Genomic DNA, 57671 nt, shown 5'->3' on the forward strand with positions numbered 1-57671 from the left:
GTAACCACTATCACTTGCTTATCGAGACTCCCAACGCCAATTTAGGTCGAATTATGCGCCATATCAATGGGGTTTACACACAGCGTTACAACCACCTAAAGCGGACAGACGGCCCGTTGTTTCGAGGTAGATACAAAGCGATATTGGTGGATCGCGACGCCTATTTATTACAACTATCCCGCTATATCCACAGAAATCCAATCGATATGAAACGACCTCTGGTGTCCAGTTTGGAGGAATTTCAGTGGTCGAGCTATCCAGCCTACATAGGGAAAGCAAAACCACCAGATTGGTTAGACCAAGAAATGACCTATGGTTTACTCGGTAAAAAACAAAAATACAGAGGGTATGAAAACTATGTAGCTTCTGGAAGTGATGCAGAGATATTGCAATATTATAATCGAGGTAACTGCGCGACAGTTATCGGTAATAAAGAATTCAAAGAGTGGATATACGACGAACTACTTCCAGAACTAGAACCAGAAAAGAAAGGAAAAGCAATTCTGCAGGACGTGTCCATGGAAAATGTGATATTAGGGGTATCGGAGTATTATGGCGTAGAACCTGAGAAACTAACTACAGTAGTTAAGGGCCCCCATAAAGGAAATGAAGCAAGGAAGATAGCTATGTACTTGAGTCAGGAGCTGGCATCGGAAAAGCTAGTGAACATAGCGTATCAATTTAACCTCGGCCATATAGGATCGGTGAGTTTTATCACGCATCAGATACGAAAGAAAAAGAAAGAAGACGAGAACTTTGTGAGGAAAATAGAAAAGATTGTATCAAGTATTATGAAGCAAGCGACTTGACCCCTATGCCTGACCCCTATGCCTTGACCCCTATGCCTCTTTCTATGCCTCCTTTATGAAGCAAGCGACTTGACCCCTATGCTCTTTGTGAGGAAAATAGAAAAGATTGTATCAAGTATTGTGAAGCAAGCGACTTGACCCCTATGCTTGACCTGCCTCTTTCTGTATGCCTCCTTTATGAAGCAAGCGACTTGACCCCTATGCTTGACCTTGTGAGGAAAATAGAAAAGATTGTATCAAGTATTGTGAAGCAAGCGACTTGACCCCTATGCCTCTTTTATGCCTCTATGCCTCCTTTATGAAGCAAGCGACTTGACCCCTATGCTTTTTGAAGCAAGCGACTTGACCCCTATGCCTCTTGACCCCTATGCCTCTATGCCTCCTTTATGAAGCAAGCGACTTGACCCCTATGCTCTTATGCTCTGACCCCTATGCTCTTTTCACGAAAATAAAGAGCAGTTCCCCGCAAGAGCCCAAATTTGAGAATAGGTGCAATTGCCTAGTCGTTTGATTTCCGAATTGACCACCACCGCATTGTCACGACTCCATATCCGTGTAAAGCGGACCCATGGAAACAGTATGAAATAAAGAGGGCTCTACAGTACTAAATATTAGCATTTCCTGATATAATAGTCGGCTTTTGTTTGTACTTCGGGGAAGTGGATGTTCAAATTAGGTTGCGCAAGCCGGGTGTGTGTGAAAAACGAACTTTTGTCGGGGCTGACGGTGGCATTGGCATTGGTGCCGGAAGCGGTGGCGTTTGCCTTTGTGGCAGGGGTGGAGCCGCTGGTTGGTTTGTATGCTGCCTTTATGGTGGGGTTGCTGGCTGCCTTGTTCGGTGGGCGTCCGGGTATGATTTCCGGGGCTACCGGTGCCATGGCCGTGGTGATGGTTGCTTTGGTGGCAGAACACGGAGTGCAGTATTTGTTTGCCGCAGTGGTTTTGACCGGTTTATTGCAAATGTCCGCTGGAGCACTGCGCCTGGGTAAGTTCATCCGTATCGTACCGTATCCGGTGATGCTGGGTTTCGTTAATGGCCTGGCTATTGTTATTTTTCTGTCCCAGTTACAACATTTTCAAAGTGCTGATGGCAGTTGGTTGAGTGGGTCGTCGTTAGCCATATTTTCAGGGTTAGTGCTATTAACAATGGCCATCATACATTGGCTGCCAAAGCTGACCACGGCAGTACCGGCGGCACTGGCCGCCATTGTGGTTGTCACCATAACAGTTATCGGTTTTGATATCCCTACCAACACGGTAGGTGATTTGGCTCGCATTGAAGGAGGGTTTCCCAGCTTCAATATTCCCGATGTGCCCTTTAATTTAGATACCCTGATGATCATTTTACCGTATTCCGTGATTTTGGCGGCTGTGGGTTTAATCGAATCGCTACTGACACTGACATTAATTGATGATGTCACCAATACCCGCGGTCGCGGAAACCGCGAATGCATGGGGCAGGGTATTGCCAACACGGTTACCGGTTTTTTTGGCGGCATGGGCGGTTGCGCCATGATTGGTCAGAGTATGATTAATGTTAACTCCGGTGGTCGTCAGCGCTTATCAGGCGTCTCAGCCGCGCTATTCTTGTTGTGCTTTATTTTGTTTGCGTCGGCTTTAATCGAAATTATTCCCATGGCTGCCTTAGTGGGGGTGATGTTTATTGTGGTGATTGCCACTTTTGAATGGTCCAGCTTGCGTATTTTTAAGAAAATTCCCCGTACCGACGCTTTTGTTCTGGTCCTGGTATCAGCGGTGACCGTGTTTACCGATCTGGCCGTGGCGGTGGTAGTTGGGGTGATTGTGTCGGCTTTAGCTTTTGCGTGGGAGCACGCCAAACACATCAATGTTAAGGGCTATGATGACGCAAAAGGTACTCGGGTCTACGAATTGAATGGTCCCTTGTTTTTCGGTTCTGTGAAAAGTTTTATGGAGCTGTTTAATCCCGAAAATGACCCGAAAGATGTAGTTATCGATTTCAGCAATTCGCGCGTGGCTGACCACTCTGCCATTGAAGCCATAGATAATCTGGCGGAAAAATACCTACAAGCCGGGAAATCGCTGCATTTAAAACATCTAAGTCCAGAGTGTCGTCTATTATTGAGGAAAGCGGGTGATCTCGTGGAGGTTAATGTGATGGAAGATCCGCGTTACTTTGTGGTAAACGATCAATTGGCCTAAGTTATTCCTCAATACTTTATGGATATAGAGAGCGTTAAAAACCCAGCGTCGGGGTCATTATGATATCGTACAATTCACATTTTTGAGTTTTACGGTTCGGCCCAGATGTGTCAAAGGTAAAGGCGGGAAACTGTTTAGGCACAGGAACTATCGATATATCCATAGCATTCATAAGCATTATGATGCGTTACGATATTGACTCTGTTTTTGCAAGGTTTATCCACTGGAATTAGCACGGAGAAAGTTACCGTTCGTCGGATAAATCCATCCTATTAATACTCGGCTACATATTCTATATTGTGACAGCCTGTCACTTTATGATACAAAACCAAAGCACATAAAACACAATAACTTACTGTTTTTATCAAGTTTTACTTCTTCGATTATTCCACTCGAAATTAGTTTAAACAAGATTCGGTAGTATCAGAGAGGAATACTAATGTATTTAAGTTCCGCAGTCCGACTTCTATTCATATTCTTATTCGCCTTGCTAAGCGCATGTGGAGGCGGTGGTGGTGGAGCCGGGCCTGGTTTGGCGCCTGCGCCTGAAATGGCTTTAACGGTATATAAAAACACACCTTTAAATATCAGTATATCGGCCGCATACGGGATGTATTGGTATGAGGGTGGGCAAAACAGCTACCAATTTACAATTGAATCCCAACCCGCTTCGGGAACCTTGGTTCTGGATGAAAATATGGGTATGTGGGTTTACACCCCGCAAACTGACTTTGTTGGTCAAGATAGTTTTATCTATCGAGTATCTTTTAATATGAAAGGATACACTTACCGTGAGCAGACCCATAAAGTAAATCTCGATGTTTTAGACCAGCAACCGGTGACTATAGCCTCATTAAATTTGTCTAATCAAGGATTACTCAGTTGTATACAAAACAACGACTACCAGGCGGTCAATGCGAACGAAGTATTCTTCCTTTCCTATTGCGACGAATTAATGGATCTCAGTGGAATCGAACATTTAGCAAATCTGGTCAGCATGGAGTTGAGTTATCCAGAGGTAGCTGATTACTCAGTTCTCCATCAGCTAAACAATCTTTCCCACATACGGGTGGACTGGGCAGATTACAGAAGCTTGGTAGCTATTCCAGGTTTGCGCAGTCTCCGATATTTGGAATTGTATGATATTGAGAACGGAGACGGTTCTTCCTCCAATTTGCTGGAAGGCATGGGTAATCTTGAAATTCTTGAGATAAACTACATGCCGGGACTGGCTTTGTCTCATATATCATCTCTTAAGAAATTGGAACACCTGGAAGTTGACGTAAGCGATTTTTCATCGGTTGCCGCATTAGCCGAGTTAGATAATTTGAAATACTTAAGTTTGCGTGGTGAGACTACCGTCACCGATATGCAAACTCTGAGCAACCTTGCCAATCTCAAGGCACTTCAATTAGGTTGGGGATTTGGGGATTTGTCCTTTCTTGCCGGCCAATCCTCTCTGGCAGTTTTGGATCTGAGCGGAGACGCGGTATTGAGTAGTTTGCCGGTGTTACCCAGTCTTCACACATTAGATCTTAGCAGTACGGGTATTTCCGATTTTTCAATGCTGGCTAATCAACCTAACTTGAAAGTACTGGATATGCGATACAACGGAATCACGGACATTAGTTCCGTTTCCGGATTGACAACACTGACCCGTCTTGAGTTTGCAGGGAATAACATCACGGACTTTAGTCCAATCGCACCATTGGTGAATTTGGAAGAGTTAAATCTCAGTAGACTCAATATTTCTGATGCTTCCTTTTTGTCTCAGTTAGTCCGTTTGAAACATTTGGACCTGAACAGCAACCTGATTTCCAGCTCTCTATGGGCCACCTTATTGAACGATCTGCAAACTTTAAATCTCCGCAACAATTTCTTGAGTGATTTGAACGGTCTCTCCGGTAAAAATGCGCTAGTTAATTTAAACGTCAATGACAATATTTTGACCGATGTCAGCGCATTAACCGGATTGCAGAGCCTGGAAGTAGTTGAGATCAGAGGGAACTTGCTGGAGAACTTGAACGGTATTTCCAATCTACCGGCACTCACCATGTTACAGGCAAGTAGTAACAATATTTCTGATATTTCCGGATTGAGCAACCTGCCGTCACTACAGGAAATCAATATTTACAATAACGCGATTCCAAACACTAGTGTTTTGTCGGGGTTTGCAGGGCTTACTCGGATTAATGCTTCCAGAAACCAGATATCGATTTTGGGTGATTTATCATCGTTAGTAAATCTCACTAACTTGGAATTGGGATCGAATAACCTAACGAATGTTGGTTCACTCGCCGCCAATACTGCACTGGTGTCTCTGAGCTTGGGGCAGAACTCCATAACAAGTGGCGTGGAGTCTCTCGTTTCATTGATCAATGCTCAATACATCGGCTTGTGGGGAAATAATGATATTCCCTGCGCTAACCTGGACACACTAGTCGCTGCTGTGGGTAATGACGTAGTAGACCATAGCGGTGTCTGTTTCGTGGACAGTGATGGCGATGGAGTTGCCGACAACTTGGATGCATTCCCCAATGATCCGGCACTTTCAGCAGATTCTGATGGTGATGGTATTGCTGACAGCCTGGAAACCGATGCGGATAATGATGGTATTCTCGATGCCAATGATCCATTTCCAACCGACGGCTCCGAATGGGCAGATACTGACGCTGATGGCGTAGGCGATAATTCTGATAATTGCCCAACGCTTGCCAACACTGATCAACTCAATGAAAACTATAATCGATTGGGTGATGCGTGCGAACCGGTACCGGTCGCAGTCAATGATAGTTTTGATGTTTACATGGATACTCCAGCGTATCTACTACCGCAAAATAACGACTACGACTTCGATAGCGATACGCTTTCAGTTGTAGCCACCACGGCGCCTACCAATGGTGTGGTTCTGCTTAAGGGAGGCCAGCTCCTTTACAAACCCAATACCGGTTACACAGGTACCGATACTTTTACCTATTCTATTAGTGATGGACGAACCAATCCTGCATACAGAGCTAGCGCTACGGTAACGTTGACCGTATTGGCCAGTCCTGTGTTGCTGTCTTCGTTAATCATTCCGGACAATTACTTAAGCTCCTGCATCAGTCAAACGGGCTATCGATATGTAAACGAAGTAACCAGCTTGAATTGTTACTTTGTCTCAAATCTTTCCGGTATTGAAAGTTTGACGAATTTGGCAACGCTTCAATTATATTCTGGAGCCCCTGTCGATTTGACACCTTTAACCTCATTACCCCGTTTGACTCGATTGGACGTTAGAAATAAAGGGCTAACCGACATCGCCGCCCTGTCTTCCCTGGTTAACTTGAAGCACTTAAACATATCCGGTAATCCAGGAATAGTTTCACTGGTACCATTGACAACTTTAACAAGACTGGAAAATCTGGTTCTCACGGGTAACGTCGGTGTTACGGACTATTCGCCTCTTGCCAGTCTTACGGCTCTTAGAACCCTTTCCATTAACAACGTGGGCTTGATGGATGCGAGTGTCCCAGCCGCGTTGACGACAGTGGAGAATTTGGATATAAGAAATAACAATTTGACCAGTCTGGGTCTGATTTCAGCTTATAGTAATTTGAATACACTTCATATAAGCGATAACCCGGTTATCAATCTGTCGGGTATCGGTTCCTTGGTGAATTTGCGCTATTTGGTAGCTAGTAATACGCTGATAGCTGATTTGCAAGGCCTAACAGGTCTGAATCGTCTGGAAACGGTAAATCTTTCAGGTAGCGCTAATCTAACTGACCTGACAGGTATTTCCGCTTTACCAAAACTGTCTTCCCTTGTAATTGGTGGCAGCCAAATTACAAGTTTGAATGGATTGCCTTACTTCCCAAGTCTTGCTTCTTTGAACATTAGTGGCAATCCGGCTCTTAGCACGCTGCAAGGGATGCAGTTGATGCCCAACTTGCTGTATTTGTCCGCCAGTGATACGGCGCTGACGGATTTCAGTTCCTTACCAAAACAAAGATTTCTAATCAGTTTGAGTGCAAACAATGTCAATCTGACAAACCTTAATGGAATGTCCGGATTTCCAAAACTCACTCAGTTATACATACGCAACAGCACAATTGGTTCGCTCTTGGGAATACTGGATCTCCCATCCTTGACGTATGTGAATTTAAACGATAGCGGCGTTACTGACGGGGATTTTTCACATCTGGGATCTCTTAATGCCTTGCAGAACTTGTATTTGCAAAGATCGGGTATCACAGATGTGGCAGTCATTGGCGGTCTCTCCAATTTGGTACGGTTAAATCTGCAGAACAACCAAATCACGGATGTTGCCCCTCTGGCTGCGCTAACGGGTTTGAGTACGCTGAATCTTTCGAACAATCAAATTACCACCGGTGTGGATGCCTTTGTCGCGCTGACAAATTCATATGTTGATTTATTTGGAAATAACGGGATTCCTTGTGAACACCTGACCATCCTCACTGCAGCTACGATAAATTATCGCGCACCCAGCCTGTGCTTCACGGATGCAGACGGAGATGGTGTGGCGGATTATGAAGATGCATTCCCCAACGATCCTACCGAACAATACGACACAGACGGCGATGGAATCGGTAACAATGCGGATACGGATGATGATGGTGACGGCTTTGCGGATAACGTAGATGCCTTACCCTTGAATGCGAATGAATTTGAGGACACTGATGGGGACGGTATCGGTAATCGCAGCGATAATTGCCGAGATTTAGCGAACCCGGATCAAACAGACGTAAACCGAAATAATGTAGGTGATGCTTGTGAAGGTCAACCGCAGGCCAGTAACGACAGCATTACTGTGTATCAGGACATTCCGTTGCTAATTGATGTGTTGGTTAATGATGTGGACCTTGACGGTGGTACAAAAGTGGTATCGGCTGTTTCTGCTCCCACCAATGGAATAGCAGTAATCCAGGGCGATAAAGTTCGTTATGCACCTAGCGCAGCCTATCTTGGGTTGGACAGTTTTACCTATACTATGCACGATGGTAGAGCCGGTGTGACTTCCACGGCGACGGTATCTATTAACGTAGTGGCTACCCCGGTTCTTATCAGCTCCATTACGTTTAATGATACACGGTTAATCGGCTGTATTAATCAACCCAATCCTGATCCGGTTTATGCCAATGAGGTATTCTCGCTTACTTGTAACAATGTAACGGATTTTACCGGCATAGAAAATCTGCTTAACCTCAGCAAACTATATTCTAGTTATGGGAACGTTAGTGTGGCCGGAGTGGGGCCTCTTTCAGGACTGACCAACTTGAGTCATCTGAGTTTATTGTCTAAAAACATAAGCGACATTAGTGCGCTGTCGGGACTGACAGCTATGATTAATCTGGATTTGGCAGGCAATCCGATTCAATCGATTACGCCGCTTAGCGCTATGAGCAATCTACGCACGTTGAAACTGATGAACGCGCCTATTAGTGATGTTTCGGTAGTGACAAACTTCCCGCAACTGCAAGCGCTTGAACTTAACGGAATTGCCGGTATAAGTGATCACTCCGCTATTGCCGGTTTGGTTAATTTGACCAGATTAGGTTTGGGCAATAACGGAATTGCAGCTAACGCACCGTCCATTCTGTCAGGGTTGATAAATCTGCAGAGCCTGGATTTGTATTCCAACGGAATCAGTGATTTCAGCTATTTGAACAATATGCCCGATCTGGTGCATCTGAACATCAGCGGTAACCAGTTGAGTGACATTTCTCTTATTCCGCAGTTGCAGAAACTGGAACGGTTGTATGTGTCATACAATACTTATACTAATTTGTCTGGCATGGTATCCCAACCTAGAGTGACTAACCTGGACGTCGGTAGTGTTGATTTGACGAGTTTGGTGGGATTACCAACGTTAAACAATCTGGTTTCTCTGGATGTGAGTAACGGGACAATTGCAGATCTTTCGGGAATCGAAAACCTGCCAAACCTTAGTTTTCTGGATGTCAGCACTACTGTACAAAGCTTGGACGGTATGGCTAATTTGCCCAAGCTCACGGATGTAACATTCAGCGCACAAATAGGAAATGTGGATTTCTCTCCACTGGCAGCGTTTCAGACAATTACTTTCCTGGATATAAGGAATTCCGGCGTTGATACACTACAAGGTATCAATCTGATGGTGTCCTTAACCGAGTTAGATGCAAACAATAACCAAATCGTCGATGTATCGCCTCTCAGTGCGTTGACAAACTTGCGCAGTCTGTATCTATACGACAACCAGATTCGAACCGGTGTGGCAGATTTGGTGACGTTGACCAACTCCTATATCGATTTGCGCCGCAATGACAACATTCCTTGTGGTGATCTGGATATCCTCAGCAATGCAGGGGTTCGGTTCTCACGCTCCAATTTGTGTTTTACAGATGCAGACGGTGATGGCGTAGCCGACCATTCTGATGCCTTCCCCAATGATCCTACAGAGTGGTTGGATACGGATGGTGACGGTATTGGGAACAATGCAGACACAGACGATGATGGCGACGGGGTACCTGATGTTATTGATTTATTTCCGTTGAATGGCAACGAATCAGTTGACACTGACGGGGATGGTGTTGGTGATAACGGTGACAATTGTCCAACTATTGTGAATCCCGACCAATTGGATGCCAATAGCAACCGTGTTGGAGATATATGTGAATCTGCTCCAGTAGCCGCGGATGACTCATACACCGTGTATCAGGATATCGCTCTAACGCTGGACGTACAGAGCAATGATGTTGATGCTGATGGTGACAGTTTGACTGTCAGTTTGGCTACCGCACCTGCCAATGGCGTGGTTAACATCACAAACTCTGTTGTGAGCTATACACCCAATACCGGTGTTACCGGGGCAGACAGTTTTACCTATACAGTCAGCGACCGGACTGCGACCGGTACTTCTACGGCAACCGTAAATATCAATATAGTAGCCACTGCAACACTGTTGAGTAATGTAGTATTTAATGACGCTCAACTGCAGACGTGCGTAAATGCTTCCGGAGCTACCTATGCCAACGAGGTATTTGCCATTAGCCCGACAAGTCATTGTTTTAACGTGACTGACTTTACCGGTATTGAACAATTGGTTAATCTGGCAACGGCTAACTTTTACAACGGTGTACTTACCGGGACGCTTACTCCTTTCTCGTCTCTAGCCCGGCTTTCTAAGCTTAGTTTGCGTTATAAGTCTATATCCGATATTTCTGCACTCTCCGGAATGACCCAATTACAGGATTTAGGTTTAACCGGCAATGCAATAAGCGATATTAGTGTACTCGCCACTTTAACTGGGGTGAAACGGTTGGAAATAGGATCAAACCCGGTAGCGGATTTCTCCTCATTGGCGACTATGACTCAGCTAGAGTCACTGTTTATAGACGGTACGGGTTTTACGGGTAATCAGGGAGCTTTTTTCCAAAATCTAAGCGAACTTAAAATTTTAAGCATGACAAGCAATAAAATCACGAATTTGGCTTTTCTTGCAACCAACACCAAACTGGAAAATATTAATTTGTACAATAATTGGTTGGTAGGCCTTTCAGACTTACCGGCGCTGCCATTGTTAAAGCGTTTAGATGTAAGAAATAATTCCTTGTTTTCGCTCGGAGGAATGCCCTTGCTACCGGAGTTGGACTACATGGATTTACGCAGCAACCGGTTGAATGATTTCTCCGGTATGCCCTTGCATCCCAAGCTGACGTCGATGCGAATTGATTCCAACGGTTTTGTGGATCTGACCGGCCTTTCAGGGCTTCCGGCACTGGTCAGCTTGTACGGAGACAGCAACACGTATGACTCCTTGAGCGGGATATCCAATATGCCACGCTTGAATACTCTGTCATTGCAATATGGATCCATTGGGACCATGACCGGTATGGCCAATTTACCCGTACTGAGTACTCTCAGGATGCATGGCACGGTGGTTATTGATGGCTCTATCAGCCCATTGTCTACAATGAACTCACTGCAATACTTAAGCATGGATGGTTCCGGTATCAGAGATATTTCTCCGTTGTCGAATCTTCCGTATGCAAACAATATTGACTTGAACAACAATTTCATTACAGACGTATCCGTGGTTGCGAACTGGACCAGCGCCTCTTATGTGTATTTGTCCAACAACGATATTCGAACGGGTGTTGGTAGTTTGGTCGGTTTGAATCAGATTTACACATTGGATCTATCCGGTAACATCAATATTCCGTGTACTGATCTGGATGCTTTGACCGCTGCAAATATTCGCCATACGGCACCGGCTCAGTGTTTTATCGATACGGATTCTGACGGAGTTGCAGACCATACTGATGCGTTTCCGAACGATCCTACCGAGTGGTTGGATACGGACGGTGATGGTATCGGAAATAACGCAGATACAGATGATGACGGTGATGGCGTTCTGGACGTTGTGGACGCACTTCCGCTGGATCCCAGCGAGTCGTTAGACAGCGATGCTGATGGAGTGGGTGATAATGCTGATAACTGTCCTGTAATTGCCAACCCTGATCAGTTGGATCGAAACAATAATAACATTGGTGATGTTTGTGAAAACGCACCAGTGGCGCAAGATGATAGCTTTGTAGTCTATGCCGGTATTCCCCTGAGCATGAACCTTACTCTCAATGATTCGGATCTTGATGGGGATAGCTTACGAGTTGTCGCAGTTGGCACTCCCACCAGTGGTTCTGTAGGTATCAACAATGGTCGGGTTCTATATATTCCTCCGACTGATTTGAGTATTACCAATGATACCTTTACCTACACTATCAGCGACGGAAGTTCCCTGACGGCCACCGCCGTGGTGACTCTGACCATTGACCCCAATCCGGTCTTAATATCGTCACTTGGTATAACCGATGCTAATCTTCTCAACTGCGTCAACCAGCCCAATCCGGACCCGGTATACGCCAATGAAGTATTGACATTGAGTTGTTACAGCATAACTGACATTACCGGGATAGGTGGACTTGTAAACCTTCGCACTCTATCCTTGAGTTCCACTCCGTTGGTATCCGGGCTTGCTCCGTTAGCCGGGCTCAGAAGTTTGGAGACCTTGTCGCTTGCATCCATGCAGTTGACGGATGTCAGTGAACTGGCGTCTCTTACCGGATTGAAATCGTTGATTTTGTACAATAATCCCATTACAAACCACAGCGTTTTGGCGCCTCTGGTTAACCTGGAATATTTGGACTTGTCCTATAATGGACTGGGAGCGAATATTGCGAATCTACCTGTATTCAGTTCACTGAAGTCGTTAAATTTGACGGGCAATACGTTGACCGATATTAGCGTTTTGTACGATTCGAATACCGGACTCGGATTTACACAACTGCAACGCTTAAACTTGCGTTCCAATCAATTGGCGAGCATTAGCTCGTTAAGCGGATTGACTGCATTACAGGAGTTGGATTTAACCAGCAATAGTACCATCACAGATTTCACTGCGTTGGCCAACTTAACCGCTATGACACGCCTCGATATTCGAAGTGTGGGTTTGACGGATACTGACACCCCGGCACTAAGCGCTATGGTAAATCTGCGATATCTCGATGCCAGCTCGAATTCGTTCAGTTCACTGGGATTTTTGGCCGGTAAAACAGCGCTGGAGGAATTGTATGTGGTGTACAATCAAATCGCGGATTTGTCTACCATGCCCGCATTGCCATCGTTGTTAAACCTGGATCTATCAGGCAACCGATTTACCAGTTTGGCAGGTATGCCGCAACTACCGCTGTTGGAGTTACTTAATATTAACAGCAATTCGTTTCTAACCAGTTTGTCGGGAATGAGCGATCTACCCAGTTTGACCGATTTGAGCATATACAATAATAGCTCTCTGAGCAGTTTGGTGGGTTTACCGGCAGTTTTGTCTACAGTCACTACGGTAAGCTTCAGTTCCAACTCCTCATTGACCAGTTTGGCTGGAATACCCCAAATGCCCAATTTAAGAAGTCTTAATTTAGGATTTACAGGTATTACTTCACTAACCGGTATGCCGGAGTATGCCCAGCTAAACAGTTTGTCGATAAATAGAACGGCCATTTCGGATTTTACCGGAATGCCTATTTTGGCAAACTTGAGCTATCTCGATGCTTCCGGAAATACCTATACGTCTATGAGCGGGTTAACCAGTCAGCCTAGATTGTCAAGCTTGCGGTTGAATAGTTCTACCATTACGACTCTAACAGGTATGTTGGATTTGCCGGCGTTATCCAGTGTCTATTTAAACAGTTCCACCATAGCGGACAACTCTTTGGCTGCGTTGTCGGGCTTCACTACAATCAGTCGCCTGGAGTTAAGAAGTATGCCGGCTTTAACCGATATCAGCGCATTGTCCACTTTGACCAATATCAACTATTTCTATGCTTCCGGCAGTGGTATTGTGGACGTATCGCCACTTAGTGGTCTGACCCGACCGTATTATCTGGATCTGCAAAACAACGCTGTGACCACCGGTGTGGCCAGTCTGGCTGTGCTCACTAATGTGTTCAACATCTATCTGCAGGGTAATACTGGAATTCCTTGTGCGGACTTGAGTGCGTTAACCGCGGCGGGCGTGAACCATATTGCTCCAACAAGCTGTGCACCATAAACTAATAGGGTAGGGGCGAGTTCGTCCCTACCCATTCCTGTAATATTGAAACACCGCCATTAAGTTTAACTAAAGTCTTTCCGCAACGGTCTTGGCTGCTTTTTTAAGCAAACCGGCCCATTCGTTTTTGCGACGTTCAATTGGGGCCGAGATAGAAAGGCCGGCTACAACGTTATCATTTTTGTCGTGAATTAACACGCCAATACAACCTACGCCGATCTCCGCCTCTTCGTTATCAAAAGCGTATCCAGTGACCATGGCGTCTTGTACGCCTTTGGTAAGAGCTTCCAATGAAGCCAGGGTATGAGTGGTATAGGCCTTCAGACCTGAACGCTTGCTGTAAGCACGAATAAACGTATTGCCCAGTTCGCCAAGCATGAGTTTGCCAACGGCGGTCACATGTAGGGGGGCACGGCTACCAATAACTTGTTCAACACGCATCATGCGATTAGGTGAGACGCGCTCTATATAAATCACTTCGTCACCTTCGCGTACCGTCAAATTTACGGTTTCGCCGATTTCGTCTCGCAAATTCTCCATGATATCCCGGGCTTCTTCTCGAATATCTACACCACGGCGTACGCTATTGGAGAGGTGACGTATTTTTCTGCCAATAAAGTAATGGCCGGCACTGTCTCGCTCCACAAAACCAATATCGATTAAGGAAGCCAGAATTCGAAACGCCGTTGATGGATGTAACCCGGTCTCGGCAGATAAGATTTTAAGGCTGGCAGGGCGGTTTGCCCCGGCAATGGCTTCCATGAGACGGGCGGAACGATCAATTACTTGAATGGATGCGGTTTGTTTGGTCATTGTGATTTCATAATGTGAAAACGATTGTGTATTGCGGAATTTTAGAATAAAAGCTATGGTATATACAAGTTAAATTTAAGCGGTTCGACCGCTTTTTGTTTGCTACCAACATTTCACAATGTGAAAAGGTTGCTGTAATGCGAAATCTTCTAATCATACAGTAACCATGTGGATACTATGGGAACTATACGGAGGACACTGTAATGAGCGTAACTTACGCCGAAATTAGCGAAAAATTGCCAAGTTTTTGTAAAGGCATTCAACACTACGGCGAGCCATGGCCGAACTATGATCAATTCGCTTCCAAAGCGGTGATCGGTGCAGGCGAATCATCAATTTCCAAGCTGGATGCCGCGGCAGTCTATCAAACCCTGTTGGGCGCTGATGCCTTGCGATACATTACATTACAGGTCTGTGGTTCCAAGGGTTCCGGCCATCCAGGTGGTTTTGCGTCCAGTGCCGAAGCCCATGCCGCATTGATGATGTTGGGGCATACCAACATTGTCACCGAAGTAGGGCATCACGCTCCGGGTTTTTACTCCTCTATGTTCCTGGACGGTTCCCTGGAAGAAATGGGAATTTATACCATGGACGACATGATGCGGCGGTTTCGGGAAAAACATGGTTTATTAGGTCACTTGTCGGGTGCTATTCCCGGCTTATTGGCGCCGGCTGGACCGTTGGGTCAAGGGCAACACTTTGCAATGGCAGGTGCCTATTTACATCGTGAGAAGTTATTCCCGGTGACCATTGGCGACGGTGGTATGGGTGAGCCTTATGTTCTGAACTCCATGATGCATTTCAATACGGCCTATCCTGATGTGACCAACTTTTTGCCGGTATTGATCTGGAATGGGTATTCGCAAGAGCACCACTCTATGGTTTCACTGCACAACAATAAGCAAATGATTGAATATTGGAAAGGGCACAAATTCCAAGAGGTGATATTGATTGATGCCAAAGATTTTGACGACGGCAACCAAGAAGGCGCTTATGTTGATAGCAGCTTATTTTCCTTGCAGCAACGTTTGGATTTTACCAAGGCAGTGCTTCACGGTATGGAAAAAGCAGCAAATTCCGCCATGTCCGGGAAATTAACGGCCTTCATTATAAAGCAATTAAAAGGTACTGGTGTGCACACGGTTGGAGCTAAGTCACACAATCTATATCCTTCAGATACGCTGGACCAACCGCACATCATAGAAGGATTGAAACGTCGGGCTTTGCCTCAGAGTGCCTGGAAAATAGTACGTGAAAATTTCAGTCGAGCAGGTGGAGGCCCGGCGGCCAAGACCGTAGTTACAGAATCTGAGTTGGAGCTTGCGCCATTACCAAAATTGAACATGCAGGAGTTCGGCAAGGGGGAAAAAGCAGTACCTTCAACGGCCATGGGCGCCTTGGTTGCACAAGTGGGGCGTGCGGACAGACGCTTTGTAGTAACCAATGCTGATGGCAACGAGGCATCTGCCATGAAAAACATCAATGACGCGCTCAAAATTCGCCACCCAACGGCAGATCCTGTTTACAATCAGGACCCTACCGGACAGGTTTATGAGCCACTAAATGAGGATGCGTGTGCCGGTCTGGCGGCGGGTTTGTCTCTGTTTGGCTCGCGTGCCTTATGGTTGTCTTATGAATCCTTTGCGATCAATGGATGGCCTATAATACAAACCGTGACCCAAGCAATGGCTGAGTTACGAAGGAAAACGCCCTCTATTGTTTGTATGTTTACGGCCGGTGCCTTGGAGCAAGGGCGAAATGGTTGGACTCACCAGCGACCGGAAATTGAGAACTATTTTGCAGGGATGATGCGTAACGGTAATGTGTATCCTCTGTTTCCATGTGATGCCAATGCAATTCAAGCCGGTTATGACTACGCGACAAACAGTTACAACAAAGGGATGGTGATCATCGCCTCAAAGAGTCCTTTGCCGGTATATATGAGCATTGAGGAGGCTGGAGCTGCCGTTGAAGCCGGTGCCGCGACTATTTACGAGTCCAACTCCGGAGAGAAGGGAACAGTCGTTTTTGCCGTAACGGGAGATATGATTCTATTGCCGGTATTTGAAGCAAAAGATAAATTGGAATCTATCGGTTATAAGGTGCGGATTGTCGCCGTCTTGAATCCAAGGCGTTTATATCGGCCAAGCGATGTGGCTTGGGATACGGTTTCTCAAGGCGATGACAAATTTATGGGTGACGATGAGTTCAATAATTTGTTCGACGGGGATGTGCTTATGGCTGTTTCCGGTGGACCCAGCGCCCCCTTGGAGCCGGTATTGCTGCGCACACGTGCACCCAAACGTGACACCATTTGTTGGAAACGCGGTGAAACGACAGCGTCGCCAACAGAGATAATGGAATTCAACGGGATTACGCCGGAAATAATGGTGACACGCGTAGAAGACTTGATGAATTAATTACTCTCTGTTTGTACTTCTAACTCTCCCCGCTTGTGTATCCGGATTTGGAAAACAGGCAAGGGGAGAGCCTTTTTAAGAACCAGGAGAGCCACGGCAAACAATTTGGAGCCACTGATTGACAGGATGTGCTTAGCACCTTATACCATCCCTCTAAAGTATTCTTTAGAGTTTGGATTGCTCATCCAGGAGTCAAGCTATGGTTCCTTTGAACAAGTTAAATGTAGAGACAATACAATGACCGACACGAAAATTATTGTACTTGATGATGATCCCACAGGGTCGCAAACTGTACACAGTTGTCTATTACTTACGCGTTGGGATGTGGACACGCTGCAACAAGGGTTGCGAGATGCTTCACCCTTGTTTTTTGTACTGACCAATACCCGGGGTATGGATGCACAATCTGCCGCTACTATAACACGGGAGGTTTGTGTCAATTTAAAAAAGGCTTTATTGGAACTGAAAAGCACCGGGCATGTTATTAACCCTATAGTCGTCAGTCGTTCCGATTCTACTTTGCGTGGTCACTACCCGGTGGAAACCGATATCATTGCAGAAGAACTCGGTCCTTTTGATGCGCATTTTCTGGTGCCGGCATTTTTTGAAGGAGGCCGCTTCACCAAAGATAGTATCCACTATTTACTGGTAGACGGTAAACCGGTACCGGTACATGAAACGGAATTCGCTAAAGACTCTGTGTTTGGCTACACCCACAGTTATTTACCCGATTACGTTGAAGAAAAAACCTACGGTAAAATTATGGCAGAAGATGTATTGCGATTTACGTTGTATGATGTACGCGGTGACAGTTTGGCGCGACTCATGGTATTGAGTGATAATAAGTGTTGTGTAGTTGATGGTGAAACACAAGATGATTTAGACCATTTTTGCAACCAACTCATGCTGGCTGCATCCAAGGGAAAACGCTTTTTGTTTCGTAGTGGGGCCAGTTTACTAACGGCTTTGGCAAAGTTGCCTGATCAACCCGTAGCGCCTGCTGCTATGCGGGAATATGTGCGTAATGGGCAAGCGGGCGCCGTTATTGTTGGCTCACATGTGCGTAAAACGACAGAACAATTGCATGAGCTCCTGAAACAAGACAACACAGTTCCCATTGAAATTAATGTGGAACACATAGATACCGACAGTGATGAACTACTGAAAATTACCGTCGACGCCGTTCATGAGGCCCATAAACAAGGAAACACCGCGGTGATATTTACCAGTCGTATTGAAAAAATATTTCCGGATCATGGCACCCGTTTGCAATTCGGCATTCGTGTTTCAAAATTCTTAATGGATGTTGTCCGGAATCTCCCTAAGGAAATCGGATTTCTTATCAGCAAAGGTGGCATTACATCCAACGATGTTTTAAGTGATGGCTTGTCGCTGCGCACGTCAAGAGTTGTTGGGCAAATTTTGCCAGGCTGTTCTGTTGTACGCTGCCCGGACGATCATCCGTACTTTGCAAATCTTCCCGTTGTCATATTTCCAGGTAACGTAGGGGATAAATATTCTTTGGCAACGGCGTATGCTCGTTTAACGGTAGAACAGAACAACAAACATGCAAATAAACAGTCGATTTTGGCATAAATCCTCTTGGGTGAAGCCAGATTTTTAAGGACGAACTCATGGGCAGACGGAAATGGAGCTGATCCACTCGGAAAGGAGTGTCGTTGCTTCTGTATCGACAAGACCGGTTCCGAGTTTGGGCATTCTGTTTCCGTCTGTGCTGTTCATTCTGACTAATAAAACAGATTCACCAGGCACGCCTCGTTTTATAATCTCGGGGTTTTGTATCGATAAGTCACCAAACGAGGGGGCGTGACCGCAAGTATAAGTCAGATTGAAGGGGGTCTGAAATCGCAAATCCATAGGACCTCTACCGCCGCCATTCGGGCGGTGACAGGTAGAGCAATTGGTGTGTAGATAACTTCTACTGCGCTGTTCTAATGTTGCTCCGGAATCATTTAAGCTGAAGAAGTGCATGGATTGAACAGTACTGTCGATGGGATTGGTGAATAGACCAATACTATTGTAGGTTTCCAATTGATTGGCTGTTATGAAAGTACTACGAAACGCCGTGGTATGATTTAGCTGTGAAGCTTCGGGGCCAATACTAAAATTTGCAGCTTCTGTATGGCACTGGAAACACTCCGCTCTGCTGGGGTAATGCCAATTGACGCCTTCAAAAAGTTTGTCTTTTGCATTGGCTAACAAAACAGCGTCGGTAGGATTGCCTGATGTGTCGTACTGCCATTCATAGCTGTATCCCCCCCAACCCGTTTGATGCAACATTAACAGTCGCGTTTCAAAAATTCGCTTGTTCAAATAGAAATTTTTCACTAAAACGGTCCCGCTCGGGAATACAAAGTCACCGTCTACCGGGTCAATGGAGATGGTCGTGCCGTCGGGAATGGCAAAATATCGGTGTTTTTCCGCACCATCTGACCAAAGAGGGGCAATGGGTTCAAAGGGGATAAGTCCTGTCGCCGGTTCTAAAGGATTAGCCGGATTTACACAACCGGTTTCGGATAAATGCGTTGGAATACTGGGTGTCGCAGCACCTGAGGCCGAAACGAGTTTTAGAACATTTGTACCCGCCGCTCCTGTTTGCAAGAGATACAGTTCTCCGGTATTGTCTTCGGCAAAGCTGGGGGTGAATCCTCCTTTATTTGGAATCAATTCAGAGTAATCGTATTGACCATTAGTGTTTAATGTCAAAGCTCTTAAGGAATACCCGGAATAGTAATCGGTAAAAATATAAACACCTTGTAACCATGCCAGATCGTTGCCCCGGTAAACATAACCGCCCACTACGGATCTGCCATCGCTTCTGCCATAGCTGTAAACGGGGAGGCTCATTCCAACGGGCGGTGTGCACGGCGTGGTGTTTGGGCCGCTGATAAAGCACCTGGGGCCTTCCATATGGTTCCAGCCGTAGTTTCCCCCGGACTCTATGAAATTGATTTCCTCAAAGCTGCCTTGGCCCACATCTCCCAACCAAAGATCGCCGTTAGAGCGATCAAAGCTCCAGCGCCAAGGGTTACGCAATCCATAGGCAAATATTTCCGGGCAGTTTATCGTATTGTCTTGAAGGTCCCGACACTGTCCGGGAGGTGATGCGTCGCTTAACTTAGGATCGTCCGGGCAGGAGCCGTTAGTGCCTCGACACGAAGGAGGACCACTGAAGGGGTTATCCGGGGGGATGGCATACCTTGCGCCATTACTGCTGTTATCCACGTCTATTCTTAATACGGCTCCCAGCAAACTGGTAGTATCCTGACCGTTTAAGTACTGGTCGCCCGATGCACCGCCATCACCAAAACCAATATACAAATATCCATCGCTTGGACTGAATGCGATATTTCCGCCATTGTGGTTGTCGACCGGTTGGGCCACTTCAAGTATTGTGTATTCGGAATTGGGGTCAATCAGTCCGGTAGCAGGATTGTAATTCCAACGCGAAATAGTGGACTGTCGACCGGCTGCTTCTGAGGTAAAAGACAAGTAGATATAATTGTTGTTCGCAAAATCAGGATGAATGGCTATTCCTAAGAGACCCAGTTCAGAGTTCCCAACATAATCCAGTCTCGTGTTTGGTATTTTTAAAGCTTCAGTTAAAGTGGATGTGTTAGGATCATTGGCAAAGGTAAAAACGGATCCTTGCTGGGTTACTAGAAACCAAATTGTAGCGTCATTGGGCGGTTGTTTCATTGCGATGGGGGTTTCGCCTGAACCCAGCGCCGGCAAATTGGGAAATGCGTGACTCAGTTCTACGGAACCACCGGTTGGGGGTGCATTGTCCGGCGCTATACAAGCAGTGTTACCAGGTCGAGAACTTAGTCCACTGGCTCCGACGTGGGTCACGATCACTTCTATTTCATCAAAGTCAGTTAATGTTCCATCGCTCACGGATAGCCTTATCCCATATACTCCGGTAGTGGCGAATGTCGCATTCGTGGCAGCCAGATTGGAATCGCTGAACGAGACATTAGTGCTGTTTTCAGTGGTTACGGTCCAACTGTAGAACAGTTCATTCGCCCCGTCGTAATTGATTATTGAAGACAAAGAGTCACTGGACGGGAGTAAATGATTGTGATCTTGGTTAGTAATCGTTACGGATAAGACGCTGTTAGCCGGGCCTGAGCCAGCCGAGTCGTCATGGTTTTTTCCCTGGCACGCAGTTATAAGGAAAGCGAAAATTCCCAGTGAAACTAACTTTGTCGTGTGTAATATCATGGCTGTATCATGGTGAAAAATAGTATGTTAAGTGGGTAGTAAGTGGATAGTCTAAACACTTTAGATCAGTAAATGCGGGGCTGGATTTGTTTTAAAGATACTAGGAATTGTGAAATTATGCAATAACACTGTGCCATTTCAGCATTTCCGGGAATAGGAAATGTATCATAGTGAAAAATATTTACACACTATATTGGCTAACAAATACGCAGCCGCTGGGAGCAAGCGGAAGCGAGCCTTTGCTGCAATGGCTATTTTTTGTGCGTATTGTGTGATATATAGTGACTTTTAAATCATGGGAGAGGTCCACCGTGGCGCAATTTACTAATGTGTCAATTACTAAAGAAGCCAATATCTACTTTGGCGGGAATGTTACCAGTCGGACAGTGCATTTTTCCGATGGCACCAGGAAAACACTGGGAATTATGTTGCCCGGGGACTATGAGTTTAATACCGACGCAAAAGAAATTATGGAAATACTCTCAGGGGATTTAGAAATTCAATTAGCCGGAGAGAGCTGGAAAAAGATATCTTCCGGCGAATCCTTTGAGGTTCCGGCCAGCTCCGGTTTTAAATTGAAAATCCACACGATTACCGACTATTGTTGTAGTTACTTGGATTAATACGCAACGATAAGCAAAGTCCACTTATGCACTATTCGTTTTGGTGGAATATTTACCAATATTTGTAAACATTGGACTATTTACATAGTGTAGTTTGTTGCACTGCAGTAGTAGGTAGTCTCCCAGCAACCAGTCTATGGGTGTGTGGTTGTGGTGCCGATAGACGAATTGGATAAATGGCAATAGATGCTGCATTTGAAACAGCAGGCCATGAAACCCTCCCATAAGGTAGGTAGGGCCGGGGGACCAGAAGCGACGTTTCTCGAACTTTAACGCGATCCAGTGGGGATGTTTTTGTGCCACTTTGGCTCGGGCACGGTTCAGGTTTTGAATACTGAATGTGTTGGAATTGACGACGATATCGTCTTCAAGGTGAAGGTAATACTTCCAATGGCCATAGTGATGGTGAACAGATTGCATCAGGTGCGCGGTGTCCGTGGCGAGTTTCGATTTCCAGTTTCCGTACTCAAGCTTATTCTGAGTAGGGGCGTTTTCAGGCTTTGCTATTGTGGGAGGATTGGCAATTTGGAGAAAACCCTCTTCCATCGCTTTGCAAAAATGCTGTGACAACCGGGTGAAAACCCGGTCTCGTGTCTGAGCGTCGGTGTCCGCCAGCAAGACGATCAAGCGATGATGACGACGTTGTTCCGCCGATAGGCATTGTATCAGGCTGTCAATTGAACGGACAAAATACTGTTGTTCCAGCTTGTTACGCCACTTTACCGGCATTCCTATCGCCAACGGAGTTTCCTCTACGTTTAGGGGAGATTTTTCAGGGAATAATCTCAATCCGGGTTCCTCTTTTGATCTGGCGGATTTTGCTTTAATCCAGGACCGGGTTTTGCATAAAAAGTACCACTTTTATGTGCTTTAGATTCGAGACATGCTAAAACCAAAGATTTTGTTACTGCACTACGACTTGAATCCACACGGAGGTGGCAACGGGGTGGCTGTCTGGACGCTACAAGCGCTGGTGGAACGTTATGATGTGGGGGTGTTGCTTTGGCAGGTTCCGGACTGGGATTCCGTGAATCGCTTTTTCGGTACCCATGTTGATGAAAACCACGTTTCGGTGTACCAGTTACCTGTCAGCACCCGGCGTTGGATAGGGCGCATTCCAGGCAATCATGCACTGTTGGGATTGAGCGCCATGGCACGTTATAGCCGTCGCTTGCAGAAAAAACACGGATACCATTTAGTGATAAGCACTGCGAATGAAGTGGACTTTGGCTCACGCGGGATTCAATATATACATTTTCCCGCGGCTCAATTACCTAGGCCTGATCTGGAGTTGCGCTGGTATCATCAGATTTGGGGAGTAATGTCGGCCTACCGAATGCTCTGTCGATGGGTAGAGGGCCGCCGTACTGAACGGGTTAGGGGAAATCTCACCTTATGCAATTCGGATTATATTGGCCGTATGTTTCAGTCGCTGTATAAGAGCACAGTGCAAACTCTGTATCCACCGGTCCATGGCAATTTTCCTCATATTCCTTGGGATCAAAGACAAAACGGCTTTGTGTGTATTAGTCGCATATCCCCGGAAAAGGCGTTAGTGGAGATTATTACAACAGTTGAGCAAGTCCGCGATAAGGGTTGGGATATTAAACTGCATGTTGTGGGAACGGCAGGTCCTGGTAAATACGCGGACTCCATACGTGGCTTGGTCCACAAACACACCAGTTGGATTCGTTTACACGAAGGATTGACACGTCAAGAACTGGTTCAACTTGTGGCAACACAGCGTTATGGAATCCATGCTATGCGAGGGGAGCATTTTGGTATGGCGGTGGCTGAAATGCAGAGAGCAGGATGTATTACCTTTGCCCATAATAGTGGTGGACCTGTGGAAATATTGGCAGGTGACGAGCGTTTACTTTACGATGATCCAGCGCAGGCCGTGGTAAAAATAGACGCCGTTTTATCGGATGATGCCAGTCAACGGATGTTGAATCAGCAGGCATTGGAACGCGGCGGACATTTCAGCGCTGATTCTTTTATGTGTGGTATGCGAGCGGCCGTACAACAATGTCTGCGCGAGGAGAATAAACCGATGGCAATAAACACGGCACCTACAGATACAGCGCAGAGCATAGAGCCCGACGTAAACGTTTAGCTGGTGGACCGCATTCCGGGAGTAAACCCCATAGAGGAGGTTGAAACTGCACCAGACAGTGAGTCTATTTCGTAACCGATACTGTTTTCAAGGCTCCAATCCAGTTCCTGCTCAATATAGTTAACATCCTTTGGGGTGATTGGGGTATAGACTCTGGGACGGTACAACATTCGAAATCCTTTTTCTCCTTTATAGCCGAATTCGTTGTGGAAAAACCACGTGGTTTTAATTCCGAATTGATGCGCTATCTTGTTTAGAATAGCCTTAGGGTTGTCTTTCAAATCTTCATATCGCACATAAACTATGTTTTTAACAGTTTCTTGCAAGGCTTGCCAATAATGGATTTTGGCGGTTCGCATTTGTATAACATTGTCAAATCGTTCACCTGTCTTGGGGTCTCTTTCAAACATCATCTCCGAGCCGTATACTGCATTCGACGGTAAGTTTTCCCAGTGTTCGTCCCAGATGCAGTGCCATTGGGCCCGAATAAATGCAGAGAAGTTCGCTTGGCGCAGCGCCGGCGTAGTGTGCCACGGTTGACGGTGTAAACTCCGCAGCCAGTCAAAAGGACCTCGGTATATCACTATAAAAAGGCAATGGTCGGAGTTCGTCAGATCTTTATCTGTAAAAAAGTGCTTCCATCCAAAATCCCATTGCACAGGCGTTGTTGGGTAGTTTTTTTGAAGCAAATGTTCCAAGTAATTGGTACCGGAACACCGTTCACCGTAAATCTGAATACTTTGGATACTCATATATTATTCCAACTCAGCAATGCGTCGAAACTGTTCGTTGCGCTGATTCAATTCTTCAAACCCACCGGCGTCCCGTAACTTCCCTTCGCTGAAAAACAGTACACGGTCGGTATGACGTACGGTTCGCAGGCGATGGGCTACCATGATAATTGTTTTTTCGCCATGCAAGGCATCCACGGCATCAATGAGAGATTGTTCGGTTTTATAATCCAACGAAGCCGTGGCCTCATCAAAAATCAATATCTGCGGATCATGGTATAGCGCTCGGGCAATGGCTATGCGTTGACGTTGTCCACCGGAAAGACGTATACCCTGTTCCCCAACCGGCGTATCAACCCCTTGTGGTAATTGAGATATGAACTCAAGAAGTTGTGCGGATTCCAAAGCGCGGTGCAGTTTTAGTTCATCGATTTGTTTTTCACCCAGAGCCACGTTACGGGCGATAGATTCGTCCAGGAGATAAACCGATTGCGGTACATAGCCGATGAGTTTTTGCCACAACTCCGGGTTTAAGGGCTTTCCGTCAATACAGATCTGGCCGCTGCTCGGGTTAACCAGGCCCAACAGGAGATCTATAAATGTACTTTTTCCAGCCCCGGTGGGTCCGACGATGCCTATGGTTTCTCCTTTCTTGATGCTCACATTAATGTCTCGTAGAGCCTGGCGATTGCCCTCGGGGTAGGAGAAGCACACGTGCTGAAACTCCAGTCCCTGAGACAATTCAATGCGATGTTGGTTTATCGGCAGCTTTGAACCTGTGGATTGTTGGAGTTGGTCCCAGTCCGGTTGTATGTTTTCCAATGCGGCAGACCCAAATTTAATGTTGTTCCAATGGTATACAATTATGTGAAAAGAGGGGAGCAAACGAAATCCGGCATAAGTAAACAAACCCAGGAGGGGTATGAGTTCGTATCTGTTGGAAAACCACAATTCATGTGAAATTATGATAGTCATGACGCCAAGGATAAAGACGGTTTCAACGGTTAATCTGGGTAAGACCGACAGTACGCCTCTGCGCGTGGTCACTCTATCCAATTGTGATTGCTGTTTTATGTAACGTTGAATGAAAAATTCTTCCCTTTTTAGTATTTTTATTTCTTTTATCCCACGCAGGCTTTGCCTTAAGGTTTGCAGCAGTGTTTTACCATACTCATGGGTTTGTTTTCCCCAGAGACTGTGGTATTTTTGCGTCATAATCAGAATGATACCCATCATCGCAGCAATGCTGACACCTGCCAGGAGGGTTACCATCGGTTCAGAATACAGCAGTACCGCAAGTACCCCCATGCAAACCAGGATTTCAGTACACATCGCTGTGGCAGACGCTAATACATTTCGACTGATGGCATTCGTCGAGTTTTGAATATTGCGTATTAATTCAGAAGAATTACGGGTGTAATGAAGACTGTAAGGCCCATTGAGGTAATGCGCCAACAGTTGACTGGCCATAGTCAGTGCTGATTGCTGTGTACAGCGTTCGCGTAGAAAGCTTTCATAGAGCCGCAAACTGTTTTTGACGAGGTATATTACTCCAATCAGGATACACAAGGTAACGACAATCGATCCACTTTGTCGGTCTGTTGATGGGAAGAAATCAAAGGGCAAAGTGATTTGGCTTTGGTCCGGTAGTGTAATCGTACGTATCAAATAAAAAACGCTGATAACGGCAATGACTTCCAATACTGCTGCAGTTACGGCCAGTGGAATGAGTGTTAACCAGCTCTTTTTCAGCTTTCGATCAAGCAAAGACAATGCTTGTATAATGGTGCTAAGCATAATATCAGGCGCGATTTAACAACTGCTCACAATCTGTCACCAGGTTCTTGGCAGCGTCAGGGCGGTGAATTTCATGAATGAGTTTGATATGTTCCATTCGTGCACTTGTATCGCGGAGTAAATCGGCAATTTGTTGGGCCAACGGTTCGGCCTGCCAATGTTGTTCACTGGTCCAATGCAGTGATACCGGGTTAGTCAGTGCATGCTGAGAGATTCTTTGCTTGAGCGCTTCAAAATAGGCCGCAACATTTGCTGTTTGGTGATCGTCAGAAGCCTCCTTCAATGGGACAATCAAACACGGTACACCGGTTGCCGCCAATTCGGCTAAAGTAATGGCACCTGCACAACAAATGACGAAATCCGCTTCGTAGTAAGCTGCGGTGATGTCATCAATAAATTCGGTGATCTCCGCGTCGATTCCAAGGGCCAAATACGCTCTTTGAATCGCCTGGTTCTCCAGTTGGCCGGTCTGATGTTTGACTCGCAGTTTCACACCTTGCCGGGTCAGATGAGCTGCCAGATCCGGGCCGTGTCGGTTCAGGAATGATGAACCCAACGAGCCGCCGACAATGAGCAAATTTCTGGATTGCTTAAGCGTATTGCACTGTGGGACGAAGTTTAAGAACTCCAGACGCAAGGGGATACCGGTGACGACTGTATTTTGTTCCAGTTGTTCTTGCGCCTCGGGCCAACCCAGATATATTCGTTTGCTGAATCGAGCCAATAAGCGATTTGCTCGCCCGGGAATAGCATTGGCTTCGTGCAATACGCAGGTAATACGCATGGAATATGCGGCAAGTATCAAGGCAACCGAGCTGTAGCCGCCACAGCCAATAACTACATCGGGTTGTAAGGATTTAAGCAATCGTTTTGCTAATACGAATCCTTTTAGAATAGACCACACGGCACGAAATTTGCCCTTCAATCCGGTACGCATCCATGGTGCACTGGGCAGATTGACGCTTTGCCAGTTTTCCCGTTGCAAAATATGCTCGGGTAATTGACCGGGTTCAGTGACGAAGACTATGGACGCTGTAGGAACTTCGTTACGGTATTGTTGGGCTATGGCTATTCCCGTGTTGATGTGACCTGCCGTGCCTCCTGCCGCTATAGCAATGGTGCGTTGAATGGGATTGGAGGCAAATTTTGTCAAAAGTCGGTTTCTCTTATTATGACCACGTTTTATTAACCTCGGTGACCAGAGAAATCAGAGGTTTCCCGATCTGTATCGGCCCAATTGGTGGATTCTTTTGGTAATCACTGCAAACATTATGCCTGACAGTAATAAGAGAATACTCGGTAAGATCCTGATACGTTGGAATAATTATGCCTAATGACTGGTCCCGCACAGCCGTCCTTGTCTTTGCTTGCAATCGGCCTGCTTATTTACAGCGGAGTTTGAACAGTATTTTTTCCCATATGGCAGATCATGCACTACCTGTATTTGTATCTCAGGATGGCACGCATAAAGGGGTCAGCAAAGTCATTCAATCCTGGTCCCCCAATGTGTATCATTTACAGCACATGGGCAGGAAACAATACACCTTATCTCGTCACGTCAGGCCTGGATATTTTCACATCGCATTACACTATAAATGGGCTTTAGGGCGTGTATTTGGCGCCGGCTACCGGAACGTGATTGTATTGGAAGACGATCTGGAAATAGCATCGGATTTTTATGACTATTTCAGAGCCTGTCTGCCGCTACTGGAGCAAGACCCAAGCATTTGGACCATATCCGCCTGGAATGATTTTGGCTATGGAGCCTACGCGCGAGACCCTAAGCGCCTGTATCGTTCTGACTTTTTTCCTGGCTTGGGTTGGCTGATGACCGATGCACTATGGCGGGAACTGGGGGAGTCGTGGCCGGACGGTTTTTGGGATGAATGGATGCGAAAGCCCAAACAACGACAGGGCCGAGTGGCAATACGTCCCGAGGTGTCTCGAACCTATACCTTTGGGAAAAAGGGTGTCAGTGGTGGCCAGTATTTTAACAAATTTCTACGCAATATTCGTCTCAACCCCAAAGCCGTGGATTTCAAGGCCATGGACCTGAGCTATCTACTTAAAGATAAATACGACACTGAGTTTCAGCAGGCTGTTTCCAATGCTGACCGGGTGAAAGACCCGGCAGGCTGTATAAAGGATGCCGCCGCAGATCAAAAACTGGTGTATCGCAATGCCGATGAGTTCAAGCGTATTGCCAAACAATTTGGGCTGATGTGGGATTTTTGGTCGGATGTACCGCGAACCGCATACCAAGGGGTCGTGGTGGTACCGAATGGAAATTATGATGTGTTTATTGTGCCTGATAATTTTGAGGCGAGTATTCCGAAAAGCTAACTCCAAGAGACCCCAAACACAGCCCCAGGCCCTGCATAGCGCTCATCAGCGCCAGAACACGCTCAGTGCGGGAGCGGGCGATTGCTATTCGGAAAATCGCTTTCAAAAGCGTCAGGCAACCGCGGACGATTTTTCGCGGTACTATGCTTACCCCGTATAGTTTTTTGTCAATTCCGGCTCGGGCGCAGCCTCCGCGGAAGCTCCGTTTAAGATTCCAACTTAAGGTCAACTTGTATGGTTGGACATCCTCATTCACCACAGCATGTTGTGCATACACAATACGAAATCCCAACTTTTTGGCTTGAGCAGAGTAGTCACTGTCCTCGCCCCCGCTGAGGGCAAATTGTGGGTCAAACAGCAACTGACGGAATACATCGGCGTGAATCATTGAGTTTCCGGTATCCAATTCATAGCATTCATCACCATTTTGATAGTCTGTAGTTTCAAGAGCCGCATAGGACCAGGCCGGAGCATCTTGGGGAAAAAGCTTGTTGATTTTACCTGTAATCAGAAAAGCTTTATGACGCTGTTGAATCTGCATTAGCTGTAATATCCAATCCGGTTGTACCGTTTCATCGTCATCCAGGAATATCAGCCATTGGGCATTGGTCTGCAAACAATGCGAAATCGCACGATTGCGTGCGTAAGACAATCCGCGCTGGGGTTCCAATACATATTTGGCGGGGAACGGTAGGTGTGGTCGACATTCTGTAAAAATGTCGATTGCCGGTGTTTCTTCAGCGTTGTCAACCAGCAAAAGTTCCATTTGAATTTCTTTCGGCGGAACAAGTTTGCTCAAAGAGTCCAACGCAGCTTTGAGTAATACCGGGCGCGAGCATGTAAGAACTGCTATAACCAGCTTTGATTGGTTTGTGGAAGTTCGGGAGGGAGTCATTCTAGCTTTGTACAAGTTTCTGCAACATGGCGTTCAGGTGTACGCCAAATTTCTTGAGGCTGAAAAAGTTTTGCACGCGTTGTCTCCCGGCCATTCCTTCTTTATGTGCCTGGTGCGGATTCATCACATACTGAGCCATAACGGAGGCAAAAACTTGCGGGTCGGGTGGGCATAAGTGCCCTGTTTGTTGCTCCACAATGGTTTCCAAAGGACCGCCACTATTGACCGCTATCACGGGTCGAGCCGAAGCCATTGCCTCCAGCGGTACAATACCGAAGTGTTCGTTTATTGGTGTATAGATGACGGCTAAGCACTGTTGCAGTAGCTGCAATTTTTCCGCTTCGCTACAGGGTTGCAGTAGATGTATGTGGTCTGTCAGTTTTAGACTAAGCACCAGTTGTTGCAGATGCTTCAGGGTTTGTTGTTGTTCGCTTAAGCGCGGGTCGCAACTACCGGCCAAAATCAAGCGCACGGTGGAGAATGTTTTCGAAGGCAATATTTCTCTCAGTTGAGCCATTGCTTTTACCGCCAATGGAAGGTTTTTTTTAGGATCGTACCGATTGATTGACAAAAATATTAATCCTTGAGTGTGATCCGCGTTCACAGGTTCAATGGAGAGATAGGGTTCCAGTTTTATACCTGGATACAGAACCTCCGGGGTTTTCAAGCCGGGAAAGTACTCTTGTACGGTTGTTGCGGTGAACCGGCTGTTTGCCACCACTTTATGGGCGGCTCGTAGTCCTTTGGCTTCCAGGGTATCAATGGGGTGACGGTAACATTGGTAGAGGGGGGTTCGCGCCGGGGTCAATAGTTTATCGGGAAAATGGCAGTAAAATAAAATCTTGCTGTTACACAATCGACGCAATAAGGGCAAAGGATGCGCTGTCAAGTCGCAAATTACAATGTCCGGCGGCTCCGGTAGACGGGATATTGCCCATGCTATGTAGAGCATGCGGACAATGGCACAGGGTGCCCGTAGACGTTGCCATAGACTGATGGGTAAAAAACTCCCGATTATGCGGATGTCCAATGATCCGTCGCGTGTTTCGGAAAAACTACGATGGGCGTCATGCTGTGCCGTATAAATACACACCTTGTGCCCCGCCTGTTGCAAGCAGATCGCTGCGTCCACAATCAGCCGTTCTGCTCCGCCGATACCGAGATCCGGATGCATAAAGGCGATGTTTAAAGGTTTAGCAGCGGTCGAGGAAGTCATAGACGTGCCTGTACCGCATTGTCGCCGGCGTGATAAAGCTGGGGCAGTAATTGTTGCCACTGTTGCTCCCAGGTTACGGTAGTACGGGCAATCACTCTTTCTTGCATAGTCTGTAGCAGCTCAACGGATTGGGGAGTCGCCAGTTGCAGAAGTTTTTGTGCCAATTGGCCCGGCGTTGTAAACAGAAAGCCGTTTATTCCATCCTGAATTTGTTCCTGCAGGCAAGGGCCGTAGTCCAGCGCACACACGACCAGCCCGGCGCCCTGCATATCAACAATTTTCATCGGCAGATCCACTTTGGAAGTGGAACGATGCAGACTTAGACCCAGATGAGCGCATCCTACCAATTTAGGGTAGTCCGCAGCATCCAACCAAGGGGTAAATACTTGTATGTGGTTTAGATTAAGCCCGGTAAGTATAGGGCTCCAATGTGCTTTTGTTGGACCGTCACCCGTGAGCAGGAAACTGAAATTCAAACAAGACTGCTCGGCTATTTGTTCCAATAAGGGAAGGGCCTGTAATAGTAATTCAAAGTCATCATCGCTGCTCCAACTGCTGGGGCAGATAATATTGAAACTGTTTTTAAAATATTTCGGATACAGTGCACGAGTTTGAGCCAGTTGGGTAGGGGAGAGTGGAAAAAACATAGGACCGGGGCGGTCATGAAACACTTGGACCTGGGGCAAGCCCCACCGTTGTTGTAATTCCTGTTTCATACAAACACTCACACAAAGATTGGTATGTGCCTTGGGTCCCATACGTTTTTCATAATATTTGACTAACTTAACTATCCAATGATCCTCGCCAAGACGCTGTGCCAGTATGCTGAAACTGTAATTGTGCCAATCTAACACCAGTCGGGAGGATTTCAACTTGGCTACGGCGCGGCATATGCTGAATGCGGGTAGGGATGGTGGACATTGCATCAGTATCACATCCGCTTTTGGACTGCGTAGAAGGGCAATCAGCAAAGCGATACTTTGCCAAATCAATTGCAGGGCGGATCTTAAGCCGGTTCGTTTCATTGTGAGATACCGGTCCAAAGGACGGATGAGGTACTGTTGTATATCGGAATGAATCTCCACCTGCGGATAAGGCGCGTGTCCGGCTTCACCGATTAAACAGACCTTGGCCAGGTCTGCCAAAGCCAAAGCGTGTAACTGCATACGGGGGCTGCGGCCAAGATCGCCAAGCACCACAATCGTTATCGCGGGTTTTACCGTTTTTTTCAAATTTGGCATGGGTATCCCAGCTGGATCTGCTCAAAATGTAAGTGTCTTTGCTTTAAGTTGAATCAGCTAATGCAACTTTAGTACCTCCAAACCGGGAAATACAGCGGGTTCTATCAGAACTGCTACACTTGCTTGGGTGTACCACAGACTCACTACGCGGATCGAATGAAAAGTAAAAACGTTTGGTTGGATTGGAGTGTATTGCTGTTGTTATTCTTGTTGTCATGCGCACTCAAGATATGGCAACCCTATTCGCAAGTCTTTACGGATAGCGGTGTGTTGTTTGTGGGAGCCGACTCCTGGTACCACATGCGTCGCATGGATTTTCTGTTGGCAAACTTTCCTTCGATTTTAGTACATGATCCCTATGCGTTCTTTCCTGGAGGGCAGACGGTTGGAGTCGCCCCTCTATTCGACTGGTTGGTGGTCAGTATCGCTGTGTTGTTGGGCGCGTCTGCGGATGTTGGGGTGCTGGAAACCACGGCGGCTTTTGCGCCACCTGTCATGGGCTCCTTGGTCATTGTCCCACTGTATCTGGCAACAAAGACTTTGTTCAACCGGCAGATTGCCCTATTGGCGGCTGCTCTGTTGGCCGTGCAATCGGGACCGTATTTGTTAAGAACCACGCTGGGATTTGTGGACCACCATGCTGCGGAAGTGTTGTTCAGTTGTATCACCATGGCATTGTTGTTCCTGGCAAGCACAAGTACCGAAGCTGTTGCGAAGACCCGCCGATTCAGTCTGGCTGCTGGTATTGCTTTGGGGGCCTATTGTTTGAGCTGGAGCGGTGCATCATTGATAGTCGCCGTAATTTCCGTATGGGTGTGTGTGCAGGCTTGTGTAGGGTTTGAGAAACCAAAATACCAATTGGATCTGATCTCAATAGTCGGCCCATGTGCTGTGGTGGCTTTGCTGCTGCTACTGCCATTTTGGGAGTTTTTGCCCCGACGAAACATTCATTTAACCGCCCTTATCCTTATGGTTTGTTTACCATGGCTTATGCAGCTGAACGCACGGTTTGCAAGCAAAACTAACAGTCGGCGGTGGGTGTTTTATGGTTTGATTAGCTTTCAGGTTATCGTCGCGCTGAGCTTGTTTAAATGGCTTTATCCGGGGCTTTGGCACTCCGTCCTTACCGATATGGGGCGTTTCAGTGGTCAGGGTATCGGTAACACGGTCGCCGAGAGTACACCACTGTTAACCATGTCCGGACAATGGTCCTTGTGGCCGGTCATAGACGGGTTCGGGTGGCTGTTTTTTTTGGGGTTAGCGGGCTTTGGCATCGTATTGTTGAGTATGTGGAAGGAATACCGTGCCGATAGAAGTTTGCTGCTGATATGGTGCTTTGCCATGTCGATTGTCGCATTGGGACAAAATCGATTTGGATACTATCTGGCGGTTAACTTGTCTATTTTAGGGGCAATCGTGTGTTTGCAGATTCTGGCACTGGGGTTTTCCGGTTTGCGTCAACAAGTAAGCGAAACGGAACGGGGTATGAATGTGCAGATGTATCGACTCATGGCTGTGTTTATCGTCGTGGGTATCGCGTTTCTGCCACCGCTACAGTCGGCACTTGCCATGACGCGAACCATGGCTGTACCGACACAAACATGGGTTACTGCATTGAACTGGTTACGGAATAACACACCCGAACCATTTGGGGATAATACCGTCTATACAGATCCGGTTAAATTGGCGCACGCTTCAAAACACGAAGCTGCCTATGGCGTACTGGCTTGGTGGGATTATGGATATTGGATAACCCGCATAGGCCGACGTGTGCCAAACGCAAATCCGACCCAAAGTGGCGCAGGTAAAGTCGCGGGATTTTTATTGGCTGTCGATCCACAACAGGGGGAAAAACTGCTCCGTACAATGGGGAGCCGTTATGTGATCGTGGACAGCAGTCTAATGTTTTATATCAATCAACCCACGAAGTTTCCGGCGATAGTCGCTTGGGCGGGTCGGGAAACCCGGGAATTTTTTGAGTGGTACTATCAAGTAGGATCAGACGGAAGTTCCACACCGGTTTTGGGGATCAAACCGAATTACTATAAAACCATGTTGGCCCGTTTGTTCTATTTTTCAGCGAAACAGGTCTCACCGGAATCCAGTTGGGTGTATCAGTACGAGTGGCATACCGGGCAATCGGGCGAAAAATACAAAAGGTTGATAAAAAGAAGCGAATTTTCCTCTTATTCGGATGCGGAAGCCTACATTAAAGCTCATCCGGACCGGGCATTGGATTTGGTCTGTACGACACCAAGCAAAACCTGTATTCCAATAAAAGCAATGAAAAACTTTTCAGAGGTTTATCGTTCAGGATTTAAAGTAAAGGACGATAAGGGTAGGGTGAAACATTCACTTGGGTTGCGCATTTTCAGCACAGGACAGGTACAGGAGTAAACGGTTGCACAAAGGATAGTCAAAATATTCAATAGCTTAAGCGAATAGTTTCCGACGGTTAATAAGAACAGAATTCCTACAAAAACCCAGAGGCTAACTATGCTATTAGATCGCACCGTGAAAGAATTGAGCTTGATTTTGCTCAGCATTGTTACTGTCATGTCCATTGTACTAATTCAAACCCGGGAAGCCGTAGGGTTGTTGGCTATGAACACAACCGTGAGTTTGTGGACAGAGGCATACAATACCACCAATCCCACCGCATCAAATGTAGTTCTTGATGGTGCCCCCGTAAGTTTTCGAATAGATGCTGACTATGCCGCTGATGTGGAGGTTTTAACGGCGAACTTAACCGCCAAGTCAGCAGGCGCGGGTCTGAGTCCCATGTTTAATACAACGACACTTAACATTACTCCACCTAATGTGTCTTCGATGTTGTCGTACCAAACAGCATTCGGTAGTGCCGGCAGTAATCGCCATATCGTACTGAATATTGATAGCGGCAATACGATGATAAGTGAAACCGCACGAAGCACTTCAATTTTGGTGAAGGGGGTGGGTTTTACTTTAGGCGGAACCATTCCCTATACCCAAACCGTTCTGATTCAAGGTGGGAAAGCCACCAGTACCGTTGTCAATACGGCAGGCGTGGTAGCTATGCATGGCCACGTGGTGTCGCAAAATACAAACGATACGATCAGTTATGACTGGAGTGGCAGTCACACGAGTATCACGGGCGCAGTCGTGGGCGGTACGAGCTCCGCCATTTTCAGTTTTAACCCGTCGGGTTTGGCTGCAGGATTTTACCCGATTCAATTAATGGTAACTGTTAACGACGGCGCCGGTGGAATCACCAATAAATCTGTGCAGCGGTTGATCCAGGTGGTTTCGAGTCCTCCCGTATTAAGCGCCGTCGCAGATACTGATTCCGATGGAATTGTTGACAATGTAGATGGCTATGGTGACCTGGATCAGGACGGTGTGCGAGATTACATGGAAAGCGATACGTTGATGAGTAATATTCATCTCATGCACACCCAGAATTTTGCTTATGCCATGGAGACAGCAACAAACTTAGCATTGCGTCTGGGTTCCGCCGCTTTTGTCACAGGAAATTCCACCCCGCTGATCAGTACTCAAAATTTTGCGGATTTTGGTGACGGCCTAGGCGGTGCAGCCAGTAGCGATACCTGGACTGCCAGTGGCGGAATCTACGATGTGGTAATTGGGAATCTACCCAGTGCCGGTGCGTCTGTCAGTGTGGCTGTTCCGCTGACCGTGGCCATACCCGCCAATTCCGCGGTTCGTGTTTATGCCGGAGGAAGTTGGGGTAGTTTCAGCGAAGATGCCAACAATGTGCTGACTTCGGCTGCCAATGTGCTTGGTAGCTGTCCTCTGGCTTTGACTTATCAAGCGGGTTTGACCAGTGGGGATCACTGTGTGAAACTCACGGTACAAGACGGTGGCCTCAATGACCGCGATGGTGTTACCAACGGTGAAATTGCATTAAGTTTCGCTGTTGCACAAACTCCTCCTGCTAGCGGACAAGCACCGACTGCGCCGGTACTGGTTTCTCCTGCCGATGGTGCTACCGGAATTGATCCAGCTTCCGTCGTTTTTGAATGGGAACCGGCAAGCGATGCCGATGGAGACAGTTTAAGCTACCAGTTGCATATATGCAGCGACGCAAACTTCACTGCTTGTACCAGCGTAAATGTAGCGTCTAATAGCAACGGGATTCTGCTCGCAGGACTGGGTGGTTTCGGATTGCTGCTGTTCTTCCCGGTGGGATTCACACGCAGACAATTGTGGTTGAAAACCATTCTGTCCGTCATTGTTCTGGCTTCCTTTAATTTGGTTGCGTGCGGTGGTGGCAGTGGTGGTGGCGGACAAGCCAATACCAATATTGCGCATACGGAGTCCGGTTTAGCGTCGACAACCACATACTACTGGAAAGTGACTGTTAGCGATGGAAACGGTAACACGACGGAGAGTGTCATCCGAAGTTTCACCACCCAGTAAACCTTAGTGTCAGGAAATCAAAAGCCCCATGTTGTTTCAACATGGGGCATTTTTTAATGCTTTATGTAAGGTGTACCATTAAAACAAAGAACAGGATTTTTAACCTGAGTTTGTGGTCTTTGTTTTAACGGTTAGATTTTGTGGCTTAGGAAAATCTTTCAAGCAACACTTGCCTGATGGATTAAAAATAGCGCAGGAGCAGTTGGATTGTTTGGTTTGCTCCTGCACATAGGACTTGATGGATGGGTCGGCGGCTTCCTGTCGTGTAACTCCGAAGCAGTAACAAACCAAGGCCTGTGCAGATGTGTCTTTAATTCCGACAGCAGTTCGTACCCGGTCTTTGTTGATGATGGAATTGTCCAAGCCGAAATAAACCACCGGACAATCAGGGTCACTGCAAAAATAGTAAGGTTGTCTCTTGGGTGCAAGCCAGGGTGTCTTAATGTGGTGCACTATGGTGGTGTACGCCACTTCACTATACCATTTATTATTAACCGGGCATGTGTGTTTCTTGGGAGTGATGCCTACAGGCTTTTTTGATGCACAACAATCCGACATTGATTTTTACCGGGTCCGGCTATGGTTTCAATTGGGAAGGGTAACCCGCTTCTTCGGTGGCGAAGGTCAGGTCTTCGATATTGGTTTTTTCCGGATCGAAGGTAACTTTGGCCCAACCGTTTCCCTCACCTTCGTATTTGGCGACCACTTCTGAGACACCGTCGATTTTCTTTAATGCCTTTTTCACTGTGATGGGGCACATATTGCAGGTCATTTTTTCCACGTTTAGAGTAACCGTCTTCATCTCTCCGGCTAAGGTTGTGGACACGCTTACCAGAAACAGCATTACGGCAGTTAAGAAATTTTTCATTGATTGATCCTCTTTATATACAAATGGAATTCAGGAATTATCAGTCAAACAGCAAAGGTCCATACCAGGGAAAAGCGATTGACAATAGGATGGTTATGGAGAAAATCCAAAACAGTATTCGTTGTGAGCGTTGTCCGGTTCCCGTGCTGCAGACGGCTGTGGCATTGCAGGCCTTTGCCGGGCGGTACACTTTGCGATAGGCCAGCCCAATCAGGATCACGGCAGCTACAATAAATACGGGCCGTGCGGGTTCTAAAGCGCTCAAATTACCAATCCAACTGCCACTTATGCCCAACATCAATAACAACAAAGGGCCTGCACAACAGGCTGAGGCTGTAATACCGGCTAACAAACCGGCGATTAGGGTTCCGGTAGCGCCGGCTTTATTTTTTTCAACTTCACTAGTTGCTTGAGAAGTAGTCTGTAACTCATTGTTATGCATGTATTATCTCGAATAAGTTAGAAACAGTCGATTGCATCTGCTATATACGTAGAATACAGTGTAGAGCCTGTAGTAACTATAGACTCAAGATTTTGATCCATTTTTAGACTCAGATTTGTAAACCTGAATATAATCAAAAGCTTATGAAAATCGGCCAACTCTCTACAAAAACGCACTGTAAAATCGAAACCATACGATACTACGAGCGTATCGGTTTGTTACCCGCGCCGGCTCGCACCGATGGCGGGTACCGTATCTATTCGGATTCCCATCTTCGTCGCCTGACGTTTATTCGACGCAGTCGGGAGCTGGGTTTTACCATAGAGGAAATTCGCACCCTGCTGGATTTAGTGGATGGGGGTATCTACACCTGTAAAGATATCCAGACTATTACCATGCAACACGTCGAAAGTGTGCGCCGGAAAATCACCGATCTGAAAAAGCTGGAAACAACCTTGTCCACTATAGCGTCTCAGTGTGCCGGAAATGCCACCCCAGAATGCCCCATCATTGATGCACTGTTTGTTTCTCCTGATTGAATTAGAATAGTAAAGATAATGCGCTAAGCTTACTGGACTATGTTATGTCCGAAGTGTCAGCGAGATAGAGTAATAGGGGATAAGGAATGTCCTCATTGCGGCATCATCTTTGAAAAATACGTTCAAGCAAAACAATACGGTAAAAAACCACGTGCCAGGCCAAAGTCTGAATCCCTTACCGATTATGTCCGGGAGGTTTGTCTAAAGGTACCCACTCCGGCTGGTAAACACACACTGTTGGGTCAAGCCATTTTGCTTACGGTGATTACGGTCTACACTTGGCGTTTCATGTTTTCTCCTATTGTAAACAATGCTGCTGCAGAGTCGTTTTTGCACTTGATCAATCTTCCTTTCCATGAGTTTGGGCATATTTTATTCCGTCCCTTTGGACAATTTATTTCTTCATTGGGTGGTAGTTTGGGACAGTTAATGATGCCCGCCATTTGCTTCTATGTATTTCTATTTCGCAGGGAGAATACCTTCGGTGCCGCGGTGGCCCTGTGGTGGTTCGGGGAGAATTTTGTTGATATGGCACCGTATATTTACGATGCCAGAATTCTGGAAATGCCCTTGTTAGGTGGCAATACGGGGAATACGGCGCCCTATGGTTTTCATGACTGGGAATATTTACTCACGGAGACCGGTTTACTGCAATACGACCAAGCTCTTGCCAGGCTGTCTTTTATTGTAGGCATAGCTTTAATGGTGTGTGCCATCTTTTGGGGCTTGGTTTTGCTAAAAAAACAATACCGTTTGTTGTGAGGTTTTAAAACCAATATCCAATGCTCAGCGCATAGGATGTTTTGTTATACGTGTTGGCGTAGTTTGAAATAAAGCTCGAACCATAGAAATTTAGCGATAGCGAGGAAACTGGAAAGGTTTCCAAGTTCAGCGAATAACGTGAGCCCCGTGTTGTTGTAAAGTCACTGTATATGTTTAGGTAACGGAATGACACATTTGTTTTGGCGGATAAGTACAGTTTTGGTTGTAAGCTAAATGCATAACTTGTATAGGTGATTCCGTTATCTTCAAGTTCTCGGGATGAATTATACGCCACTCTCAAGCCAACGTTACTTTGTGTCAGGTCAGGAACCGAGTAGTAGGTCACAGCGTAACTGGTCATAGTATCATTATCAATGCCCCCAACTTTGTTGTAAGCGTAATCAGATCGACTGTAGGACATGCTGATAGACTTGAGACCGTCGCCCAAGTATTGCAAGAATCCTAGAGAATGGCTGACTCCCTCGTTACCTGTATTGGTTTTAAATTGGCTTCGCGATAGAGACCAGCCCGTATTGCTGTCCGGGTCTGCGTAGCGCCAATAAACACTGTGTGCTTTTGTTTCCCCCTCCTGCATTGTTTGCGGAAGGTCATAGTTACTGAGCTCATAATAGAATCTTACGTAGGAGCTTCGGCTTAAATGGCCCGCGTCGGATATGGGATAAAAATCCGGATCAATTTCGTAAGAGTAGTAGGTTCCGTCTATGCTACGGGCCTGTGTTTGATTACCAAAGTTATCCGATATCGCATACATTTCCAGGTTGATTTTGCTTTGAAAAGACTCGGCAGCGCTACACGTGACACTGAAAAAGTACAGTATCAGCGGTAATATTATTTTTATCATTTATAGTTAATTCGTTATTGCTATCAAATAAAGTAAGTAGCCTGGTACAATTCTAAAGGTGGAAAACACGCAGGTCAATGAAAACAATTGAGTTAAGTAACGGGCCGTAGGGCGATGTGGTTAAAATATAACCAAAATGGGGTGTTGATTCAGTTTACCGCAACCGCAAAGACGGGACACGGTGGCCCCGGCTCGGTCTGCGGTTGTATATTGTGTTTGCGTGGTATCGCTTTATTGCTTTACGGTAATCAATTTGGGCTTCACGTTCAACTTTCGCCCCAGTTTCACGGCTTCCAGGACGGCTTCGGATTCAGTCAAGAGTTTTCGACTGGACAAGATCTCATACCCTTGTGTGGTTTTAATTAGCGTTGTAGAGGGATTGTTCTTTTTTAGACGTTTTGCTTCATTTATGGCGGCGTTCTTGTCTGCAAAGCTGCCGATACTAATGCCAAATGCCGGTTTTTCTCTTTGGATGGATATTCGGAAATCTTCACGTTCTTGTAACGGAAATTTCTCGTCCTTGGCTTGAGCGGTTCCTATGGGATTGAGCTGGAATCGAAAAGAAACTCCAGGGTTGGGCGAGGGTTCTTCTTCCAAGGGGACGATGGTCATATCGTCCACCGTGTGTATGGCGATTTCATTGTTTTCTCGAATGGCTGTAGATAGCTCTTTGTTTTGAGCAAAAATGGAATTGGCTTCCTGCGATTCTACCGCCGTATTAAACGAACCGGCCAACAAACCGGGAATGGCCAAGGCTGCAAAAAAAGTTTCTTTGGGTGGTTTGGGTGTTTTGTATTCAAAAATAACAACCAGAGCGCCTATAAAAAGAGCAAAACTTAAAACTGCTCCAAGATAATGTAAAGGGAGGTAGGTAAAGCTCTGATTGGCATCCGTGGCATATGAAATCAGTCTGGGGATGGCGATGGCGGCAACGCCGGCTACTGCGCCTATGCAAAATTTCGCCGCGGCAGAGGTGATTTCCACTGTTTGGTTTTCAGAACTCATGGCATTGTTTCCTGTTCTATCTGTGAATTCCGGGATTTCGCGGTACGGCTGAAACCGCTGTGATATAGTGCGGCACTAACTGGCGCCTAATAGTTTTATAGCATAACATATCAAAAATTTCTTCCCGGTTTCACGGGGGTAAGGTTGAGATAACGCGGTCTCAGATTTTTACTTGTATGAATAGTTTTGACTTTTTGTTTTCCCATTATCACTGGATACCGATACGTGCCTGTCCCGGGCGATATGTATTTGCCCAAGGGGTCGTTTCATACACGGTAGACGATTTGACGGTAAATCTACCGGAACCCGTACAGGTTCGGGAACAAATCTTTCCACTGGCTAAAGATAGAGTGGCATTTTGCTTTTTTGATGGTGGTGGTTTGATCTCTTATAAAAAGGAACAAGGCTGGCTGCATACTCTGTGTGATACTGAAGGTATGCGTCGAAAAATGAAGATGCTGCAAAAATAATACAAATATTTTCTGCTCCCTGGTTTATTCAGGGAGTGGGCTTGAACGAACCTCAGTGTGCAGAGTTTTTCTTTAGTTCTTCCAGAATTTTAATCAGCACCGCTTTTTTCGATTTCAGGCCATCGCGAAATTCCTGACGGTCGGTATCAGCAATTTCCATGCGTAAATCGGACAAATAGCTGGTTAAAACGTCCTGCAGCACTTCGGTATCTTGTTTGTTGAGGTCTAGTTCCATAAACATATACCCTATATACCAATTCTAGCTCACAATTATGGTTTTGCCGATTTAAGCGCCAAGCGGTGTTTGTACAAAAGGGGTTCGGTGTAACCATTGGGTTGATCGACACCTTTAAAAATCAAATCACAGGCGGCCTGGAATGCCCTGCTGTTATCAAAATCCGGAGCCATACTGCGGTAATCGGAATCTTTGGCATTCTGTTGATCAACTTTTAGCGCCATGCGTTTTAGTGTGTCCATCACGTGCTGCTCAGTACATATTCCGTGTAGCAACCAGTTGGCGATGTGCTGGCTGGAAATGCGCAGGGTGGCGCGATCCTCCATCAGACCCACGTTACGGATATCCGGAACTTTGGAGCAGCCCACACCCTGATTAATCCAACGAACCACATAGCCTAATATTCCCTGGCAATTGTTATCCAATTCATGCTGTATCGTATCCTCTGACAGGAAAGCGGCAAGGTCCTGATCCAATAACGGGATTTCCAGCATGTTATCCGGGTTACAGCGCTGCCGTTGTAATAGCTGCTGTTGTTTTTTTAGTACGTTTACCCGGTGATAGTGTAAGGCATGCAATACGGCAGCTGTGGGTGAAGGAACCCACGCCGTGTTGGCGCCGGCTAAGGGATGACTGACTTTGCGTTCCACCATATTTTTCATTTCGTCAGGCATGGGCCACATACCCTTGCCGATTTCCGCTTTCCCTACAAAACCACAGCGAAGTCCAATGTCTACATTGCTGTCTTCATAGGCTTTGATCCATGTGCTGTCTTTCATCGCGGTCTTGTCGATCATAGGACCCGCAAACATGCTGGTATGGATTTCATCGCCGGTGCGGTCCAAGAATCCGGTATTGATAAATACCACACGATCTTTTGCGGCTCGAATACATTCCTTGAGATTGAGAGAGGTTCGACGTTCTTCGTCCATAATCCCAAGTTTAATGGTATAGCGGGGAAGCTTGAAAATGTCTTCGACAAAGTCAAAGACCTCGCAGGTAAAACGCACCTCATCTGCGCCGTGCATTTTGGGTTTGACGATATAGATACTCCCACTTCTGGAGTTTTTATAAGCTCCTTTGTTTTTGATATCATGCAAACCGATAACACCGCTCATCATGGCGTCGAGTAAGCCTTCCGGAATTTCCTCACCCTCTGCATCCAGTACCGCGTTATTGGTCATGAGATGGCCCACGTTGCGCAGCAACAACAGGCTGCGACCGGGCAAAGTAAAGGTTTGGTCTTTCGGGGACAGATAAGTGCGATCCGGGTTGAGGTGTCGAGTGATGCTTTTTCCCTGCTTATTGAATGTGTCGATCAAATCTCCCTTCATTAAACCCAGCCAGTTTCTATATGCTAAGGTTTTGTCTTCTGCATCCACCGCGGCTACGGAGTCTTCCAGATCTTGTATGGTGGTTACAGCGGCTTCTAACACTATATCTTTGACACCGGCCGGATGGGTTTTACCGATGGGGTGTGAGCGGTCCAACAGCAATTCTATGTGTAAGTCGTTATTACAGAGTAAAATTAATTCCGGATTATTGGGTTCACCACGATAACCTGTCAATTTCTCCGGTTCCCGCAGACCGGTGCTGGTATCGTCTTGTAGTTTTGCCACTAATACCCGATTCTGGATCGCGTATTGACATACTTGGGCGTGTGAACCACGGCTCAAAGCCACGCTGTTATCCAAAAACCGTTGGGTGTATTCAACAACACGGGCACCTCGGATCGGGTTGTATTTTCCCCCCCGGTCTGCACCCCCTTCTTCCGGGATGACATTGCTTCCGTAAAGCGAGTCGTAGAGGCTGCCCCAGCGGGCATTGGTGGCGTTAAGGGCGTAGCGGGCATTGGTGACGGGTACAACCAACTGCGGTGCAGCAATAGAACTGATTTCCCGATCTACGTGATCCGTATTAATGGAAAAGTCGTCTCCTTCAGCCAACAAATAGCCGATGTCCAGAAGGAATTGTTTATAGACAATAGCATTGTGAGTTTGCCCACCGTTTTGGCGGTGCCAGTTGTCTATTTTCTGTTGCAATTGATCTCGGAATGCTAAAAGTTCGCGGTTTCTGGGGCCGAAGCGAATGACGCATTGCTCCAGAGCCTGCCAAAAGGTTTCCTTGCTGATGTCGGTACCGGGTAGGATCTCAGATATCACTAGATCGTGTAAGACCTGAGCAACTTGCAAATTACTGACCGTGATTCGTTGGACCATAAGGGAGGACTCCTTGCAGAATCAAAACCCGATCACGTTCTCATCCGTAGACCAGGCGTGGTAGCCACAAAACCACTTCCGGAAAAATAATACAAATGGCCAAACCCACCGCCTGCAAACACAAAAACGGCAGCGAAGAGCGATAGATCTGTCCCATGGTCACTTCAGGTGGGGCCACGCTCTTTAGATAAAACAAGGCATAGCCAAAGGGCGGGCTGATAAATGACATCTGCATATTGACCATATAGACCACGCCAAACCATAATGCCAGATCTTCGGGAGCAACGCCGGGCATTCCAAACACGCCGTCGAAAGTAAACGTTTTCATCAACGGTATAAAAATAGGGACCGCTAATAAAAGTATACCAACCCAATCGAGAAACATGCCCAAAATGACCAAAATAACCATCATCAAAACCAAAACGCCATAAGGCCCTAATCCGGTACCGGCGATGGAGGCATTGACAAATTCCTGACCACCATTAACAACGTAAAAACCCACAAACAGGGTGGCGCCGAATATGATCCACAACACCATTCCGGTTACCCGTAGGGTGGTCATGGCTGCGGAGCGAACGTTTTCCAAAGATAAGCGCCGGTGCATGGATGCCACTACAATAGCGCCAAAGGTTCCCACCCCGGCAGCTTCCACCGGCGTAGCAATGCCGGCGAAAATAATGCCAAGAACCAGGATCACCAGAATAATCGGTGCGAACATCTTGTTCAGAAGTCGAATTTTTTCCCGCGTGCTGACTCTTTCCTCCAGTGGCAGTGCCGGACCGGCTTCGGGTTTGAAATAGGTAACAACCGCAATATACAAAATGTATAAGCCCGAAAGTATGAGCCCCGGAACAACAGCGCCGATGAACAGCTCGCCCACAGATTGTTGTGCTATAACCGCAAACAAAATCGCAAGAATGGAAGGAGGGATGAGAATACCTAAAGTGCCCCCGGCCAAAATGGAACCACAGGCGATGGTGGGGTGATAATGGCGCCGGATCATGGCGGGCAGCGCTATCATACCCATGGTAACTTCCGTAGCGCCGATCACGCCGCACATGGCCGCCAGCAAGGTTGAGGCAATAATGGTGGAGATGGCAAGGCCACCGCGCAGGCCTCCCAATATTTTGTAGACCATATCGTACAGTTCTTCGATGATTCCGGCTCGCTCCAGCATGGAGGCCATAAAAATAAACAGCGGTATGGCGGATAGCTGGTAATTGGTCATGAGGGGGAAGATGCGCGAAGGCAATATATTCAGCATGGCCGCATCGCCGAACAGGAAAAGAAAAACGCAGGCCAAGCCACCGGTGACAAAGGCCAAAGGCAGACCGGCCATGAGCAGGATCAGCAAGCTGCCGAACATGAGCAGAGTGAGCCAGGCGATGTCGATTTCCCAGCCCATCAGCTCTCCGATCGCAGGGAGCCGTCTTGAACGGCCTGTGGGTTTATCAGTATGGCGATATCTTTCATGAGCTGGGACAGTCCCTGCAAAATAAGCAATGCCGCACCCAATGGCAGGGCGAATTTAATGGGCCAGTACTGAATCGCCCATTCGGTAAAAGACACTTCGCTGACACTGTACGAATCGTGGAAAAATATCCATCCGGTGCCTAACAGCGCAAACATGAAAATAAAGAAAAACACGGAGGTTAAAATGTCGGAGATGGCTTTCCAGCGGACACTCATGTAGTTATACAGTACGTCGACACGGACATGGCCGCCTTCGCGCAATACAAAGCCACCGGCAATAAGGTACTGCATGCCAAACATGAGAAACATGCTTTCATGGGCCCAATTGGTGGGTGAGTTAAACACATAGCGGGCTATGACTTCGTAGTAATACACAAATACGGCGATAACAGACCAATAGGCGACGAATTCCCCCGCCAAACCATTGAGGCGGGAGGTAAAGCGGTAAAAAGCATTGGGTTCGCGGGCATCGTCGTATTCGGATTCTACGGCGGGGCAATGGAAACCTTCCGTGGGAGCGGTTTCTTGTTCACGGCGTTGTTTTACCAGTAGCGGTAAAAGGAATGCATCCACGATTAGAAACAAGAGTATGGCTGCACCGAGCAGGTTGGCAACCAGATTCCAGTTATCACTGGATTCTTGCGCTTGTTTTAGAAGCGGTTGCGCCTGTTGCAGTTGTTCTTGAGCGTGGGCTAGCTTCGCTTCGGCATTGCGGCGTCCTTTTTGAACGGCTTTTTCCGCCCGTTGTAATTTGAGTTCCGCCAGTTGAATATCATTGAGAGCGGAGGAAAGATCGTTGCGCGCTTGACGCACCTCTACATTCACAGCCAGCACGCTGCAGAACAGAGTGACGAATACTAAAGTTAAAATACTTTTCAGATATAAACGGTGAACACCGATGAAACCACCGGTCAATAACAGGAAGTAGGCTAAAGGTAAGGAGAGAGTAACATTTGTGTCTGACGGTTTGGCTTTTCGGAACAAAACCATTGCCGTCAGTGGAAACAGCACTAACCCGGCCCAGTATAACCAATGAGGTAATACAAAATTTATTTCAGGCATCTGTGGCTGATCTCGAAGCCGCCGTGCCGGGAAGCACCGCCTTTTGAGCGGTGCTTCCGTAATTATTAAGGCTCAGCATTGTGTTTGTAGTTTACGCGTTGCTATAGTTTGAGTTTATGTCCTTTAATCATTGCTTTGTCCGCGTAACCCAAAGATCCGGACATCATATAATCCAGTTGGATTTTAAACGCCTTCGCCGCGTATTTGTCTTTGTTGGCCCATTTGAACCATAAGGGCACTGCCAGTTGAGTGAAGGCCCCTACGTCATCTTCGGAAAGACGGGTGATTTCCGTGCCGGCTTCGGTAAATTTTTTCCATGCTTGTTGGTCTGCGGCCTGAATTGCGGCGTGATGCATATCGGAATACACATGTACTTCCATTTCCACGAATTTTTTCATGGCTTTGGAAAGTTTTTTCCATGATTTTTGCGATACGGTGAGGTCCATAAGATCCACCGGTTGGTAAATAGACATGAATCCGGGAGGTCCCATGGATATGTATTTGGTGACTTGATGAAAACCCAGGGCATGATTGATCGCCGGGCCTACATAGTCGGCCACATCAATGGTGCCTTTCTCCAGCGCCGGGAAGATTTCTGAACCGGGCAACAAGGTGGTTTTGGCTCCTGCGGCCTGAAAGACTTCCGCTACCATACCGCCGGGCAAACGCATTTTCCTGCCCTTGAAATCGTCAATAGAACGGATGGGCACTTTGGAGTGAATAATGTTGGGGCCATGATGTACCGGGCCTACGTAATGCAGTCCCATTTTACCAAAAGCTTCCTGGGCCAACTCCAAGCCCCCCAAGCCGTAATAGAAAACATCCCATTCATGAGGATTGCGCAGCCCCAAGGGATAAGAACTCAGGAATACAGCGGCAGGCATACGTCCGGCCCAGTATAGGGTAAAGGGATTCATTGCATCCAAAACGCCGTTTTTAACGGCGTCGAACAACTGAAATTCACCCACCACATCTTTGGCGCCGAAAGGTTTAAAAGCCAATTCACCACCGGTTTTTTCCTTGATACTGTTACACCAGTTCTTAAAGACTTCCAGACCGATACCGCCGGGCCAGGATGTTTGAATTTTCCAGGTGGTGGTTTTGGCCGCTTCGGCGTTACCGATAAACGGTGCTGCTGTTATGGCGGTAGCACCTATGGCAGCGGCTTTGAGAAAACTGCGTCGCTGTTTGTCGGTTTTATCAGGTTTGCTGCTGGATTTTTCTGTCATGGCTTACCTCTCACGGAGTTGGCGGGTTGTTATTCGCGTCCGTACAGCTTGTATCCCGGAATATGAGATATCTCCAACTAAGTTGTGACTGAAACCGTCTAACTTAAGTAGAGATTACTTATTATTTATAGACCATAACCCCAGTTAATCCTATTAAGACCGTTAAGAAGTTGTATTTTTTGATATTTTGCTTGAGCTGGGGCAAGTATCAGACTTTGGGTGTGACCTATTTGGAATTGCTTATAACAACTTCCCTATAATCCTTGAGCTTTTTCTATATCGAATGGTTCGGATTTGTGTTGGTTGGATCTGGATTCTGCGTCTGTAACCGGGTTCTCTTGGATTGGAGTCTCCGGTTCGGATGCTTCGCTCGAATGGGTTTGCATTGCGACAGGTTTCAGGTCTGTTGCAATGGTGGCATGGCCTTCCACCCTGGGGCGAAAACGTAAGCTGTCTCCCTTTTTAATACCGTTAAGCCCGGCCGCAGCGACGTCATGAGGAAAAAACATAATGGTGCTTTTTTCAAACGCCGGGTCGTTTACGGTCAACCAGCCAATCCGATCCGGATTATAATGACTGACGCTGCCGACAAATTCGAAGTTAGCGTCAGAGCCTTCCAGCACTAAGCTGCCAGTGTTCTTTATGGCCTTAATAGCGGTTTCAAAGGCCGCGCGTTTGGGGTCGTCTTTTTGTACCATGATATACAACATGTGCTTGGCCCGGGTGCAGGCGACATACACCAAGCTGGACATGATGGGATTATCCAAGGGTAAATTGTATTCACTGAGATTGAGCAATACGGCAATGGGTGTTTCAAGGCCCTTAAAACCACTGATAGTGGATAAATTGATCTTTGCTGTGGACTTAGCGGCTCCTTTTTTATCGTTGGCTTTTTTCTCACTACTCTGGTCAGAACTTAGCAACCGAAATCCATAACGAGCCACTTGGTCCGTAGGTTTAAGCACCGATTCCGGCGTTTTTGGATTCCGTGCCGATAGTACGGTGACATCGTCTGTGGCAACTTCCTCTTCCCGAAACAATTTTCGAAACAAGCGTCCCAGTTTACCGCGACAATCCTGGGCATCGTCATACACGACAAGCTCCGGAATATAGCCTAGACGCCCGCAATGACTTTGCATGACTTGGGTGCCGGTACGAAAACTGCGTGCAAAACCGGCGATTTCCCGAGTGGTGCGGTAGTTGTACACTAAGGGGTAATAGGGGGGTGAAATTGGTAGTACCTGTTCGGGGACAAAGCCGCGATCTGCGCTACCGGCACCGAAAATCCCTTGGCTACGGTCAAAAAACACCAGAAAATGACTGTCTTCTGATTTTAGCACTGCTTCTAAGGCTTCCCACCAAAACGGTTGTACATCCTGAGCCTCATCGCAAATGAGTACATCATAGCGCGTTGAGGACGCGGAAATTGCCTTGATTAAACGATCCGGTGCTTCGTATTGAGACCAGTCGTCACGTTCACCCTCATAGTCTGACGGTGCTTTTAGTAAGTGAACTCCAAATCGTTCGCCCAGTTCGATATAGGTGCTGACCTCGACATCAGCGCCGGCTTCGCTTTTGAGATATTCGTTTAATAGAGGATTAGAAGAGAGCATAAGCACGCGCTTGCCCTGACTGCGAAATTGTCGTGCCAACAATAATGCAATTAGTGTTTTCCCCGTGCCGGCTTCCCCTTCAACGGCCAAACGATTCGAGGCCGATATGGGCTGGACCAGCGTCTCTTGAATCACTTCAATATCTTTCACACGCAAGTCGTGACTGCTAAGGTAGTCTTTAAGAAACAATTTACTGGTGAAATCTTTACCCCAAAGAATGCCGTGCAGATCCTCAGCAACATCGTCGAACTTTAAGTATTGTTCCGGGTGTTCCTGATTCACAATATTTTTCAACGCGCCGGCCAAGGAGGCCATTTTTTGTCTGCCGATAATGATCTCCGGAACAATGGAAGCAGACTCTACAAACTCGCTTTCGTGTACGGATGGAAATGCTACCGCATGACTGACCGGTAATTTAATATTGCGATTACGCAATACCCGCCAGAACCGGCTTTTCCACACCAAGGCTTGTTGAAACGGGTCTTTAATTTCAAAACTCTCGTCATAACGGTTTATGGAATAAAATTTTCCATTTTTGCCATGACGAATACGCCCACCTTTGACTTCAATCACCACTACGCCATAGGCTCGGTGGTATAAGACAAAATCGATTTCATTGTCTGTTAAACCACTGTTTCGGTCTATGGTGGATAAGGTTCGGGAATAATAAACTGTCCAAGCGTCGTTTAAACTTTTTCTACAAGCGTCGTAAAAAGATTCTTCTGCCCGACTGGCAAAAATTACACGGGTATGGTCAGTGTCCGGGAACATTTTTGCCATGAGGAACGCCTCGCGATATGTGTTGCTGCGCTGGATACGGTGTTTGTGCTTAACTTGGAGATTTGATCATTTTTAATCCATATACTATCGGACAAAAGAGCTCAAAAAAATGTGTTTTGTATCACAAACGGGGAAAGGGTAAAATGTAGATTAGGCCGGTGAACAGGTCGCTTGTATTACGCTGCTTCTATCCGTTGGTTGGAAGCGCCTTTCAAAACTGCTATGGATTGTCCGGTGCAGGAAATTTTTTACCCCAACCGATCCGTCAATATGGAACATATCATGAATCAAAGTATCGAAGGTTTTTTCTACGGATTATATATGGATTCCGATCTGTTACGGAGCTTGGGGTTTAGTCCCGGTCTTGCACGTATGGCGGTGGTACACAATTATGAGTTGGATCTGCACGGCTTTGCCAAATTAGTACCTAAGCAGGGTGGCGAGGCCTGGGGCATGCTGATTCAGTTACCGGAGTCGCATCTCCGGGCCATGTACGCTTTCGAAACCACCAAACACTATAAACCAGAGCGCATCACTGTTGTTTGCATTGAATCCGGGCAAGAGGTTGAGGCTACCTGTTACAATGTACCTGTTCAGCCGGAGTTTCCGCTTAATAAGGAATATCGGGAAAAACTCGTACAAGCAATGAAAAAACTCGGATTTCCGCAAAAAGCAACGGAATATGTTTGTTCTCTGTCATGACACTATGTCAGCATAAGCCTGTGGCATCGCACAGTAAAATTCTCGGTTACAGCTGACTGACAATAGTCGGATCTTTGATTTTATCGTCATCCATCAGCAAAAAAGCCTTAGAGAGCACGATAGACAAACCGGTGTCGCCCTCGAAGGGTAAGTATAGCTGGTCTATTTTTGTATCCTTGCCGCGGCCGGGTACTATACACAAATAACGATCGTTGGGGGCAATAAGAATGTTACCGCTGCCAATGTGAATTTTGTATGTATTTTTCTTGCCTTTCACGATGAGGAATTTACCGTCAATATGGGCAACATTGCGTATTTTTAGTCGTGGTAACAACCGCTCCAAGACGGATTTTCGAGTCTTCGCCACTTCAGACAGGTCACCAAAGGAATAGCTGTGCCAGTAGTCCCTATAGTCTTGGCGGCCTTGAGGTCCGCCATCCTGCCATTCCGGGTCATTGCCCACGCTGGCTACGCCAACAAATAAATCCACATCACGCATTATCTCAGAGAACGCCATGGGAGGAACATCTACCAATGGTACTGCGTTTCTATCTTCATCCACAAAACGCACTTGATCTGTCGCAACATAACTCCAGATTCCATTGTCGTAGTAATTATCACTGGTATTGGTTAACTCGTTAATCCAAAATTCTGCGCTGAGTTTGTATTCTGATAAAACTTTAGAAGCAATCGAATCACCACCACCGTCGAAATATCCCATCAAGGCGTATTTCCAGCCCCGTATGGATGCCAAGGAACCAAACTGATGCTGTTTAATTAAGTGAGCAGCCATGCGGTTCGAATAAACTCGGGTGTTAATTTCCGCATCCGTCAATATGTAGATTTCGCGGTAGGCTTGCTTTATGGGTTGTTTGATTTGCAACTGTTCCAGGCGCTCACGCCAGGCTAACACTGTTTCTGCTGTGGTGTCGATAGGATGCCAAAGACGAATTTCCGCTTCATCTGGTACCTGTATGACTTCTCCCTGTTCATTTTGCCATTCGTCATTTACATAGAGTGCGGCTTGTTTGTCAAGGTTCCAAATGAGTTTGCGAGCGATTTGACTGACCAGTCCGTGGTGCAAATAGTATTTTTGAAAATCGTCCATATTTAAACTTAAATTCTCTACATACAGACGATCAATGCGATCCCGTTGAGTGGAACTGTCTTGTTTTACTTGCTTGGCTATGTCCTTTATTTTTTTTAATTTATCAGACAAGCTGGTTTTGCTTTTAACAAAAGCAGGTACGGTTTTCTGTATGCTACCATCAGGTTTAATCCACTGAAACTCTGTTTTACCAACAGTGGATAGTTTCAGTACCAGTTGATAGTCGTCGAAAGAATCACTACGTTCACCCAGAGTCAGTCCATATTCCGGGACTGCCATTTGTTCGATTTGTGCCGGTTTAATGCCGCGTTTGCTCGCTTGTTCTTCAATATATTTGTGAATAAGTTTTCTAGTATTGTTCTGACGGATTTTGAGTTTTAGTCGCGTCAAGTGAGCGATGCCCTCCAATCCAATGGAGTTAGCCAGAGTGTATAAGCAAGCATTGCCTATAGCTGTCGCAGTTGGGCCGAAACCCGGTACTTTCTTAAAACATTTTTCACTTAGTTTCACAATGGTATGAAGGGTTTCCCTATCATGAAAACGACTCAGGGACCACACCAGACCTTTGATTAAATTATTGCTGTAACTTTCGACAAATTCCGGTACCGAATAGTAATCGTTAAACACCGATTCAATTTCGAATTCTGTCGCCGTCTGCAGCAAGGAATTGGTGACTTGCTTAAATTTGTCGATACCAATGGTATCAATGTGAGAATTAGCGCTTTTTAAGAATTTTTGGCTGGGTCTGCCCGCACCGGCTGATGCCAAATGGTTAAACAAGGCGTTCCAACGATCCTGTTCTTGCGTATCCAATGATTGCAGTTTATTTTTTAACAGCGCACCGAAGCGACCGTTACCCGGTTCGTAGGGAGGGACTTGGTGTTCAGAGTCACCGCGACTAAACAGCAGTTGCTGCAACTTCGTGGTCCATCTGGCTATATCGATGCCATAATCAACCTTCTTACCTATGTAGGATTGAACCACCGGGTTCTCCAGGATGGCTTCTATGTCTGCTTGAAGTTCTTTGTTTAGTTCTTTGGATTTAACATGTTTTTCAATTTGGGTCACCAGACCACCAAAGGGACGGTCTTGCAGATTGTAGTGTTTGGGTGACTTACCCGTAGCTTCATATAAATGGTGGAATAGACCGTGAAAGGAATAATTGTCAGGGAAATCAAATTTGGTGCGGATGAATGTATCCAATACGCTGGTCAATATGGAGTACTGTTGATAGCTGTGCGAGCCGTAGTCAGAACCTTTGATGTGGCACGTATTGACGGTCTTGATTAAATATTCCAATGCCTCAAGTTTGGCGTAACCTTTAAGATTTTTTAATTGTTCGTAAGCGCTGCAGTCCTTCAGTGCGATTTTGGAGTGGGGGTAAAAGTAATTGTTATTATTACGGACAAACGCCTCGATGTCACCAAGGAGTTGTTCCAATTCAGAATTGGGTGCAACAGTCGTGGTGCTTTGAGATAGGACTCGATTCAACATGGCTAACCCCCAACTAAGGGAGTGAGTTTGACAAAACTAATGACGGTGTTTTCCTTAATCGGTACAATTTGCTCCAGTGCCTCCGCTTGAAAATCGTCCACCAGCATGAAAAAGCCATTGCTCTCAAAAGCTTTTAATGCAACCTCAACCTGTTTTTCAGCATCGATGTGACGTATGCGTTTTCCATTAAGTCGAACTTCTTCGTCTTTTGGTTTTACCAGCGCGTTCTGGACTTGATCTGCTTTTTGATTGTACAAAATGACTTCTCGGTATACTCGTTCGACAATAATATCTTTTACGGTGACTTCCACTTTGTCGAATTTCAACTCCAATTCGTGGAATATCTGCCCGGTTGCGTTTTCATCGCGAATTTTCAGGATATTGCCGTGAAGCATGGATCACCCCTATATTGAGTCGGTTTATAAAAACCAGTATCGGTCTTACGACTGAAATATTTAGCGGTCAGTAAGCGGGGAGAAATGATAAACTAAATTAATTACAGTAACTTACAGTATAGTCTTAAACATAGATATTAATAAATAGAGCAACTAATAGGATTAAAAATAACTATTCCTGTTAGCCGTATAAGTCAATACATCCCAATCCAAGATTTAAGATCTCATTACAAAACACGCCAAGGCTTTCGGGTCTTATGTTCTTTAATATGTTTTAGGTGTATGAACCCAAACGCATCCGTCGAGATTCAAAAAAACACAGGTGGCAATCTAATCCATTTGTATTAATGAATTTGTGCAACTGGCAAATCAATTAACTGACTAGCTATAATATGCAGCTCAATAAAAAAGTTATCGCATTACTACTCGGAGAAATTATGAAAAACTATGTCTATGGACTGATAGGTTTAATTTGTGTAACACCGGTTACCTTGCTGGCAGACGATGATGATCGAGAAATATGTACAGGCAGTGCCCCCCCCATTCTTAACGTTGCCGACTTTAATGGTGATGGGGTGGTCTCCGATGCAGATATTGTCATTATTAGAAAGGTGATTGAAAAAGAAAACTATTACGCTTTTTATGATTTGAATGCAGATGGGCGACTCAATCGACAAGATATCCTTAAAGCTAAACAGGACTTGGGTTTGCGCAGTCAACCAACTGAACGTTTTTTAGCCTATATGTTTCACCGCAACAAACAATACCAACTAATCGACACTGCGGAAGAACTGAGTGCAACGGGTTTTGCTGCAATTACTCCGGCATTGTCTGGGCATGGAGAGCACTGGGATGACTTTATACAGGATGGTGAGGCGGACATTTGGAACCCGGATGGGGTAAATTATTCCGCAGAGAGCCATACGGTCAAAGGGATGTACTGGAATAAGTCAGCGATTCCCGTGTTTGAACAAGGCGCCACTGATTACCCTACACCCGGTGGACAGTGGCAGTCTCAACGTGTGGTGGGATTTGCCGATCATCCTCCAAGGTTTACCGGATCTCCTGATGAAAAATGGCATACCCATGCAGGATTATGCATTACAGCAGAAGGTACATTCGAAAATCCGGTAATTAGTTTGAATCAACATACCACTTTTGAAGAATGCCAAAGTCTACCCAGTATTTACAAAGATCCCAATACCAATTTGAATCCTTGGTTTAATATTTGGATGCTGCATGCCTGGATGTTTGATTTAAATCCCAATGGCGTGTTTGCCGGCACACACCCATGTGCAGATCCCAATGCTCCTTCGGAGTCCAGTATTAACGGTGATCGCCCGGTACCCTCGTTTTTTCAACAGCATCATTAATAGCGGTTGGATGGTTTTGGTATGGATGCTAGGTTTTAGATATGGAGTCAACTGAAAATCTGTTTGGTGGAATACGCAAAAAGACGCTATTCCGCCCTACGGTTGGTATCACATTGGTTGGTATCACAATGGGGGCGGAATAGTTTACGTATTCCGCCAAGCAGAGTTTCTGATGTGCACGGCTTTCAATGATTGCACGTGTTAGCAATTATGGAGTAAGTTTAGAGTCTGTTTGGTGGAATACGCAAAAAGACGCTATTCCACCCTACGGATTTGGAAACGCATTGGAGTAGGCGGAATAGTTTACGTATTCCGCCGTTCAGAGTGTCTTATGTACACGGGTTTCAATGATTGCACGTGAGCAAATATAGAGCACGCTGAAAGCCTGTTTGGTGGAATACGCAAAAAGCCGCTATTCCACAATTATCTCCGTATCATACCCCAGCACAAACAAATCAAGCAGTGACAGTTGAGTTCGATTGCCTGCATCATCTTGAATTTCCACCGCGGTGATATTCCAGGTGCCCAATTCGAGCATGGTGCTGAGCGGGGATGTGCTAATAATGGTATCGCTTTGTAAGGGCTGGGAGCTGCTAAAGTCGCCCCAGGCGCTCATTACTTGGCCCGATGGGCCGGTGATGTCCACCCGTACTTTGCTGATACCGGATATGTCGTCGGCTACTGAAAGTGCAAAACTCATAACAGCGCTTCCCGAGCCCGCTGTGACATTTTTCGTGACTACCGAAAAGTAGGACACAGTAGGCGCTAAGGTGTCGCTCAAGGGGTTGGTCACTTGCAACGTGGTGTTCAAGTCCGTTTGTTGGTATTGCACACTATTACCCGCCGCGTCTACCAACATGACGGACAATACCGACCACTGTCCTTGTTCCAGATGTTGGCTCAAGGTGCCTGTAGACAAGGTCAATACAGCGGTGGTGGTTGGATTGCTTAGCGTAGTAGACGCTGTCACTATGGTTCCGGACGCGCTGATAAAGTCCACTCGAGCTGAACTGATTCCGGAGCTGTTATCACTCACATCCAGGTTCAACATCATTTTATCATCGGCCGTACCCGGATAGACGATGGGGCTTAATACCGTTAAGCTGATCAGCACCGGTGCGCTTGTGTCACTGTTGCTATTGATGACGTTGACCGCAGTGGCGTAGCCGGCCTGGGTAAAATCATCCTGGTTTAGGTCCAAACGATTTCCGGCTTCATCGAACAACGTCATCGCATACACCTGCCATGTACCTTGTTCAGAATAAGATGACAGATCCTGGGTGCTGAGCCTGGCACCGGTAATCAAGGGGAAGTTTGTGAAGGAAACCGAACTGGTCACAAAAGTGCCGGATGGGCTGACCAGTGTCAGTCGGGCTCGTTTGATACCGGAGGCATTGTCCATCAGGGTAATATCGAAACTGATGGGTGCGGTTCCATTGCTAACATCAACCGTATCCGTGAGTATGTTAAAGCCAATCAGGCGGGGTTTAATACCATCGGATAGAGGATTAAAACATTGCTGCAGCACATATTGAGGAACAGAATTGACATCTGTGGGATCCGATCCGTACCACAATTCCATATGATCCGTAATACTGTCCGCGTCATCGTCGTCGGTAAACAGAACGCCCATTTGTGTTGCATCGAGGCCAAAGGGTGTAGAAGTCGGGTTATTGATATCGGTGGAGAAGGCGGTTTCAACAAAATTTACATAGCCGTCGCCATCGGTGTCACTGCGTGGTTCGATTCCGCCAGTACCACAGGCTTGCTCTGTACTGATAATGTGTACCAGAATCTGCGCCTCGCTGAAAGCCTCCGTGTCGCTGACTTTAACCGTAACGTAGTCTTGTCCCAGGATGCCGTTTAATGGGATATAAGTATATGCCCCAGTGGTGGCATTGATATTGATGGAGCCAAGGCTGCCATTTCGTGAGACGGTATAGTTCAAGTTGTCATTATCTGCATCGGTTACAGATAATACCCCGTTGTAGGCAACACTTTGGAATACGAAAATTTCCGTCGTGTGTACTGTGGGCGGCGTATTTTGCGCATTGATGGTTAGATCCACAACCGCTATGTTGGAATCACTGAGGCCATCGTTTACTTTAAAACTGAAACTATCTGCACCTAAACTGTCACTATTTGGCCAGTAGATAAATTTTCCGGTGGCGTTGTCTATAATATTTACCTGGCCTTTTGTGGAGGCTGTGACGATTTCGTACACCAAAGCATCGTCGTTGGGGTCCGAAGCGGACAGCACTCCACTAAAGGATTTCCCGGATTTAACAGCATAGGTATCACTTAATGCTACCGGTGCACCATTTGCTGCAGTGTTGTTGAAAATGATGGAGCAATTGGTAGAGGTGCTGATACCATCAGAAACCGCAAACAGGAAGAAGTCTTGACCCAGAGCAGTGGCTGTGTAGGTGAATACTCCGGTTTGTGTATTAATACTTACTCTGCCTTTACCGGATTTTTGAGCAAGTATATAGCTCATGGTATTGCCTTCAGGGTCGACAGCACTTAAGAAACCGCTGCGTGGTTCGCCCAGTACCGCAGCATAGGTATCCGCTGATGTACATTGGGGAGAAGTATTGGCGGCA

At 46.5% G+C, this 57671-nt stretch carries 37 protein-coding genes and 1 CRISPR repeat array (1 of these 38 running past the window's edge); of the genes, 14 read left to right on the plus strand and 23 right to left on the minus strand.

Translation table 11 applies throughout. The features are described 5' to 3' along the window. Window positions 1–792: 792 nt before the first annotated feature. Window positions 793–1222: direct repeats of the CRISPR family, unit length 26 nt; unit sequence TGAAGCAAGCGACTTGACCCCTATGC. 250 nt (window positions 1223–1472) lie between these two features. Together OEY58_05185 and OEY58_05190 are read left to right on the plus strand one after the other, a co-directional pair. After that, a complete protein-coding gene (locus OEY58_05185) occupies window positions 1473–2990 on the plus strand; it encodes a SulP family inorganic anion transporter (protein MDH5324837.1) in 1518 nt (505 codons plus the stop codon). A gap of 439 nt (window positions 2991–3429) precedes the next feature. Next, entirely contained in the window at window positions 3430–13578 is a 10149-nt protein-coding gene (locus tag OEY58_05190; protein MDH5324838.1) for a leucine-rich repeat domain-containing protein, read from the plus strand. Window positions 13579–13647: 69 nt separating this feature from the next. On the opposite strand, the gene OEY58_05195 is transcribed toward OEY58_05190, so the two are convergent. After that, complete coding sequence (locus OEY58_05195; GenBank protein ID MDH5324839.1) at window positions 13648–14391, minus strand: IclR family transcriptional regulator; 744 nt, start codon at window positions 14389–14391, stop codon at window positions 13648–13650. Window positions 14392–14594: 203 nt separating this feature from the next. On the opposite strand from OEY58_05195, the gene OEY58_05200 reads away from it, so the two are divergent. Next, a complete protein-coding gene (locus tag OEY58_05200) occupies window positions 14595–16811 on the plus strand; it encodes a phosphoketolase (GenBank protein MDH5324840.1) in 2217 nt (738 codons plus the stop codon). Between the two features lie 237 nt (window positions 16812–17048). Further along, entirely contained in the window at window positions 17049–18407 is a 1359-nt protein-coding gene (locus OEY58_05205) for a four-carbon acid sugar kinase family protein (GenBank protein ID MDH5324841.1), read from the plus strand. 36 nt (window positions 18408–18443) lie between these two features. Here the strand turns inward: OEY58_05205 and OEY58_05210 are convergent, their stop codons facing one another. Then, the gene (locus OEY58_05210; GenBank protein ID MDH5324842.1) at window positions 18444–20885 is read right to left on the minus strand and encodes a PQQ-dependent sugar dehydrogenase; all 2442 of its coding nucleotides are present in this window, start codon (window positions 20883–20885) and stop codon (window positions 18444–18446) included. Between the two features lie 482 nt (window positions 20886–21367). Between OEY58_05210 and OEY58_05215 the strand changes: the two genes are divergently transcribed. Next, window positions 21368–21679 (plus strand): pyrimidine/purine nucleoside phosphorylase, encoded by a 312-nt coding sequence (locus OEY58_05215; protein MDH5324843.1) that lies wholly within the window; start codon window positions 21368–21370, stop codon window positions 21677–21679. Between the two features lie 24 nt (window positions 21680–21703). Here OEY58_05215 and OEY58_05220 read toward each other — a convergent pair whose 3' ends face one another. Next, a complete protein-coding gene (locus tag OEY58_05220) occupies window positions 21704–22468 on the minus strand; it encodes a glycosyltransferase family 54 protein (protein MDH5324844.1) in 765 nt (254 codons plus the stop codon). Between the two features lie 94 nt (window positions 22469–22562). Between OEY58_05220 and OEY58_05225 the strand changes: the two genes are divergently transcribed. After that, window positions 22563–23795 (plus strand): glycosyltransferase family 4 protein, encoded by a 1233-nt coding sequence (locus tag OEY58_05225; protein ID MDH5324845.1) that lies wholly within the window; start codon window positions 22563–22565, stop codon window positions 23793–23795. Here OEY58_05225 and OEY58_05230 read toward each other — a convergent pair. Genes OEY58_05230 through OEY58_05240 form a run of 3 tightly spaced genes read right to left on the minus strand, consistent with a single transcriptional unit; the run spans window position 23792 to window position 27476 of the window. Further along, the gene (locus OEY58_05230; protein ID MDH5324846.1) at window positions 23792–24547 is read right to left on the minus strand and encodes a sulfotransferase domain-containing protein; all 756 of its coding nucleotides are present in this window, start codon (window positions 24545–24547) and stop codon (window positions 23792–23794) included. The genes OEY58_05225 and OEY58_05230 overlap by 4 nt on opposite strands. Window positions 24548–24550: 3 nt before the next feature. Then, window positions 24551–26323 carry an ABC transporter ATP-binding protein/permease gene (locus OEY58_05235; GenBank protein MDH5324847.1) on the minus strand — a complete coding sequence of 591 codons (1773 nt, stop codon included), beginning with the start codon at window positions 26321–26323 and terminating at the stop codon, window positions 24551–24553. A 4-nt stretch (window positions 26324–26327) separates the two neighbouring features. Beyond that, the gene (locus OEY58_05240; GenBank protein ID MDH5324848.1) at window positions 26328–27476 is read right to left on the minus strand and encodes a UDP-N-acetylglucosamine--N-acetylmuramyl-(pentapeptide) pyrophosphoryl-undecaprenol N-acetylglucosamine transferase; all 1149 of its coding nucleotides are present in this window, start codon (window positions 27474–27476) and stop codon (window positions 26328–26330) included. Window positions 27477–27649: 173 nt separating this feature from the next. Here OEY58_05240 and OEY58_05245 point away from each other — a divergent pair, with 173 nt between their 5' ends. Then, window positions 27650–28666 (plus strand): hypothetical protein, encoded by a 1017-nt coding sequence (locus OEY58_05245; protein MDH5324849.1) that lies wholly within the window; start codon window positions 27650–27652, stop codon window positions 28664–28666. Here the strand turns inward: OEY58_05245 and OEY58_05250 are convergent. Genes OEY58_05250 through OEY58_05260 form a run of 3 tightly spaced genes read right to left on the minus strand, consistent with a single transcriptional unit; the run spans window position 28623 to window position 32018 of the window. Beyond that, window positions 28623–29561 (minus strand): glycosyltransferase, encoded by a 939-nt coding sequence (locus OEY58_05250; GenBank protein MDH5324850.1) that lies wholly within the window; start codon window positions 29559–29561, stop codon window positions 28623–28625. The two genes, OEY58_05245 and OEY58_05250, sit on opposite strands and share 44 nt — an antisense overlap. A gap of 1 nt (window position 29562) precedes the next feature. Continuing rightward, a complete protein-coding gene (locus tag OEY58_05255; GenBank protein MDH5324851.1) occupies window positions 29563–30777 on the minus strand; it encodes a glycosyltransferase in 1215 nt (404 codons plus the stop codon). Continuing rightward, a complete protein-coding gene (locus OEY58_05260; GenBank protein ID MDH5324852.1) occupies window positions 30774–32018 on the minus strand; it encodes a glycosyltransferase in 1245 nt (414 codons plus the stop codon). Before OEY58_05260 ends, OEY58_05255 begins: the two co-directional genes overlap by 4 nt. Window positions 32019–32174: 156 nt before the next feature. Here OEY58_05260 and OEY58_05265 point away from each other — a divergent pair, with 156 nt between their 5' ends. Next, on the plus strand, window positions 32175–34415 hold the full coding sequence (locus OEY58_05265) for an oligosaccharyl transferase, archaeosortase A system-associated (protein MDH5324853.1): 2241 nt from the start codon (window positions 32175–32177) through the stop codon (window positions 34413–34415). Window positions 34416–34514: 99 nt separating this feature from the next. Further along, complete coding sequence (locus OEY58_05270; GenBank protein MDH5324854.1) at window positions 34515–36437, plus strand: hypothetical protein; 1923 nt, start codon at window positions 34515–34517, stop codon at window positions 36435–36437. 99 nt (window positions 36438–36536) lie between these two features. Here the strand turns inward: OEY58_05270 and OEY58_05275 are convergent, their stop codons facing one another. From OEY58_05275 to OEY58_05285, 3 genes are read right to left on the minus strand one after another with little or no spacing between them, the layout of a single operon-like run. Then, on the minus strand, window positions 36537–36995 hold the full coding sequence (locus tag OEY58_05275; GenBank protein ID MDH5324855.1) for a hypothetical protein: 459 nt from the start codon (window positions 36993–36995) through the stop codon (window positions 36537–36539). A gap of 19 nt (window positions 36996–37014) precedes the next feature. Next, on the minus strand, window positions 37015–37305 hold the full coding sequence (locus tag OEY58_05280) for a cation transporter (GenBank protein ID MDH5324856.1): 291 nt from the start codon (window positions 37303–37305) through the stop codon (window positions 37015–37017). Between the two features lie 40 nt (window positions 37306–37345). Beyond that, entirely contained in the window at window positions 37346–37747 is a 402-nt protein-coding gene (locus OEY58_05285) for a mercuric transporter MerT family protein (protein MDH5324857.1), read from the minus strand. 143 nt (window positions 37748–37890) lie between these two features. On the opposite strand from OEY58_05285, the gene OEY58_05290 reads away from it, so the two are divergent. After that, a complete protein-coding gene (locus tag OEY58_05290; protein MDH5324858.1) occupies window positions 37891–38286 on the plus strand; it encodes a helix-turn-helix domain-containing protein in 396 nt (131 codons plus the stop codon). A 39-nt stretch (window positions 38287–38325) separates the two neighbouring features. Next, window positions 38326–39048 (plus strand): zinc ribbon domain-containing protein, encoded by a 723-nt coding sequence (locus OEY58_05295; GenBank protein MDH5324859.1) that lies wholly within the window; start codon window positions 38326–38328, stop codon window positions 39046–39048. Window positions 39049–39052: 4 nt separating this feature from the next. Here the strand turns inward: OEY58_05295 and OEY58_05300 are convergent, their stop codons facing one another. Beyond that, window positions 39053–39910 (minus strand): hypothetical protein, encoded by an 858-nt coding sequence (locus OEY58_05300; GenBank protein MDH5324860.1) that lies wholly within the window; start codon window positions 39908–39910, stop codon window positions 39053–39055. Between the two features lie 231 nt (window positions 39911–40141). Continuing rightward, a complete protein-coding gene (locus OEY58_05305) occupies window positions 40142–40915 on the minus strand; it encodes a hypothetical protein (protein ID MDH5324861.1) in 774 nt (257 codons plus the stop codon). A gap of 176 nt (window positions 40916–41091) precedes the next feature. Here OEY58_05305 and OEY58_05310 point away from each other — a divergent pair, with 176 nt between their 5' ends. Next, window positions 41092–41385: a hypothetical protein gene (locus OEY58_05310; protein MDH5324862.1), complete on the plus strand. Its 294-nt coding sequence runs from the start codon at window positions 41092–41094 to the stop codon at window positions 41383–41385. Window positions 41386–41437: 52 nt separating this feature from the next. On the opposite strand, the gene OEY58_05315 is transcribed toward OEY58_05310, so the two are convergent. The 6 genes from OEY58_05315 to OEY58_05340 all read right to left on the minus strand — a co-directional run bounded on the left by OEY58_05315 (window position 41438) and on the right by OEY58_05340 (window position 49996). After that, window positions 41438–41620, minus strand: a complete 183-nt coding sequence (locus tag OEY58_05315; protein MDH5324863.1) for a hypothetical protein — start codon at window positions 41618–41620, stop codon at window positions 41438–41440. Between the two features lie 35 nt (window positions 41621–41655). Continuing rightward, window positions 41656–43839, minus strand: a complete 2184-nt coding sequence (locus OEY58_05320) for a malate synthase G (GenBank protein ID MDH5324864.1) — start codon at window positions 43837–43839, stop codon at window positions 41656–41658. 40 nt (window positions 43840–43879) lie between these two features. Further along, window positions 43880–45244: a TRAP transporter large permease subunit gene (locus OEY58_05325; GenBank protein MDH5324865.1), complete on the minus strand. Its 1365-nt coding sequence runs from the start codon at window positions 45242–45244 to the stop codon at window positions 43880–43882. Beyond that, window positions 45244–46374 (minus strand): TRAP transporter small permease subunit, encoded by a 1131-nt coding sequence (locus OEY58_05330; protein ID MDH5324866.1) that lies wholly within the window; start codon window positions 46372–46374, stop codon window positions 45244–45246. The genes OEY58_05325 and OEY58_05330 overlap by 1 nt, the downstream gene beginning before the upstream one ends. Window positions 46375–46475: 101 nt before the next feature. Next, a complete protein-coding gene (dctP, locus tag OEY58_05335) occupies window positions 46476–47603 on the minus strand; it encodes a TRAP transporter substrate-binding protein DctP (GenBank protein ID MDH5324867.1) in 1128 nt (375 codons plus the stop codon). Between the two features lie 254 nt (window positions 47604–47857). Continuing rightward, on the minus strand, window positions 47858–49996 hold the full coding sequence (locus tag OEY58_05340; protein MDH5324868.1) for an NERD domain-containing protein: 2139 nt from the start codon (window positions 49994–49996) through the stop codon (window positions 47858–47860). 282 nt (window positions 49997–50278) lie between these two features. Here OEY58_05340 and OEY58_05345 point away from each other — a divergent pair, with 282 nt between their 5' ends. Then, window positions 50279–50698 (plus strand): gamma-glutamylcyclotransferase, encoded by a 420-nt coding sequence (locus tag OEY58_05345; GenBank protein ID MDH5324869.1) that lies wholly within the window; start codon window positions 50279–50281, stop codon window positions 50696–50698. Window positions 50699–50744: 46 nt separating this feature from the next. Here OEY58_05345 and OEY58_05350 read toward each other — a convergent pair whose 3' ends face one another. Together OEY58_05350 and OEY58_05355 are read right to left on the minus strand one after the other, a co-directional pair. Beyond that, window positions 50745–53300 carry a DUF4132 domain-containing protein gene (locus OEY58_05350; protein MDH5324870.1) on the minus strand — a complete coding sequence of 852 codons (2556 nt, stop codon included), beginning with the start codon at window positions 53298–53300 and terminating at the stop codon, window positions 50745–50747. Window positions 53301–53302: 2 nt separating this feature from the next. Next, complete coding sequence (locus OEY58_05355) at window positions 53303–53695, minus strand: hypothetical protein (protein ID MDH5324871.1); 393 nt, start codon at window positions 53693–53695, stop codon at window positions 53303–53305. 437 nt (window positions 53696–54132) lie between these two features. Between OEY58_05355 and OEY58_05360 the strand changes: the two genes are divergently transcribed. Continuing rightward, window positions 54133–55068: a dockerin type I domain-containing protein gene (locus tag OEY58_05360; GenBank protein MDH5324872.1), complete on the plus strand. Its 936-nt coding sequence runs from the start codon at window positions 54133–54135 to the stop codon at window positions 55066–55068. A gap of 412 nt (window positions 55069–55480) precedes the next feature. Here the strand turns inward: OEY58_05360 and OEY58_05365 are convergent, their stop codons facing one another. Continuing rightward, a protein-coding gene (locus tag OEY58_05365; protein ID MDH5324873.1) for an Ig-like domain-containing protein crosses the window boundary here: on the minus strand, window positions 55481–57671 show its 3' end. Its footprint extends 5861 nt past the window's final position; 2191 of the gene's 8052 nt are visible here — the last part of the coding sequence; its start codon lies off the right edge, out of view; it ends in the stop codon at window positions 55481–55483.

The sequence above is a fragment of the Gammaproteobacteria bacterium genome (genome assembly GCA_029882975.1).
Taxonomy (GTDB): domain Bacteria; phylum Pseudomonadota; class Gammaproteobacteria; order SZUA-152; family SZUA-152; genus JAJDNG01.

Excerpts from the sequence above, each read along its gene's own strand:
- OEY58_05315 (MDH5324863.1), bottom strand. The coding sequence starts at position 41,620 with ATGGAACTAGACCTCAACAAACAAGATACCGAAGTGCTGCAGGACGTT.
- OEY58_05200 (MDH5324840.1), top strand. The coding sequence starts at position 14,595 with ATGAGCGTAACTTACGCCGAAATTAGCGAAAAATTGCCAAGTTTTTGT.
- OEY58_05340 (MDH5324868.1), bottom strand. The coding sequence starts at position 49,996 with ATGGCAAAAATGTTCCCGGACACTGACCATACCCGTGTAATTTTTGCC.
- OEY58_05300 (MDH5324860.1), bottom strand. The coding sequence starts at position 39,910 with ATGATAAAAATAATATTACCGCTGATACTGTACTTTTTCAGTGTCACG.
- OEY58_05280 (MDH5324856.1), bottom strand. The coding sequence starts at position 37,305 with ATGAAAAATTTCTTAACTGCCGTAATGCTGTTTCTGGTAAGCGTGTCC.
- OEY58_05275 (MDH5324855.1), bottom strand. The coding sequence starts at position 36,995 with ATGTCGGATTGTTGTGCATCAAAAAAGCCTGTAGGCATCACTCCCAAG.
- OEY58_05225 (MDH5324845.1), top strand. The coding sequence starts at position 22,563 with ATGCTAAAACCAAAGATTTTGTTACTGCACTACGACTTGAATCCACAC.
- OEY58_05325 (MDH5324865.1), bottom strand. The coding sequence starts at position 45,244 with ATGGGCTGGGAAATCGACATCGCCTGGCTCACTCTGCTCATGTTCGGC.
- OEY58_05355 (MDH5324871.1), bottom strand. The coding sequence starts at position 53,695 with ATGCTTCACGGCAATATCCTGAAAATTCGCGATGAAAACGCAACCGGG.
- OEY58_05255 (MDH5324851.1), bottom strand. The coding sequence starts at position 30,777 with ATGACTTCCTCGACCGCTGCTAAACCTTTAAACATCGCCTTTATGCAT.
- OEY58_05350 (MDH5324870.1), bottom strand. The coding sequence starts at position 53,300 with ATGTTGAATCGAGTCCTATCTCAAAGCACCACGACTGTTGCACCCAAT.
- OEY58_05245 (MDH5324849.1), top strand. The coding sequence starts at position 27,650 with ATGCCTAATGACTGGTCCCGCACAGCCGTCCTTGTCTTTGCTTGCAAT.
- OEY58_05290 (MDH5324858.1), top strand. The coding sequence starts at position 37,891 with ATGAAAATCGGCCAACTCTCTACAAAAACGCACTGTAAAATCGAAACC.
- OEY58_05235 (MDH5324847.1), bottom strand. The coding sequence starts at position 26,323 with ATGCTTAGCACCATTATACAAGCATTGTCTTTGCTTGATCGAAAGCTG.
- OEY58_05330 (MDH5324866.1), bottom strand. The coding sequence starts at position 46,374 with ATGCCTGAAATAAATTTTGTATTACCTCATTGGTTATACTGGGCCGGG.
- OEY58_05295 (MDH5324859.1), top strand. The coding sequence starts at position 38,326 with ATGTTATGTCCGAAGTGTCAGCGAGATAGAGTAATAGGGGATAAGGAA.
- OEY58_05345 (MDH5324869.1), top strand. The coding sequence starts at position 50,279 with ATGAATCAAAGTATCGAAGGTTTTTTCTACGGATTATATATGGATTCC.
- OEY58_05270 (MDH5324854.1), top strand. The coding sequence starts at position 34,515 with ATGCTATTAGATCGCACCGTGAAAGAATTGAGCTTGATTTTGCTCAGC.
- OEY58_05185 (MDH5324837.1), top strand. The coding sequence starts at position 1,473 with ATGTTCAAATTAGGTTGCGCAAGCCGGGTGTGTGTGAAAAACGAACTT.
- OEY58_05310 (MDH5324862.1), top strand. The coding sequence starts at position 41,092 with ATGAATAGTTTTGACTTTTTGTTTTCCCATTATCACTGGATACCGATA.
- OEY58_05320 (MDH5324864.1), bottom strand. The coding sequence starts at position 43,839 with ATGGTCCAACGAATCACGGTCAGTAATTTGCAAGTTGCTCAGGTCTTA.
- OEY58_05195 (MDH5324839.1), bottom strand. The coding sequence starts at position 14,391 with ATGACCAAACAAACCGCATCCATTCAAGTAATTGATCGTTCCGCCCGT.
- OEY58_05265 (MDH5324853.1), top strand. The coding sequence starts at position 32,175 with ATGAAAAGTAAAAACGTTTGGTTGGATTGGAGTGTATTGCTGTTGTTA.
- OEY58_05260 (MDH5324852.1), bottom strand. The coding sequence starts at position 32,018 with ATGCCAAATTTGAAAAAAACGGTAAAACCCGCGATAACGATTGTGGTG.
- OEY58_05230 (MDH5324846.1), bottom strand. The coding sequence starts at position 24,547 with ATGAGTATCCAAAGTATTCAGATTTACGGTGAACGGTGTTCCGGTACC.
- OEY58_05190 (MDH5324838.1), top strand. The coding sequence starts at position 3,430 with ATGTATTTAAGTTCCGCAGTCCGACTTCTATTCATATTCTTATTCGCC.
- OEY58_05360 (MDH5324872.1), top strand. The coding sequence starts at position 54,133 with ATGAAAAACTATGTCTATGGACTGATAGGTTTAATTTGTGTAACACCG.
- OEY58_05305 (MDH5324861.1), bottom strand. The coding sequence starts at position 40,915 with ATGAGTTCTGAAAACCAAACAGTGGAAATCACCTCTGCCGCGGCGAAA.
- dctP (MDH5324867.1), bottom strand. The coding sequence starts at position 47,603 with ATGACAGAAAAATCCAGCAGCAAACCTGATAAAACCGACAAACAGCGA.
- OEY58_05205 (MDH5324841.1), top strand. The coding sequence starts at position 17,049 with ATGACCGACACGAAAATTATTGTACTTGATGATGATCCCACAGGGTCG.
- OEY58_05285 (MDH5324857.1), bottom strand. The coding sequence starts at position 37,747 with ATGCATAACAATGAGTTACAGACTACTTCTCAAGCAACTAGTGAAGTT.
- OEY58_05250 (MDH5324850.1), bottom strand. The coding sequence starts at position 29,561 with ATGACTCCCTCCCGAACTTCCACAAACCAATCAAAGCTGGTTATAGCA.